37 protein-coding genes (2 of these 37 cut by a window edge) are annotated in these 57,671 nt (G+C 43.7%); 26 read left to right on the top strand and 11 right to left on the bottom strand.

The window, feature by feature from the left end:
- The 4 genes from IDJ77_RS02515 to IDJ77_RS02500 form a co-directional block, all read right to left on the bottom strand.
- Nucleotides 1–93: the 5' end (the start) of a GH92 family glycosyl hydrolase gene (locus tag IDJ77_RS02515; RefSeq protein ID WP_191187344.1), read on the bottom strand. It extends 2,199 nt beyond the left edge of the window; 93 of the gene's 2,292 nt are visible here — the first part of the coding sequence; it begins with the start codon at nt 91–93; its stop codon lies beyond the left edge, outside the window.
- A 90-nt stretch (nt 94–183) separates the two neighbouring features.
- Nucleotides 184–1,620, bottom strand: a complete 1,437-nt coding sequence (locus tag IDJ77_RS02510) for a RagB/SusD family nutrient uptake outer membrane protein (protein ID WP_191187343.1) — start codon at nt 1,618–1,620, stop codon at nt 184–186.
- Nucleotides 1,621–1,639: 19 nt separating this feature from the next.
- Nucleotides 1,640–5,059: a SusC/RagA family TonB-linked outer membrane protein gene (locus IDJ77_RS02505; RefSeq protein ID WP_394368022.1), complete on the bottom strand. Its 3,420-nt coding sequence runs from the start codon at nt 5,057–5,059 to the stop codon at nt 1,640–1,642.
- A gap of 219 nt (nt 5,060–5,278) precedes the next feature.
- Nucleotides 5,279–6,442, bottom strand: a complete 1,164-nt coding sequence (locus IDJ77_RS02500) for a FecR family protein (protein WP_191187341.1) — start codon at nt 6,440–6,442, stop codon at nt 5,279–5,281.
- A gap of 254 nt (nt 6,443–6,696) precedes the next feature.
- Here IDJ77_RS02500 and IDJ77_RS02495 point away from each other — a divergent pair, with 254 nt between their 5' ends.
- Together IDJ77_RS02495 and IDJ77_RS02490 are read left to right on the top strand one after the other, a co-directional pair.
- The gene (locus tag IDJ77_RS02495) at nt 6,697–7,284 is read left to right on the top strand and encodes an RNA polymerase sigma factor (RefSeq protein ID WP_191187340.1); all 588 of its coding nucleotides are present in this window, start codon (nt 6,697–6,699) and stop codon (nt 7,282–7,284) included.
- A gap of 379 nt (nt 7,285–7,663) precedes the next feature.
- Nucleotides 7,664–10,534 carry a glycoside hydrolase family 2 protein gene (locus tag IDJ77_RS02490; RefSeq protein WP_191187339.1) on the top strand — a complete coding sequence of 957 codons (2,871 nt, stop codon included), beginning with the start codon at nt 7,664–7,666 and terminating at the stop codon, nt 10,532–10,534.
- A gap of 64 nt (nt 10,535–10,598) precedes the next feature.
- Here the strand turns inward: IDJ77_RS02490 and IDJ77_RS02485 are convergent, their stop codons facing one another.
- Nucleotides 10,599–11,612 (bottom strand): LacI family DNA-binding transcriptional regulator, encoded by a 1,014-nt coding sequence (locus IDJ77_RS02485; protein WP_191187338.1) that lies wholly within the window; start codon nt 11,610–11,612, stop codon nt 10,599–10,601.
- 384 nt (nt 11,613–11,996) lie between these two features.
- On the opposite strand from IDJ77_RS02485, the gene IDJ77_RS02480 reads away from it, so the two are divergent.
- The 9 genes from IDJ77_RS02480 (at nt 11,997) to IDJ77_RS02440 (ending at nt 29,924) form a co-directional block, all read left to right on the top strand.
- Nucleotides 11,997–15,005: a SusC/RagA family TonB-linked outer membrane protein gene (locus tag IDJ77_RS02480; protein ID WP_191187337.1), complete on the top strand. Its 3,009-nt coding sequence runs from the start codon at nt 11,997–11,999 to the stop codon at nt 15,003–15,005.
- Nucleotides 15,006–15,016: 11 nt separating this feature from the next.
- Nucleotides 15,017–16,675 (top strand): RagB/SusD family nutrient uptake outer membrane protein, encoded by a 1,659-nt coding sequence (locus IDJ77_RS02475; RefSeq protein ID WP_191187336.1) that lies wholly within the window; start codon nt 15,017–15,019, stop codon nt 16,673–16,675.
- A 67-nt stretch (nt 16,676–16,742) separates the two neighbouring features.
- Nucleotides 16,743–19,409, top strand: coding sequence for a sialate O-acetylesterase (locus IDJ77_RS02470; RefSeq protein WP_191187335.1), 2,667 nt, complete (start codon nt 16,743–16,745; stop codon nt 19,407–19,409).
- A gap of 60 nt (nt 19,410–19,469) precedes the next feature.
- The gene (locus IDJ77_RS02465; RefSeq protein WP_191187334.1) at nt 19,470–21,749 is read left to right on the top strand and encodes an FAD-dependent oxidoreductase; all 2,280 of its coding nucleotides are present in this window, start codon (nt 19,470–19,472) and stop codon (nt 21,747–21,749) included.
- Between the two features lie 15 nt (nt 21,750–21,764).
- Nucleotides 21,765–23,450 (top strand): sodium:solute symporter family protein, encoded by a 1,686-nt coding sequence (locus IDJ77_RS02460; protein ID WP_191187333.1) that lies wholly within the window; start codon nt 21,765–21,767, stop codon nt 23,448–23,450.
- A gap of 345 nt (nt 23,451–23,795) precedes the next feature.
- Complete coding sequence (locus tag IDJ77_RS02455) at nt 23,796–24,386, top strand: RNA polymerase sigma factor (protein WP_191187332.1); 591 nt, start codon at nt 23,796–23,798, stop codon at nt 24,384–24,386.
- A 79-nt stretch (nt 24,387–24,465) separates the two neighbouring features.
- Nucleotides 24,466–25,464: a FecR family protein gene (locus tag IDJ77_RS02450; RefSeq protein ID WP_191187331.1), complete on the top strand. Its 999-nt coding sequence runs from the start codon at nt 24,466–24,468 to the stop codon at nt 25,462–25,464.
- A gap of 193 nt (nt 25,465–25,657) precedes the next feature.
- A complete protein-coding gene (locus IDJ77_RS02445) occupies nt 25,658–29,089 on the top strand; it encodes a TonB-dependent receptor (RefSeq protein ID WP_191187330.1) in 3,432 nt (1,143 codons plus the stop codon).
- A gap of 10 nt (nt 29,090–29,099) precedes the next feature.
- Nucleotides 29,100–29,924, top strand: coding sequence for a hypothetical protein (locus tag IDJ77_RS02440; protein WP_191187329.1), 825 nt, complete (start codon nt 29,100–29,102; stop codon nt 29,922–29,924).
- 212 nt (nt 29,925–30,136) lie between these two features.
- Here the strand turns inward: IDJ77_RS02440 and IDJ77_RS02435 are convergent, their stop codons facing one another.
- Entirely contained in the window at nt 30,137–31,159 is a 1,023-nt protein-coding gene (locus tag IDJ77_RS02435; protein ID WP_191187328.1) for an LLM class flavin-dependent oxidoreductase, read from the bottom strand.
- Nucleotides 31,160–31,754: 595 nt separating this feature from the next.
- On the opposite strand from IDJ77_RS02435, the gene IDJ77_RS02430 reads away from it, so the two are divergent.
- The 8 genes from IDJ77_RS02430 (at nt 31,755) to IDJ77_RS02395 (ending at nt 45,491) form a co-directional block, all read left to right on the top strand.
- Nucleotides 31,755–32,114, top strand: a complete 360-nt coding sequence (locus tag IDJ77_RS02430; RefSeq protein ID WP_191187327.1) for an RNA recognition motif domain-containing protein — start codon at nt 31,755–31,757, stop codon at nt 32,112–32,114.
- 545 nt (nt 32,115–32,659) lie between these two features.
- Entirely contained in the window at nt 32,660–33,232 is a 573-nt protein-coding gene (locus IDJ77_RS02425; RefSeq protein ID WP_191187326.1) for an RNA polymerase sigma-70 factor, read from the top strand.
- Between the two features lie 114 nt (nt 33,233–33,346).
- Entirely contained in the window at nt 33,347–34,330 is a 984-nt protein-coding gene (locus IDJ77_RS02420; RefSeq protein ID WP_191187325.1) for a FecR family protein, read from the top strand.
- A 90-nt stretch (nt 34,331–34,420) separates the two neighbouring features.
- Nucleotides 34,421–37,816 carry a SusC/RagA family TonB-linked outer membrane protein gene (locus tag IDJ77_RS02415; protein ID WP_191187324.1) on the top strand — a complete coding sequence of 1,132 codons (3,396 nt, stop codon included), beginning with the start codon at nt 34,421–34,423 and terminating at the stop codon, nt 37,814–37,816.
- A 10-nt stretch (nt 37,817–37,826) separates the two neighbouring features.
- A complete protein-coding gene (locus tag IDJ77_RS02410) occupies nt 37,827–39,239 on the top strand; it encodes a RagB/SusD family nutrient uptake outer membrane protein (RefSeq protein WP_191187323.1) in 1,413 nt (470 codons plus the stop codon).
- Between the two features lie 63 nt (nt 39,240–39,302).
- Nucleotides 39,303–40,235 carry an ABC transporter ATP-binding protein gene (locus IDJ77_RS02405; protein WP_191187322.1) on the top strand — a complete coding sequence of 311 codons (933 nt, stop codon included), beginning with the start codon at nt 39,303–39,305 and terminating at the stop codon, nt 40,233–40,235.
- A 2-nt stretch (nt 40,236–40,237) separates the two neighbouring features.
- A complete protein-coding gene (locus IDJ77_RS02400) occupies nt 40,238–42,526 on the top strand; it encodes a Gldg family protein (RefSeq protein WP_191187321.1) in 2,289 nt (762 codons plus the stop codon).
- 163 nt (nt 42,527–42,689) lie between these two features.
- Nucleotides 42,690–45,491, top strand: a complete 2,802-nt coding sequence (locus IDJ77_RS02395; RefSeq protein ID WP_191187320.1) for a M16 family metallopeptidase — start codon at nt 42,690–42,692, stop codon at nt 45,489–45,491.
- A 126-nt stretch (nt 45,492–45,617) separates the two neighbouring features.
- Here the strand turns inward: IDJ77_RS02395 and IDJ77_RS27990 are convergent, their stop codons facing one another.
- Complete coding sequence (locus tag IDJ77_RS27990; protein ID WP_191187431.1) at nt 45,618–45,878, bottom strand: hypothetical protein; 261 nt, start codon at nt 45,876–45,878, stop codon at nt 45,618–45,620.
- Nucleotides 45,773–46,177: a hypothetical protein gene (locus IDJ77_RS02385; protein ID WP_191187319.1), complete on the bottom strand. Its 405-nt coding sequence runs from the start codon at nt 46,175–46,177 to the stop codon at nt 45,773–45,775. The genes IDJ77_RS27990 and IDJ77_RS02385 overlap by 106 nt, the downstream gene beginning before the upstream one ends.
- Nucleotides 46,178–46,901: 724 nt before the next feature.
- Here IDJ77_RS02385 and IDJ77_RS02380 point away from each other — a divergent pair.
- Nucleotides 46,902–47,393: a hypothetical protein gene (locus IDJ77_RS02380; RefSeq protein ID WP_191187318.1), complete on the top strand. Its 492-nt coding sequence runs from the start codon at nt 46,902–46,904 to the stop codon at nt 47,391–47,393.
- A gap of 210 nt (nt 47,394–47,603) precedes the next feature.
- Here IDJ77_RS02380 and IDJ77_RS02375 read toward each other — a convergent pair whose 3' ends face one another.
- Nucleotides 47,604–47,966 carry a response regulator gene (locus IDJ77_RS02375; RefSeq protein ID WP_191187317.1) on the bottom strand — a complete coding sequence of 121 codons (363 nt, stop codon included), beginning with the start codon at nt 47,964–47,966 and terminating at the stop codon, nt 47,604–47,606.
- Between the two features lie 335 nt (nt 47,967–48,301).
- Between IDJ77_RS02375 and IDJ77_RS02370 the strand changes: the two genes are divergently transcribed.
- Nucleotides 48,302–49,927, top strand: a complete 1,626-nt coding sequence (locus tag IDJ77_RS02370) for a PAS domain S-box protein (protein ID WP_191187316.1) — start codon at nt 48,302–48,304, stop codon at nt 49,925–49,927.
- A 236-nt stretch (nt 49,928–50,163) separates the two neighbouring features.
- Here IDJ77_RS02370 and IDJ77_RS02365 read toward each other — a convergent pair whose 3' ends face one another.
- Entirely contained in the window at nt 50,164–50,478 is a 315-nt protein-coding gene (locus IDJ77_RS02365) for a hypothetical protein (protein WP_191187315.1), read from the bottom strand.
- Between the two features lie 514 nt (nt 50,479–50,992).
- Between IDJ77_RS02365 and IDJ77_RS02360 the strand changes: the two genes are divergently transcribed.
- The 5 genes from IDJ77_RS02360 to IDJ77_RS02340 all read left to right on the top strand — a co-directional run bounded on the left by IDJ77_RS02360 (nt 50,993) and on the right by IDJ77_RS02340 (nt 55,372).
- Complete coding sequence (locus IDJ77_RS02360) at nt 50,993–51,928, top strand: DUF4421 family protein (protein WP_191187314.1); 936 nt, start codon at nt 50,993–50,995, stop codon at nt 51,926–51,928.
- On the top strand, nt 51,928–53,277 hold the full coding sequence (locus IDJ77_RS02355) for a DUF3943 domain-containing protein (RefSeq protein WP_191187313.1): 1,350 nt from the start codon (nt 51,928–51,930) through the stop codon (nt 53,275–53,277). The genes IDJ77_RS02360 and IDJ77_RS02355 overlap by 1 nt, the downstream gene beginning before the upstream one ends.
- A 263-nt stretch (nt 53,278–53,540) precedes the next feature.
- Nucleotides 53,541–54,071: a porin family protein gene (locus IDJ77_RS02350; protein ID WP_191187312.1), complete on the top strand. Its 531-nt coding sequence runs from the start codon at nt 53,541–53,543 to the stop codon at nt 54,069–54,071.
- A 129-nt stretch (nt 54,072–54,200) separates the two neighbouring features.
- Entirely contained in the window at nt 54,201–54,557 is a 357-nt protein-coding gene (locus IDJ77_RS02345; RefSeq protein WP_191187311.1) for a lipocalin family protein, read from the top strand.
- A gap of 53 nt (nt 54,558–54,610) precedes the next feature.
- Nucleotides 54,611–55,372 (top strand): carbonic anhydrase family protein, encoded by a 762-nt coding sequence (locus IDJ77_RS02340; RefSeq protein ID WP_191187310.1) that lies wholly within the window; start codon nt 54,611–54,613, stop codon nt 55,370–55,372.
- Nucleotides 55,373–55,467: 95 nt separating this feature from the next.
- Here IDJ77_RS02340 and IDJ77_RS02335 read toward each other — a convergent pair whose 3' ends face one another.
- On the bottom strand, nt 55,468–57,671 hold the 3' portion of the coding sequence (locus IDJ77_RS02335; RefSeq protein WP_191187309.1) for a mechanosensitive ion channel family protein. It continues 286 nt past the right edge of the window; the window shows 2,204 of its 2,490 coding nt (coding positions 287–2,490); its start codon lies off the right edge, out of view; the stop codon is at nt 55,468–55,470.

Raw genomic sequence — 57,671 nt, 5'->3', positions numbered from 1 at the left:
ATATTTCACTAAACCCTGCGAGGCAGCGGGCGACATAACGAATAACAGGCAAGAGCCCAAAACATAGCTTTTAAGAATCTTTATAAAACCCATTCCGATCAAAATTGATATTGTAGTAAATAAACCAGGAGCTTTAAAATCAATAATACAGCCTGCCACAATAGCTATGGCAGGCTGTATTGTTTAATATCCGGGGTTTTGCGTCAACTTAGGATTCAACTGAATTTCTCTTAGTGGAATAGGGAATAAATTTAAAGTTGCGGTTACGTTCCCAATGGTTCCATTAGCAGACTTGTTATTTGCCTTGAAAGCGGTCATTACCTGCACGTAGGTATTCCACCGTATCAGGTCGAACCATCTTTCGGCCTCAAAACAAAGTTCTACGCGCCTTTCGTTTCGGATTGCCGTGCGGGCATCTGCTTGAGAAAGTCCGGATTTTGGACCCAGGTTTGCCCTGTTCCGCACCAGGTTAAGCTGTGTTAATGCCTCATTTGTTTTACCGTTTTCGTTAAGCGCCTCCGCATAAAGCAAAATAATATCACCATAACGCAGAACCGGCCAATCATTATCTCCCTCACTTACGCCCGTAACACTTGAATAAATAAACTTTTTGGCGTAATAATATACGAAGGTTCCCGAAGTGAATATACCTATCGATGTGTTCAAACGGCTGTCTCCTGGTTCGAAGGCTTTGTAAAGATCGGCCGTGCCAATGTTATTGCTATTGCCTGTAACAGATGCGGTAATAGTTGTTCCCGATGGCTGCGGCACGAAACCACGGGCAAAGGTATTGCCTTCACCAAATCCGCCGCCAAGGTATTGTACGGAGAAGATGATGTCTTTATTGTTATCTTTTCCAAGGCCAAATACCTGATCGTAAGGAATCAGCGTCCCTGCAGTCGCAGAAACCGTTGCCAGGATCGATTCGGCTTGCGGGAACTTGTTTTGGAACATATATACTTTACCCAGCAGAGCGTTGGCAGCAATGCTGGTTGCCCGGCCAATGTCGGTACCTGTATATGATGCTGGTAGTACAGCTGCTGCTTCTGTCAGGTCTTTTTCTATCTGTGCATAAACCGCCGCTGCGGTAGCCCTATTGTAAGTGTAAGCTTGCTCTTCGGAGGTTATTTCTGTTAACACCAGGGGAACACCGCCAAACATACGTACCAGATTAAAGTACATTAACGCTCTTAGGAACTTAGCCTGAGCTGTATAGCTGTCGCGGTTTGTCTGGGTCATCACCGGAGTATTCACATGCCCTAAAACGATGTTTGCATAGGCAATGGTTGCATAGAACCGGCTATAAGCGTTTTGAAGATTGGTTGATGTGGCAGCCCAGGTCAGTTTATCCTGTTCGCCGTAAGATACTTCACTTTCACTGTACGTTTCGGTGTTATCAGATGGAACCTCGCCAAATCCATATTGGTCGTTATAAATCGGCCTCAGACTGCTGTAGGCTCCTGTAAGCGCTGATTTTATATCGATCTCGGTATTGTAATAAGTACTTACCGGAACTATGCCCTGCGGGGTAAGATCTATAAACGACTTTTTACAGGCAGGTAACGCAGCCATCAGTGTAATTACGGATAGGCTGCTTATGATTAGTTTTTTAAATTTCATGATCTTCGGGTTAAAACAATTAGAATCCAAAATTTACACCTACGATAATTGTGCGGGCTGTAGGATAGGTACCCTGGTCAACACCAGGTGTTACTGGGTTGCCACCCATAATATTTGCTTCGGGATTGTAACCAGAGTATTTGGTAACAAGGAAGGGGTTTTGCGCGGTTGCATAGAAACGTGCCGATTTGATGAACATCTTGGTCAACAGTTTATCGGATATGCGGTAACCCAGCGTAATGTTACGAACTCTTAAGTACGAACCGTTCTCTACATCGAAGTCAACTAAGGCGTTACCCGGATTTACAAAACCGCCGGAAGCCGGTATCGGGAACTTAACATCCCTGTTTGGCTGAGCCGGGTCGAAATAATTCTGATAGTAAATGCTGCGGGAGTTCTGGTTATTATTACCGGTAATAGTTTGCCTGTTATTTCCATTGATGACATTAACGCCATGTACGCCCTGCACTAAAATACTTAGATCAAAGTTTTTGTACTGGAAGCTGTTGGTTAAGCCATAAGTGAAGTCGGGTAAACCGTGACCTAATACCGTACGATCGGCGGCAGTAATCACACCGTCGCTGTTTTGATCTTTGATCATCCAGTCGCCCACTACGTTGCCAGTTACGGCTTTTGGGTTGTTGGCCAGATCGGCTGCATTTTTAAATACGCCGGTTACCACGTAACCATACATCAAGCCCAGAGGCTGCCCCACCTGAACCTGATAAACGTTGTTCCAGCCGTTCATTGCCGCCACTGCGGGCAATGCCGACGGGCCGCCAAGGTCTAAAACCTTTGTTCTGTAGGTTGATAGATTGGCATTTGCAGTCCAGCGTATTTTACCTAAGTTAAAAGCGGTGTTTACATTAAACTCTAAACCGTTGTTGCTCAACTTACCCAGGTTCGCCTGGTAACTTGAATTTAATGCATATCCCACAGTAAGCGGTAGCGCTTTGTTTAACAGCATACCGTTAGAGGTACGACGGAAATAGTCAGCGGTGATGGTGATGGCGCTGTTTAAGAAGCTGATATCGATACCGACACTGGTCTGATCATTCTTTTCCCAGGTCAGGTCCGGGTTGGCGAAACCTAATTGCTGAGAACCAAATATCCGGTTACTTCCCGAAGCATAGTTTCTGTTAAGCGCAATGGCGTTAACATAAGTAAAACTGCCGATGTTGGCATTACCCGTACGGCCATAACCGCCTCTTAATTTCAGCTCGTTTATCTTTAGTTTTTCCAAAAATGGTTTCACGAATGGTTCTTCGCCTACGCGCCAGCCTGCCGAGAAAGAAGGGAATACCGCATATCGGTTATTGGGGCCGAAACGGGATGAACCGTCCTGGCGTACAGCAGCGGTAAACAAATATTTTTTACTGTAATCGTAAGTGATACGGCCTGCATACGATACAAAGGTATTGGCATCAAATAACTCCGTACCCACCGTATTTGGCGAAGCCAGTGGGCTTTCAACGGCTGTGGTGATAAAAGTGCCCGGCAAGCCGGCAGTATAGTTGATCTGTGAATTATATCTCTGTGCAGAAAACAGGCCCAACAAATTAAAATGATGTTTGCCGATCTGTTTATCGTAGGTGGCGGTATTTTCCCAAACCCAGTCGAAACTGGTACGGGCGTTATCCGAAGCAAAAATACCCGCCAGTTGTGGCGTTGATGCCGAAGCTGTAGGGGCCAGGCTGTAGGCCATGGTTCCAGGCACATAAGCGTGAACCTGCTCGTTTTCGAGGGTGGCACCTAAGTAGGTCTTTAATTTCAGATCACGAATGGGGCTGTACTCTAAGAACGTATTGCTCAGTGTGCGGAATGCCCTCGAACGGTTGATAGACTGCGCTAATATACCAACCGGGTTGTAAAAGTTGCTGGCAGAGAATACTGCGGTAGGAGACAGGTTGAAACCCAGACCGCGGTCATACGGTTGTTGAAAATCGCCGTTGGCTTTATAAACCGGCACAATTGGCTGGAATGTTAAAGCCTGGTTAAGCGGGCTTGGCAAGTTTAGATCAGCAACCAGCCCCGGTACGCCTATCAAGAAATCGGCAGGGTTGGCACCCGCACCGCTTGCCTGCCCGGATGAAGGTTGTTTAAACTGCTCCGCATACGATGGAGAAATGGAAAAGCCGAATTTTAAATTTTTTACCAGGTCGGCATCGAGATTTAACCGGGTAGTATAACGGGTATAGTCAGTACCGATCAGCACGCCCTGTTGTTTGTAAATACCGGCCGATGCACTAAACCTAACCTTTTCGCTGCCACCGGAAGCATTCAACTCAAAATTTCTTAAAGGTGCCGTTCTGAAAATGGCCTTTTGCCAGTCGACATCAGGCAGCGCGGAAATATCGCCGTCCAAACTGCTTGGGTACGCCAGATTTCTGATGCGGCTGATATTTTTAACCTGATCCACATATTGATCTTTATTTAAAACGTCGATGAACCTGTTTACTTGCTGAACGCCGGTGTAGGCACTTACAGAGAATACGGTTTTTCCTGCCTTCCCTCTTTTGGTAGTGACCAGTACTACTCCGTTTGCAGCGCGCGACCCGTAGATAGCCGCCGAGGCAGCATCTTTTAATACTTCTATCGATTCAATATCCCCGGGGTTGATGAGGTTAAAGTTGGATGCGGTTTCCAGCGGATAACCATCAACCACGTAAAGCGGATCGTTAGATGAACTTAACGAGCTCACACCCCGTATGCGGATAGTTGGTGCAGCACCGGGTTTTGAACCCTGGTCTGATTGTACCTGCACGCCTGCCGCTAAGCCGGCGAGGGCTTCCCCGGGCGTACTTACGGGCTGATTGCTGATGTTTTTTCCATCTACCTTGGCAATGGCGGCTGTTACCGTTGCGCGAGATTGTGTACCATAACCAATAACCACTACATCACTCAGCGTTTTAGGAGCATCGGCAAGAACAATATCTATTACAGTTTTATTGCCAACTACAATCTCCTGGGATACCATGCCAATAAAGGAGAAAACCAGTACGCTTTTATCGTCCGGCACTTTTAAAGTATACGCGCCATCATTATTGGTTATCACACCCAATTGGGTGCCTTTAACCGTAACAGTCACACCTGGTAGTGTCTGGCCTTTGCTATCGGTAACTTTACCGGTAATGGTGATCACAGCGGTTGCTGGTTTAACTGATAACAGTTTCTTTCGGATGATAATGGTTTTGCTATCGCCGGTAACAATCTCAACGGTTTCATCGCCGAAGCAATCTTCCAGCACCTTTTTTAATTCAGCGTTGGTTGCTTTGATGGTAACCGGTTTTGTGGTGTTGATCACATCTGCATCGCAAATAAAATCATAACCGGTTTGTTTAGTTAATTGGTTAAGCACCTCTCTTATAGATGCCTTTTTAACATTTATACTTACATGCTGTGCCAGGCTGACAGCACTTACCTGTAAAAAGGCAAGCATCATTATAATGACGGTAAGTTTCATGATCAGGAGAAATTTAGGGATACGACGATGCATCTTCCCGCACCATGGTGCAGTAAAAATTTTATACATTTGTTTAGGATTAAATAATTGGTTAATCGATTTAATTATTGTTTTGTCCAAATTAACCTTACAAGGCTAATTAACGCCGGGGGTGGTCTCAACACTCCCGGTTTTTGACTTTTGCAGAGGTAGTAACTATTTTGCTATAACCGTTACCCTCCTTTCTTCAGTAACAAAACGGACTTTATTTACTAATTCAATGTTTTTAAGTAAGCTCGCCAACCCTTTTGAGCGGGAATAGCTACCATCGAAATTAATGCTGGTCATATCGCCTTTATAGGCAACATCCACATCATACCATCTCGATATTTTTCGCATAATGGAAGTTATGTTTTCATTGTTAAAAATAAAGCTGTCATTCTTCCATGCCATTACTTCCTCCAGATCAGCCTGCTTTACCATTATACGCTGGCCGAAATTATTGACCGCCATTTGACCGGGGACAATGTAAGTGGATTTGTCCTTGTAAGTTACTTTAACCGAGCCTTCCAGTAAGGTGGTGGTAATGTTATTTTCGTCAGTATAAGCGCTGATATTAAAATGCGTTCCTATAACTTCAACAACCTGTTTGCCATTTACGTCTATTTTAAACGGCATTTTGTCGTTTTTGGCAACCTCGAAATAGGCTTCACCTGTTACGCGAACCATCCTTTCGGTTCCTGCAAAAGTAGCAGGGAATGTTAATGCCGATGAGGAGTTTAACCAAACTTTAGTACCATCCGACAGGGTAATATGGTATTTGCCGCCACGAGGTATTGTGATGGTGTTAAAAGCGTTATCAGCCAGCAAATTATCCGCCCCCTTGCCGCCATTGATAATAAGGCCGTTTGACGACTTTGATATGGCGAAATTCCCTTGTTTACTTACTACGCCATTTGGAGCATCATCGAGGGTTATTGTGCTTCCGTTTGCTAAAGTTAATATTGCTTTTTCTGTTCCTGGCTGGATATCGTTTTTTACGGGCTTGGTATGCTGACTTAGCGTAGGAGCAGGGCTACTGGTTTTATTGCCAACCAGGTAAATTCCAACGGATATAAATACAAGTATGGCGGCGGCTGCAGCATAGGGCCAGCGGCGTATTTTAACAACAGGCGCCTGCTGTTGAAATACGCCGCTGGCTTGTAACCGATTGTGCAGTATAGCTTTTAAGCGTTCCTTATTATTTGCTCCTACATCTCCCAATAAGTTGCTATTCAGACCTTGGGAATTCTGATAATCTTCGATCAAAATTTCTTCTTCAGGCGTAGCTATTCCTTTTAAATACTTTTCGCATAATGACAGATATTGATCTTCAGTCATAAATTATGTAATTGAATGAAAGTGTATAATTGGGCTTATATAATATATAGATACATTGGACGTATTGTTACACACATAAAAAAAGAAATTATTTCATTTCAAGTGCCTCAATGCGGTGTGGCGGCACGTTGATAACAAGAAAATTACGGCGATGTTGGTCGTTAAAAGGCTTAGTTGCGTAGCAGAAAAGTTACAGAAGTAATAAATTTTGTTTAAAACAAGTTATAATTCATAGCTTTATCGAACCCAATTATATGCCAAGCAATAATGTAACAGACTCAGAGCTATTTGAGGCTATCATACTTGACAACGAGAAGGCGTTTAACCAACTATTTGAACGTCACTGGTTTAAAGTGTATAGTGTTGCCAATAAGTATGTTAAAGATGAAGAGATTGCTTTGGAGATAGCCCACGATATTTTTCTGAATATTTGGAATAAACGACACCAGCTTAAGATCAACTCATTTAAAAATTATGTAACTACTGCTGCCAGTTATCACGGTATACGCAAAAAGCAGACACTTGCCGGATTGATTTTACAATACGTTGAAGATTACAATTATGTTGAAAACGAAATTCATCATTATGCAGGCAATCAGGGCGAAATGGCACTTGTCGAAAAGGATGTCACTGAAACCGTTGACGCGTTGCTAAAAACTTTACCTAAAAGGTGTCGCGAAATATATCATATGAGCCGCAGGGATAATTTATCAATTACTGAAATATCAGAAAAACTGGGTATTTCAAAACGGACAGTAGAAAATCAACTAACAACGGCATTGAAACACTTACGAACAAGTTTTAAATATTCTATTATCTTGATGATCATTGGTAATCTTTAATCCAAGTAGTAAGCCGGGTTTCAACAATCCCTGCTCTTACCAATCAATACTACTCAATCCCTGAGTTAGCTGCTTGTGAGCCCGTTAAACAGAGCCCCCATGTTTTTGAGTACACTTTCCATTACCGTAGGGGGAAATGGTCCGAGTCTTACCCATTCTCCGTTTTTATCAAAGTGCTTAAATTGGCTTAAAAAGCGTATTTGATCAATAAATTGGTTCGGATCTGCCCAATTATGGAATCCCTATTGTATTTATGACGTTCATGGGAACCATCCCAAAAATGGGAGCGTTCCCGCGATGGGTTTGCGACTAAAATCTGTACTTTAACAGCTATTACTGGATAGCTTTGGGCACCAATTATAATATATAACATACCGCTATGGGGAAGTTTTTAATGTCCATTTTTTTATTGTGCGCTGCTTACCACACTGTTGTTTTTTCAAAGGAGACAGAGTATGCGCAAATAGGGAAGGCCGCCGCCGATATTAACATGGAAATTTCGCTGAATGGAAAATGGGCCTTTAAAACCGATCCCGCTAATGAGGGTGAAAAGCAGCAGTGGTTTGCCAGCGATAACGTAAAATTCCCTGATGCTTTAACTGTTCCCGGAAACTGGAATACCAAAAATGAATATGCTAATTATACGGGTAAGGCCTGGTATAAAAAAACGATAATGATACCGGCTCAACTGAAAGGCAAGCTGATCAGGCTGTATTTTGAAGGGGTAAGCACCGATGTAAAAGTTTGGGTGAACGGGCAATTTGTAATTGCAAATAACCTTGGCTACCTCGAATTTGAAAAAGATGTATCTGCACTTTTAAAATATGGCCTAAGCAATACGATAGTAGTTAGCGCAGATAATAGCTTTAAAGTGGGCGCCTTATGGAACTGGGGCGGTATCAGGCGGCCGGTTAAATTACTGGTCAATAACCGGGTATATATCAAACAGAACCACATATCGCCAAAAGTGAACCTGGATAAGAATACGGCTGATATTGATTTCGCCCTGGGTATATATAATAAAGAAACATCCGCGCAAAAGGTAAGCGGAAGCGTTTTGATCTATCAGCAAAAAAAACTGATAAAAACTATTCCTTTTAAGGCTACACTGGGTGCCAATAACCTGGACACACTAAACCTTAAAACACAATTAGCGGCAGGCGAAGTAAAGCTTTGGAGCCTCGATGATCCATTGCTATACAATTGCAAAGTAATTATATCAAAGAACGGCATCCCGGTTGACGAGCAGGAGGACCGGTTTGGCCTGCGGAAAATTGAACTGGATAACGTAAAGCATCAACTCAAATTAAATGGCGAAGTGATAAGGCCGATTGGCTTTAACCTGGTGCCCGATGACAGGACTAACGGCGATGCGCTGCCGCTTTGGAGGATAAAGGAAGATATTGATATCATGAAAAGCCTCGGCGCAGGCATGGCCCGCATGTCGCACGTGCCGTATCCTAAGGAAATGCTTGATTATCTTGATGAAAAGGGGATTTTAATTGTAGAGGAAATTCCGGTATGGGGCGAGACCGATCTGGTAAAGAAGGATAATGAAATTACCAACGCCTGGCTTAAAAGGATGATCAACGATCACTTTAATCATCCGTGTATAATGGGGTGGAGTGTGGGTAACGAAATTGGCCGCAATGCCGATGTAATGGACTATGTAGAAACGGCAATTAAATATTCCCGCCCGTTGGATACTACCCGCATGCATGTAATGATAAGCCATACCGCTGATCGGGAAAAAGACCCGTTAATTTTTTCGGATCTCGGCTTCATCAACAGGTACGGCGTAAGCGGCAGCTACGCAGATAAAGTACACCAGTTGCACCCCAACAGCACGCTTTTTTTCTCGGAGTTTGGTTATAACCAATTGAACGAAGACTTGTCGGCAGATTTTCCGATCAGGGCTTTGATGGAATCGATATCGCAGAAACCGTACCTCATTGGTGCCTCGCTCTGGACGTTTAACGATTACCGGAGCGACTATACCGGCACTAAAGAATTTTCACAGAACCGCCCATGGGGGATAGTGGATGTTTTTCGTCAAAAAAAGAATGCATTTTATTCTTATAGAAGTGCGAACAAGCCTTTTGCCGATATCACATTAAGCAATGCGGTCTTGAGTGCCGGCGATAAGCAATTTACTGCTAAATTATTGCTGAAGCCGCATGGTGTTTTAGATATACCTGCTTACCCATTACATAATTACCGGGTTGTTTGGAAAGTGCTGGACGATGAGCAGCGAATAACGGGAGGGGGGAGCAAAGCACTGCCTGCGATTGTTCCGGGGGATGCGGCCATTGATTTGCTGCTGAGTAGCCAAATAACCGGCAGTGGGGCGGTATTGGCCAATGTCAGTATAGTTTCGCCTTTAAATTATACGCTGTACGATACCACCGTATATTTAAAAAAGCCACAAGCAACAAAAGTGACAGCTGCATACAGCACCATTAACCCGTATGTAAAAACAGGCGATCAAAACTATTTTATAAAGGTGCTATTTGAAAAGAATAAATCGGCCTCAGCTTATAAGTTAAGATACGCGGTTGATAATGGGGCAGAAATGGAGACTCCGCTGTCCTCTCTAAGCTATGTGAACATACCCGGTTTAAAACAACAGCAAGAGGTAAAACTGAGCTTGGTTAGCCAAAACAACGCTGGCGAAACCCTAACCGTTTTACCGCCGATTAAAGTAAGCGGTAGCATTTTGCGGCCTTTTATACAGTATACCGAGCCGGCAGATGGCGGCTTTTTTGCAGGGTTTGAAACATTATATAAAGACAAGGAGATAACGGTACAGGTAACCGACAAGGCCGGCAATTACACTCATGCTAAAGAAACAGTGGCTACTATAAAAGGCGTCATCCACACAGGCGGCCTTACCAATGGCAAGCAATATTATTACCGGATGAAACGCGATGAGCAAAATGATAACTGGTCGCCGGAGGTGGCAGTTACGCCTGATGGCGGGATGAAGCCGGCGAAACCCTTTATACAGGGCGTGATTTTGAATAACAACGATGCTGTTATCTTTTTCGAACCTGTAAAAAAATCCATAGGGTATCAACTGCAATACAAGCTTCCATTTGAAAGCATTTGGCACACCGAGACAATAACCTCCAGCCTGATTGATCAATATCAGTTTAAGATCAAGGGTAACCCCAAAACAATACAAGTTAAACTTGCTACGCTTAGCCAATACGGACAATCAGATTATGCGGAGTATTCTGCTATAAAATAACGAGTTTTTATACCTAAACATTGATATTATGGCCCCTTATGGGCCGTAATGTTTTAAGGGCTTATTAGCTGGAATTACGAACAATTAATTTCGTTTTTAGAACAACAGTAGGAGCTTTCCAATCGGCCACATCGCGGTCTATTTGGTCAAGCAACAGCTGGGTAGCCGTTCTGCCCATTTCTTTTATAGGCTGCTCAACCGTAGTTAGCGAAGGCTCGATAAGCGAGGATACAAAATCGTTACTGAAGCCAATGATGGCAATATCTTCGGGGATGCGTAAGCCAGTTTCTTTAATTAACCGGATCGCCTCAATAGCGGTTGGGTCGTTAATGCAAAAAATAGCATCGGGCCGTTCTTTCAGGTTAAGAAAATAATTAACGTAAATCTTCACTTTGTTAATGGCCAGATCATAGTGCACCAGCAGATCCTCGTCAAATGGTACCTGGTGTTTAGCCAGGGCTGTCATGTACCCGGCCTTACGCCGTTTGCATATACTTAACGATTCCGGGCCCGATAGGTGAGCAATGCGGCGTTTGCCACGGGCTATTAAATGTTCAACGGCGGCAAAGGCGCCTTCCTGGTCTTCTACAATTACCTTTGGCACAATCATTTCATCGCACACCCTGTTAAAAAAAACGATTGGAATACCCTTCCGCTGAAAAAGTTTCAGATGTTCAAAATTGTTGGTTTCCCGGGTGATGGATATCAGCAGGCCATCTACCTGGTGGGTGAGCATTACCTGCGCGTTGGAAACCTCAGTTTCATAACTTTCGTCGCTTTGGCTGATGATAAGATTATAACCGGCCTCTTTGGCCCTTTCCTGCGCCCCGATGATCAGCTGCGGAAAAAACGACCGCGAGAACTCCGGTACGATAATGCCGAGTGTATGGCTGGCTTTTTTCATTAGCCCGATAGAGAACATGTTGCGCTGGTATTCCAGCTGATTGGCCAATTTTAATACTTTATCGCGCGTTTGCTCATGCACGCTGGGGTGCCCGGTTAAGGCTCTTGATACGGTAGATTTTGATATACCTAGTTCCTTAGCGATATCAAAAATGGTAGTTTGATGTTTTTTCAACTTATATAAACCTAAGCAGTTTTTGCTCCCAACTTTGGGAGCGTTCCCAAAGTAAAGTATTTATTCTTAACTGGTTATTTTATTTTACCTGTAAAGTAATTACAATGTAAATGGGAGCCTTCCCAAATTTGGGAGCGTTCCCAGTGGCACTAAACGCTCATTTTGTTATTAAAACACCTGTTTCCGCAATATTTTCGAACAACCAATTAATAACCAGGAAGCCGGTGATGCTTTAATCATCGCGCTCCATAAACCAAATTATCATGAACCTTAAAAACACCGGGTTATCCGGCACAAGTGTACCTGCCTGGGAAAGCATAAACCAATACCGGCGGTATCACAGTATTCAGTCAAACCAATTATTAACACCTAAAAACTAATCTGATGATCAAAAAACTTACTTTTTTAGTCATGCTGATCTTATCACATAATTTGCTTTTAGCGCAAGGCACACAAGTAATTAAAGGTAGGATAGTTGATGACACCGGCTCGCCGCTGGTTGGCGCAACTGTTTATCTCACAGTTGAAAAAAAGGCTGCGGCAGCAGATGCTAAAGGTGATTTCAGCATTACTTCAAACAACGCAGAAAATAAACTTCGCGTAACTTTTGTTGGTTACAAAACCCAGGAACTTGATCTGGTAGCTTTTAAGAATGGCGGCACCATTACCCTGCAAAGCGATGGCAACAACCTTAACGAAGTAATTGTGGTTGGTTACGGCACCGCTGTAAAGAAAGATCTTACGGGCGCTGTAAGTACACTAAGCGGCGACTTAATTACCGAGCGTAAAACCACCCGCGTAAGCCAGGCTTTACAAGGTGCTATACCCGGCGTGCAGGTAACGCGAAATACCGGAACTCCGGGTGCCAGCGGCAGTATTCTGATAAGGGGGGTTACCACTTTGGGTGTGAATGACCCGTTGGTTATTATTGATGGGGTGCCCGGAAGCATTGATAACTTAAACCCGGATAACGTAGAGAGTATCTCGGTACTTAAGGACGCAGCATCTTCTGCTATCTACGGCTCGCGGGCTGCGGCGGGCGTTATTTTAATTACCACCAAACGTGCCAAGGAAGGACAAACAGACCTTACCTATAGTGTAGATTTTGGTTCGCAGAGGCCCATTACTATGCCAAAATTTGTAAATGCGCAAACCTATATGGCCCTGTTTAACGAGATGAAGGTTAACGATGGTGCTACCCCCATTTACGATGCGGCTATAATTAAGGATTATGAGGCACTAAGCGCCGCCGAACCTGATAAATATCCTAACACTAACTGGCAAAACGATTACTTTAAAAAGAGCGCCTTTCAGCAAAGGCACGACCTGAATTTCACCATCGGCACCAAAAACGTAAAAACGAAGGTAATAGCAGGCTATATTAACCAGGGCGGCCTGGAGCCAAACCGGTCGTTTAACCGATACTCGTTCCGCGTAAATAACGATTTGAGGTTTAACGATAAATTAAGTGCCAATGTTGATTTTTCGTACTACAGGGCACAATCGCTGTCGGCCACCACGTCAGACATTAATTTGGTTAGGCAACTACCTGCAATTTACGATGATTATTATACCGATGGCCGTTACGCGCCGGGTAAAGATGGTGCCAACCCTATAGCAAACAATATATTAGGCGGGCGTACCAATGTGCGTAATAACCAGTTCAGCGCTCGTATGCAGCTAAATTACTCGCCGGTGAAGGGCTTAAAATTGAGCGGGATATTTGCGCCACAACTCGGCTTCTTAAATTCAAGCGCTTTCTCGCAAATTGTATCCTACACATCGTTAACCGATCCCTCGGTTGTTTTAAACAGGTTTAATAATACCAACGCGTTAACGCAATCAAGCTCATACAACCAGGCATTAAACGCGCAGTTTTTAGCCAATTACCAGGTAACGGTAGCGCACGATCATAACATCACAGCTTTGTTAGGTTATGAGAGCAACGATTTTCGTGATGAAAACTCAAGCGCCTTTCGCGATGGCTACGTATTGCCCGCATACCAGGTAATTGACGCCGGCGCGAAACTGAATGCCACTAATTCCGGTAACGCATCAGAAAGTGCTCTGCGATCGTTTTTTGGGCGAATAAACTACAGTTACAAAGGAAAATATCTATTACAGGTAAATGCCCGGTATGATGGTTCTTCGCGCTTTGCGCCCGAAAATCGTTGGGGATTTTTCCCTGCAATATCCGGCGGTTGGGTAGCCTCAGAAGAGGAAATGTTTAAAGGCAAAATGCCATTTTCGTTCCTGAAGATCAGAGGGTCATGGGGCCGCAATGGCAATCAGCAAATAGGCAACTATAGCTATCAATCGCTTATCAATTTAAATACCGTGTTGTTTTACAATACGGCCGGGCAAATTGTGCCGGCTACCGCAGGCAACCAGTTAAACTACGCTGTTAAAGATATCACATGGGAAACCAAGCAGGATTTTGATATCGGTGTGGACGTTGCATTTTTTAAAGATCGCCTGTCGTTAACTGCCGATTATTTCAATAAAACCACCTTTGATATTTTACTGAACTTACCTATCCCGCTAAACACCGGGCTATTGGCAACCCCGCAAAATGGCGGTAAAATGTTGAACAAGGGCTGGGAGCTACAGGTGGGCTGGAACGACAAGATAGGTAAGGACTGGAAATACAGTTTTTCGGTTAACCTGTCCGACTATAAAAATAAGATTGCCGATCTGAAAGGCACCTCAACGCTTGGCTCGTACGCCTTACTGGAAGGGCAGCCATACAATGTTTGGTACGGATACCGTAACCTTGGCTACTTTAAAGATGCCGCAGATGTTGCAGCCTCGGCCAAGTTAACCGGTGCCGAAAAACCGGGCGATCTTAAATACGCCGACTTAAACGGCGACGGCAAAATAACGGCCGATAAAGACCAGGTACCATTGGGCAACTCTTTGCCACGTTATTTATTTGGCGGTAACGGTAACGTGAAGTATAAGAATTTTGATTTCGGGTTCTCGTTCCAGGGGATCGGGAAGCAGCTTAGCCGCTTAGGCGGGTTCATGATACAGCCTTTTGATAGCAACTTTGGTAATGTGAACACCTACTACGTTGATAATTACTGGACGCCCGACCGCCCCAATGCCAAATATCCCAGGTTAAGCTACAATAACAAAAATATCAACTACGATCAAAGCTCCGATTTTTGGTTCTTCAATGGCTCCTACATCAGGCTTAAGGATGTAACCTTTGGCTACACATTTAGCCCCGGGTTGCTTAAACGTTTCGGTGTGAAAAACGCGAGAGTGTTTATAAGCGCTACAGACTTGTTTACCGCAAGCCATTACCCAAAAGGCTGGGACCCGGAAGGCACACAGGGTAATAACCCACTGGTGGTAACTTATTACTCTGGCTTAAGTGTTACTTTTTAATTCAACACATCATGAAAAAGACATACACATACAAAATATTGTTGTTAACGTTATTAACAATGGCCGGTTGCCGCAAGCTGGATCGTTTCCCCCTGGATAGCCCCAGCACGTCCACGTTCTACTCCAATAAAACCGAATTAGAACTGGCTGTAAGCGCACTGTATAATGGCGGTATCTACCCGCAGGATTCGGAAGAATGGTCTGATAACTTCTGGAACAGAACAACCATCGGTAACGAAATTATCCACAGCACAGCTACCATACAATCTGGTAACTTCTCAAACACCTGGTTAGCCTGCTATAAAGGTATAGCCAGGGCGAACGGAATTTTAGATAATATTAACAAAGCAACAGATGTTACTGACGCTTACCGGCAGCAAATTGAAGCGCAGGCAAGGTTTGCCCGTGCTTATGAATACTCTTTACTAATCGTTCACTTCGGCGATGTACCCTTAATTAAAACTACGCTTTCCCTTGCCGATTCTTATACTATTAAAAGAACATCAGCCGCAGAAATTCAAAAGTTTATCAACAGCGAGTTTGATTTTGCAGCATCGGTATTGCCGGTAAGCTACACGGCGGGCCTGCAGTATTTTACCAAAGGTGTGGTGTTGGGCATGAAGGCCCGTTTAGCCATCTCGCTTAACGATTGGGCAACAGCCGCGGATGCATCCAAACAGATCATGGATATGAAGGTGTACAGCTTGTATCCTTCGTACCGCAATTTGTTTTTGAGGGCAGGCCAGCATAGTTCAGAAGTAATGCTGTCTTTTCCACGGTCGGTAACATACCTTAATACTTATGATATCCAGTACACCATATCCAGGTTAGCCGGTGGTTTTGCTTCAAGCATTCCATCACACGAGCTGATAGACAGCTACGAATGTACCGATGGTAAAACCATCGACAAATCGCCTTTGTACGATGTGAGTAAACCATTCGCCAACCGGGATCCCCGCTTAAATGCTACCATAGTTACGCCTGGCGATACCTTTTTAGGTTATGTTTTTCAAAATCATCCGGATAGCACCTTGGTTTTTAGCGCTAAGGATAATAAAAAGGTGACCAACAAGGATAACAAAGGTGCCGCCAACCCATTCGCCAGTTTTACAGGGCATTTATGGAAGAAAGGTATCGACGACAGCCAGTTAGCTAACATCAACAAGGTTGATCTCGACCAAATTGTGTTGCGTTATGCCGAGATCCTGTTGATCTACGCCGAAGCTAAAATAGAACTTAACCAAATAGACCAAACAGTTTTAGATGCCATTAATACCATCCGGGCGCGAGGATATGGTGTAGCAGTAGGAGCAACTACTGCATACCCCGCCGTTACCACAATAGTGCAGGCCGATTTAAGGAAAATATTGCGCAGGGAGCGCCGCATAGAACTGGCCCTGGAAGGAAGGCGCTACATGGATCTGTTGCGCTGGAAGCTTGTTGATAAAGTTTTTAGCAAGCAGGTGTATGGCATACCGCTTAATAAAGTTGATTACCCATACCCGGGCACGCCGGTTTTTGATGCAGATGATATCCCATCGTACGACGCTTTTGCATCAAAACTTACCGTAATTGATAAGCGTGTATTCGACCCTAAATATTATTTATGGCCGGTACCCTTTAACGAGTTGGCCTTGAACAGCGGCTTAGGGCAAAACCCGGGGTGGTAAGTATGGCAATCACTGCATAGCCAATATGCAGTGATTATTTTTTGCGATGCTTTGTAAAATACAGGGAATGAATTTATTAAGAACAGCAATTTTAGTATGGTTTTGCGGGACGCTTTGCGACAATTGTTTTGCGCAGGAGAAATTATTGTTCCTGGTTGCAGGGCAAAGCAATGCTGTTGGTCAGGGAGATTCGGGCTTGTCGGTAAAGTCTGGGCTGGAACAGGCCTTTGAATACCGCTACACAGGTAACGCACTTCACCGGCTGGCAGACCCTGTTGGTGCCAACGAGCTTAGTTTTGAGCGCGCTGCTACAGGTAGCGCCTGGCCTGCCTTTGCAGCACAATTACATCAGCTAACGCAAAAAAGTATCATCATTATTCCCGCCGCCAGGAACGGCAGCTCCTGCAATGGCAAAGCCGAGCAGGGGAGTTACGGTACCTGGGATACAACCGGTATGCTATTTAAAAACGCCGTACTTAAAACACAGCAGGCTATTAAAAAAGTTGGCCAGCCCATAAATGGCATCATTTGGGCGCAGGGCGAGCGCGATGCAAATGCCATTAACGCAGGCATTATTACCGCAGCTGATTATGAGGAGAGTTTAAGGCAACTCGTAGCACGTTTCAGGCGGTATTTGGGTTTGAATGTGCCGTTCTATATCGTTCAAACAGGGTATTACAAAAATCATCCCGCAGGGGGTTTTGATTCTGTGCAAGCTGTACAACAGCGGATTACCTTAACCATACCCCATGTTTTCCTGGTTTTTAAAACGGCTAAGTTTATGGCGCAAAACAGGCTTAAGGACGAAATACATTACAACCAAAGTGCCCTGAACGAGGTGGGAAAAGCCATTGCCGATACCGTTTATCGGCTTAGCCCGCATTTAAGCACTGCCAAAATTTTTGGCGATAACATGGTTCTGCAGCAAGGCATCCCTATAAAAATATGGGGTTATGCCATGGCGGGGGCACCTGTAACTGTTAAGCTGGATTTGAAAACAATAATGGTTAAAGCCGATAACAATGGCCGGTGGCTGGCGGCTTTGCCTGCGCATAATTACGGCGGGCCGTATGTGCTGCGGATTAAAACAAAGCAGCAAAGCATAAGCTACAAAAATGTAATGGTGGGCGAAGTGTGGCTGGCTTCGGGGCAATCCAACATGAATTTTGAAATTGGCCGCCCCATAGCAGATATGGAAAAGGTGGTTGCCGCCGCCAATTACCCCATGATACGTGAGTTTAATGTACTCCGGCAGGTAAGCAGAAACCCGCTCGATGATGTAAAAGGAGGAGAGTGGCTGCTTTGCAATAGCGGCAACGCGCCAAAATTTTCGGCGGTAGCCTATTTTTTTGCGCGTAAACTGTATTTGAAAAAGAAGGTGGCTATAGGCATCATCCATGCTTCATACGGTGGTACTGTTATTGAAACCTGGACGAGCAAAGAAGCCTTGTTAACCCATCCCGATTATAAAGAAAAACTACCGCAGCTGCTAAGCGATAAAACTGATTGGGGAGCCATGCAGGCAAGATCTGACAGTGTGAACAGGGAGAAAGACAGGGTTATACAAACAGCAGCCAATGGGCAAAAGCTGGGTGTGCAGCAGCCAACCTTTAACGATAGCGACTGGCTCTGGCGTAATTACCCTATCCGCACGCCGGATATTGGTGCCCCGGCTTATAGCATTGTTTGGTTTCGCAAAACTATTGATGTACCGGCTGCCGCCGATCTTAGCCAAAGCTATACGCTTGATTTAGGCAAGGTGCTGGAGTCTGACGTTACGTACATTAACGGTATAGAAGTAGGGCGAAGCAAACAGTTGGACCGAACGGTTTACACCATTCCAAATGGGGTCATCAGGGCGGGGAAAAACGTCATCGCTATCCGGTTGGTTTCGCAATGGGGAAATGGGCAGATTGGCGGTCCTATAGATTCGCCATCGCTAAAGGGTACAGGGGGCAAATTAATTATACCACTTACCGGAGCCTGGCAGTATAACTACGCGCTGGAACCTAAACTGGTTTTGGGTGGCGGCTATCAAAATAATCCGGCGGCTTTGTTTAACGGGATGATCAACCCCTTGATCCCTTACGGTATAAAAGGCATCCTTTGGTACCAGGGGGAATCAAATGCCAGTAATTATACCTCGTACAAAACACTGCAACCCTTACTGTTTACAGATTGGCGCACGCGTTGGAGGAATTTAACCATGCCTTTCCTGTTTGTGCAGTTGCCCAATTTGCAGGGGGCCATCCCCTTGCCATGGATGCGCGAAGCGCAAGCCGCATCGTTAAACCAACCCAATACAGGTATGGCGGTAGCAATTGATGCCGGCGATAGCTACGACCTGCATCCGCACAATAAACAACCCATAGGCGAACGGTTGGCTTTGCTGGCGCTACACGTTGCCTATAAAGGCACCGGGGACTACCAGGGGCCAATTTACAGTGGGGCAGTGATAGAAGACAGTGTTATCCGCATCAGTTTCAAAAGATCAACAAGTCCGCTTGTATTTAAAAATAATGCGGCAGGGAATGGCTTTTCTATAGCCGGGAATGACCACATTTTTTATCCTGCAAGGGTAAAGCAAAAGGGCGAAGAACTCTTAGTGAGTTCGCCAATGGTAAAACAGCCGGCAGCGGTAAGGTACGCCTGGGAAGCAGTGCCTGTGGTGAGCGTTTTTAACAAGGCGGGTTTACCGGCGGCACCTTTCAGGACAGATGCATGGGTGCCATAATAACAATGCCGGGCATGGGCAAAATTAATAGAACTAAACACGTATAAAATAATTGGAAATATGTTAACAGCGGACTATGTAGCGCAAAGGGAATTGAAATTAGAAGAGCGGTCTGCAGATCTTGTGGTAACAGGCGGGGGCTTATCGGGTGTATGCGCGGCCATCACAGCGGCACGGGCCGGGTTAAAGGTGATACTTGTACAGGATAGGCCGGTGCTTGGCGGTAACTCATCAAGCGAGGTAAGGTTATGGGTATTGGGTGCAACATCGCACATGGGAAATAATAACAGGTGGGCGAGGGAAGGAGGTTTGGTGGATGAGATACTTGTGGAAAATATGTACCGCAACCCCGAAGGCAATCCGTTGATATTTGACACGATATTGCTGGATAAAGTAGTTGCTGAGAAAAATATTCAACTATTATTAAATACCGCGGTTTACCAAGTTGATAAATCCTCAGCTGATATCATTTCATCATTGACTGCCTTTTGTAGCCAAAATTCTACGCAATACCTGCTTCAAGCCCCCTTATTTTGCGATTGCTCCGGCGACGGTATTGTGGGCTTTCTATCAGGGGCGGCGTTCCGTATGGGGGCGGAAGCAAAGGAAGAATTTGATGAAAAGTTTGCCCCAACCGAGGCTTACGGAGAATTACTGGGGCACTCGTTATATTTTTACTCCAAGGATACCGGCAAGCCCGTTAAATATATTGCGCCGGATTTTGCATTGGATGATATCACCAAAATTCCGCGCTTTAAAAGTTTTAACGCGCAGGAGTTTGGCTGCAAGTTGTGGTGGATAGAATATGGCGGCCGTTTAGATACTGTACATGATACAGAGCAGATAAAATGGGAACTATGGAAAGTAGTTTATGGCACCTGGAATTATATTAAGAATTCGGGAAACTTCCCCGAGGCCGAAAACCTGGCACTGGAGTGGGTGGGCACTATCCCCGGCAAACGGGAGAGCAGGCGATTTGAAGGCGACTATATGCTGAATCAACAGGATGTGGTAAACCAAAATACACATTTTGATGCGGTGGCCTACGGCGGATGGTCGATAGACCTGCACCCGGCCGATGGTGTATTCAGCGAAAAACCGGGCTGTAACCAATGGCATAGCAAAGGTATTTATCAAATTCCTTACAGGTGTTTATATAGCAAGAATATTAAAAATCTTTTTTTGGCGGGGCGTATCATCAGTGCCAGCCATGTTGCCTTTGCTTCTACAAGGGTTATGGCAACCAGCGCTTACGTGGCGCAGGCGGTTGGCGTAGCGGCTAAAATTTGTAAAGATCGATCAATTTACCCTGCCGATATTATTAAGGATAACAGTCTCGCGGTTCTCCAAAAAGAACTTCTTAAATCCGGGCAGTATATCCCCGGAATAGCATTACATGACGATGCGGACCTGGTGCAATCGGCAAAAATACATGCATCCAGCGAACTGGTTATTAACGCCATGGACGCTGATACGCAATACCTGCCTTTGGAGATAGCTACGGCACAACTCATCCCATTGGCTGAGGGCGAATGTCCCAGGATAGTTTTTAATGCCGAAGCTGACGAGGAAACCCAGTTGAAAGTGGAATTACGTACCAGCCTGAAGATCGGTAATTTTACACCTGATAATACCATTGCCAGTACCGTCTTCTACCTTAAAAAAGGTAATAATACCCTCATGCTTAATTTCGGGTACGAGCAATCAAATGCTGCTTACGTGTTTATAATGTTCGGCAAAAACCCGAGGGTTAAATTACAGTTTACAGGGCAGCGCATAACAGGTATGCTGTCGGTCTTTAACCTGGTGAATAAGAACGTATCCAACTACGGGCGACAAACCCAAACCGAAGATATAGGTGTAGAAGAGTTTGAATTTTGGTGCCCGCAGCGCAGGCCGTGGGGCTTAAATTTGGCGCTTAATTTTAAGCCCGGGCTTGATGTTTTTAGGGTGGATAATATCCGCAACGGCATAGATAGGCCAACCGTACAACCCAATGCCTGGGCGGCTTCCTATGATGATGCCAGCCCCAAACTAACGTTGGAATGGGAAGAGGCGCAAAGCATTGGCACTATTCACCTCATTTTTGATACCGATTACGACCACCCGATGGAAACCGTGCTCATACATCACCCAGAATCGGTAATGCCTTTTTGCGTTCGTAATTATACTATAAGCGATGAAAGCGGTCAACTGATCTATGAAAAAAAAGGTAATTATCAAACCCGCAACATCATTATACTTGCTAACCCGGTAAAAACAAAAAAACTAATTATACATATGGAACATCCATCGGCTTTGGTGCCGGCTGCTTTATTTGCTGTAAGATGTTATGCTTAACTTGCCTCTCTAAATATGGTACAAATAGACTTCTACGTAATGGCGATCTTCGCCTTATTAATATTTGCAATAGGATTAACTTTTACAAAAGCAGGCAGTAAAAACGGGCAGGCCTTTTTCGAGGCAGGCGGCGCCACCCCCTGGTGGATAAACGGTTTATCCTTATTCATCAGTTACTTTTCGGCGGGTACATTTGTGGTTTGGGGCTCTATAGCATACAAAAGCGGGCTGGTGTCCAACGTTATCCAGCTTACCATGGCCATCAGTGGTTTGCTGGTAGCCCGCTTTATTGCCGGGAAATGGAAAAAAACAGGCGCTATGACCGCTGCCGATTACCTGGGCAGGCGCTTCGGCGTAAAAACACAGCAGTTTTATACGTACTTAATATTACTGCTTAGTTTGTTCTCCACTGCGGCGGTACTATACCCGGTAGGGAAGATGGTACATGTGGCTACGCTCTTTCCGCTTAATACCTGTATCATTGTTATTGGGCTCATCATCGTTTTGTACACTGCAGCTGGGGGCTTATGGGCAGTGCTGGTTACGGACGTGGTGCAGTTTGTCATCCTTTCCGCGTCCGTATTTATCGTAATCCCCATTGCGTTTAGCGAGATAGGCGGTGTATCGCAACTTTTTGCCAAAGCGCCACCCGGCTTTTTTCAACCCTTTAATGCCGATTACACTTTTGAATTTATGCTGGCCTTTATTGTTTACCAGCTGTTTTATATTGGTGGTAACTGGGCCTATGTACAACGTTATACCAGTGTGGCCACTGTTAAAGAATCAAAAAAAGTGGCATACCTGTTTACGGCTTTATACCTCGTTAGCCCGGTGATATGGATGCTGCCACCGATGATCTACCGCATTATTAACCCCAACCTGCAAGGACTGGAACCCGAAGGCGCCTATATGATGATCTGCCAGAAAGTATTGCCCGCAGGTTTAATAGGCCTGGTGCTTGCCGGGATGATATCCGCTACATCGAGCAAAGCGAACACCACCATCAATTTGGTGGCTACCGTTTTTGCAAATGATATTTATAAGCCGCTTATACGCCCGAAATCATCCGAGAAAGAGTTGATCCTGATGGCGCGTTTGTTTACACTGTTATTTGGGGCTTTAACAATTATTGTAGCTATCCTGATTCCCAGGGCAGGTGGGGTAGTGGAGGTGGTGTTAAGTACGGCTTCGATTGCCGGTGGCGCATTGTTCGGCCCCATTATATGGTCTTTATTTACCAGGCGGCAAACGGCATTTTCGCTGGTTACAGTTTCGGTCATATCGCTGCTGGTAAGCCTCTTTTTTAAAGTGGTAACGCCTTCCTTGTTCGATTTTAAATTTAACCGCACCATGGAAACCATCGTTGGCGTTGGTTTGCCCGTTTTGTTGCTAATTGCGTTTGAACTTTATTATCAGCTAAATAGTTTACAAGGCCCCGATTATATGGTTGCTGCACCGGAAACGCCCAACACACAAACCCTTGCTGAGCATGCTGCTTCGCAACAACAAAATGTTTTTGGCGTAAAGGTTATTGCTATCTCTATGTCCGTGATAGGTGTGGGAATCATTGCACTGGGTGTGCTGGCACCGAATTTTTCGGGTGTGGTGATAGGCGTAGGGCTTTTTATTTTGATAATGGCTGCAATTATATGGTACAAAATAAAGCCAAAACCTGCTGTAGAACCCCGGGCGGGCGGCTAAGCATACCGCCGATTAGTTAGCCTGCTAATTTCTTGAATTAAGGCAACTGCATTCAATGAATCGATTTAATGATATAAACTAAGTAAGTATATGGATTTAAGCAAATTTTCAGCCCTGTTTTTAACCAAAAATAACTTTGCCTTAAAATTTGCATTACTTCTTGGCGGGAAGTATCAAAAATAACTTTGTCCTTTATATCGGTATATCTTTATAAGATTTTTTATATAACTGCTTTAAACAAGCTATGCTTTGGTGATACTAAAATGAGTTGCTACAATAAGTTAATATGTTATTAATGTAGCCGTATCCTTGGCTTATTAACTTTGACGCGTTAACACCTGCGGTATGCCATTGCAAGAATATAATGATGATCAACTTTTAGCGCAATGGAAACAGGGTAGTAAACAGGCCTTTAATGTTTTGTTTAACCGTTACTTTAATAAACTACTTCAATTTACTGTAAAACGTATAAACGATAAAGAACTGGCAGAAGAACTGGTCATGGATGTATTATTTCGCTTATGGCAGCACCGGGACAATCTGAATGCGGAAAACTCCCTGAATGCCTATTTATTCCGTTCGGTGATGAACGGTATTGTTGATCACTTAAGAAAAAATGCCATACAAACCCTGTCTCTGGATGGTTTAGTCATGGAGCACCCCGGCGTTCCCAGCCATGAAAACCAGCTTCATCAGTTGGAGTTGAATGCGATATACCTTGAAACCCTTACCGGTTTAAGCCCCAAGCGTAAGCGCACGTTTGAGCTGAGCCGGCAGGAAGGCAAAAGCCATAAGGAAATTGCCGCGGAGATGGATATTTCTGTTAGCACGGTTAAGCAACACATAAATGCCACACTCGGCGTATTAAGAGAAACCATGAAAGAGCATACTGATGTAGCTTTCACGGTTCTTTTAGCAATTGTATCATTCCAGTAAGTAAGCGCTCTAATATTTTTTTACTTTCTCATTAGTACCATGTACCAATACTTACGTATTAGCAGGTAAGAAGACGGGTATGCAGGAACCAGAAAATAAAGATTTACTAAAGAAATATATCGGTCACCAATGCTCGCCCGAGGAATTGGCCCTTGTATTGAAGTATATTCAGTTACCTGAAGGAAGACAGGCATTAGAATACCTTCTTTTAAATGAATGGAATGCTTTTGAAGCTGATGATGCTGAACCAGGGCATTCAGAACAATGGCACGCGCTGCTGGATGCCAGGATCAAACAACATACAGCCCCCTCTTTTACTGCCCGGTATTCATGGTTAAAGTATGCAGCCATTTTTATTATGGTAACGGGCATTGGCGCGTGGTTACTGTTGGAACGGCAACCCAAAGAAACTTTGGGCCAGATTGCACTGGTAGAGAAATATAACCCACGCGGGCAACGTACGAGGATCACCTTACAGGATAGCTCGGTTGTTTACCTCGGTGCCGACAGTAGGTTGCGGTATCCTGAATTATTGAATGGTAGTACCCGTGAGATATTTTTAGAAGGAGAAGCCTTTTTTGAGGTGAAACACGATGTTAAGCATCCTTTTATAGTGCATACCGGCAAGGTGCAAACCCAGGTATTGGGTACCTCATTTAAAATAGAAGCCTTTAAAGATCAGCGCCTCACCGTTGCCGTTGCTACCGGAAAGGTAAGTGTTGGCTATAAAGACCAAGCCAATGCATTAAGATCACTGGCTGTACTTACGCCGGGAAAAGAAGTAAGCGTGAATGCGGTAAATAAAGCGGAGATCAACACAGTAGCTATAGTAGATATAAAAGGCTGGGTGGACGGTAGTTTAGCTTTCACCGATGCCCGCCTTGACGAAATATTCCGCGAACTGGAAAGGTGGTACAACGTAAAGATCATTATCAAAGGCGATAAGCTGAAAGCCTACAGTTTAAGTATAAATGTCAATGGTAAGGCGCCTATAACGCTGGCACTGGATGCAATTACGGGGGCCACGGGCTTAAAGTACCGTATTGATCAAAATCAAATCATCATATCACCCCAATAAATACTACAGGAGAAACTATGTAAAAATAATTTTACCCTTAAACAAAGAAATCTACTCCCGGAAGCCGGGAGCAGATCTGATCAGATTAATCTTAAGCCAAAAGTTTTCGAAGACACGGGCTTAAAAACAATCCACCCGCAGGTTTTACCCGGCGGTATTAACAGAATTATGCCATACAGACACAAAACAGTCAATGTTCAAATTTATACAAAAATTAGCAGAACCCTATTTTGCTGACAGAATTATATTAAACCCTCGTCATGTATCATCACTGCCATATAGCTACAAGCAGGAACGCGAACCGGGTTATAGCTGGTATTTCCTGATGAAATGTTCATTTATTGCCCTCCTCATCCAGTTTACTTTTGCCGGCTTGCTGTTGGCTTCGGCGGTTAAGGGCCAAAATCTCAATGAGGTTAAAGTTGCCCTTAAACTCAATAACGCTACCGTAAAAGAAAGCCTGCTTCAGCTGCAAGAAAACAGCGCCATTAAATTCACTTTGTTTAACCAACTGTTAGCGAAAGAAGATAAAAAAGTAACCCTCAACACTCAGCAGATCTCGGTAAGCGATGCGCTGAAAAAGATCTTATCGGGCACACGATTAAACTACAAACTTGTGAATGAGTTTATCGTTATCGAAGCAAAGCCGGTTCCGCCTAAACCCGGCCGCATCTCTGGTAAAATTGTAGATGACAGAGGCGAAGCCCTGTCGGGCGCATCGGTGCGTGTAATTGAGACAGGTAGCGGGGCTGTGGCTGCTGTTGATGGAACCTACGTACTGAACCTGCCGCCGGGGACTTATACGCTTGAATTTAGTTTCATGTCTTTCCAAACCCAGCGGGTTACCGGTGTTGTGGTAACCGAAGACAAAAACACGCCGCTGGATGTCGCACTCAGAACAGATACAAAAGGATTAAAAGAAGTGGTAATTACAACCGGCTATAAAAAGGCCTCGGTTGCAGGTTTGTATGCACAGCAAAAGAATACTTCCAATCTTTCAGACGGGATCTCCGGCGATCAGATCGAAGCCACGCCCGATAAACATGTAGGCGAAACGCTGAAACGCATCGCGGGCGTATCTACCAACGAAAACAGAAAAGTAGTTATACGAGGCATTGCTGAGCGCTATAACGTATCGCTGCTAAACGGTAGCTCGTTGCCAAGCACAGATGTGCAGGAGCGCGATTTTGAGTTTAACCTTATCCCTTCCAACCTGGTAGAAAATATAGTAGTGGCAAAATCTATGACCGCAGATATGCCTTATAGCTTTGCCGGGGGCCTGGTGCAGATCACCACCAAATCGGTACCCGAAAGCAACTTTTTTTCCATAAGCTTAGGTAATTCGTTTAACAGCCGCACCACCGGGAATGAGTTTCTGGGTTACGGCCGTGGTAAATATGATTATTTAGGTTTTGACGACGGAACAAGAAATCACTTTCCGACTGGCCTTTTGAATCTGATTGGCCAGTTTGACCCAACCAAGGACGACAGCCAAAATAAAATCAAAGCCTCCGAGGTTGCAGCACAGAACAAACGTATTGGAGGAACAGAGCGGTTAGGCGCACGCAGTTTTCAATCTTTGCCATCACAAAATTACCAGCTGAGTTTGGGCAGGACATATTCGCTTAGTCCCGATAAAGTACGCAAATTTGGTTTTGTGGGCTCTTTAAGTTACCGTAACACGCAAACCAATGATTATGTACCCAATATGCGCCGGGGCGACTGGTCGCACGAGCCTGCACGGGGGGATGACCCTGCTGATGTAAATACCGGTAATATTTATGGGTTTAACACCACTTTGGGCTTACTGCTAAACGGTGGTTTTAAAACAGAAAAGCACCAGATAAATACTTATAACCTATATACCCGCATATTTGATGACAGGTTTAGCCGCTACAGTGGCTGGACCTTCGAAAGCCCGAAAAACGATACGGATACGAAATACCCGAGTATACTGGAAGATGACCGGCCTAAATTTACAGATCTGCTTCAGAATAAAGTAAGTGGTACCCATCGTATAAATTCGTTTACCATTGAATGGGGGCTTGCCAGGACCTCTTTAAAATCGGTGGAACGGGATGCCATTTCGGCATCACAATCGGCCAAAGAAATTTCTAACAGGGTGCTTTACACTTATAGTACCGGTACAATAAGCGACCCTGGTTCTGGTCCGCTGCATCGGGATGAATACATCTATAAAGAAAACAACCTTGATGCCGTGCTTAGTGCCGCTTATGATTTTAAACTGGGCAAAACCAAACATACCTTTAAAACGGGTGCCAACTATTTAAAAAAGCATGCTTTTTACGATTGGCAGATCCTTCCTATCGCAAAAGGGCCAAATTCCACTGTTCCTATCGAATTGATCCCTGTACAGGACTGGGGCAATTATATGGGCATGGAGGATGTGGGACACAGTTTATTCTACTTTAAGCAGGACTACACCTCCAATGAGTTTGAGGCTACAAGCGTAAACGGAGGCACATTTTTAATGTTAGATCATAAATTGTTGCCCGGCCTGCGGGTGGTATGGGGAGCCAGGGCCGAATACTTTAAACTGGATACCATGAAGAACTCAGCCAGTTTGCTGAGAGACAAGAACAGTAAGATCTTTTTTGCAGAACCAAAGGATTGGTATTTTCTGCCTTCGGCAAACATTACGTACTCTCCTATAAAGGACCTGAATGTGCGTGCATCCTATGCCAAGTCAGCCGTTCGCCCGGGCCTGATGGAAAATTCGAGATTCTCGCGTTACAACCCCAACTACGGCTCTGTTGTGAGGAGCAATGGGGTTAGCAGTACCCTTATTGATAATTTCGATGCCAAGATAGAACTGTTTCCGGGTGCGGGTGAGCTTTTGTCGGTGGCCTATTTCTATAAATACTTTGATAAACCGGCAGAATATTACAGGTTAGATAATGAAAATAATGGCAGGGGGTACATCACGATTTCCAATTCCGACTGGGCAAAAGTAAAAGGATGGGAATTTCAGCTTCGTAAAAGTTTAGGTTTTGTGTATGCAGGGCTTCCTTTTCTAAAGGATGTATTTGTAAGCGGTAACCTCACCCTTCAAAAATCGCAGGTAAGGGCACGCGAGGTACAGTACGAAACAACGGCTGCCGGTGTTGATACCATGTATTACAAATACCTGAAATATCCGCGTGCTTTGTATGGGCAGGTGCCGTTATTGTACAATGCCGGGATACAGTACGCCGGCAAAAAACTTGGTGTAAACGTTACCTTAAACCACTCCGGCTATAAAACCTTTATCACCGGTATAGAGCCGGCTTATGTGGAATATGAAAGGCCGCGCACACAAATGGATGCGCAGATCAGCTATAAATTTCTTAAAGGAAAAATAGAAACCAAGCTGAATATGAGCAACCTGCTTGATGCCCCTATCCGTTATTTCATCAACGACCCCACAACGTATGAATTAAAACCCGGAAACGAAGGCAAAGTGAACCTGGAATGGAACGACAAATACGCGTATAAATTTGGTTTCTCGGAGAAATTTGAAGAAGGCTATGTTGATCCGGTGACGAACAGGCGGGTTGGCGACCGGGAAACTTTTACCCGTTACGTAGGCCGCACATTCAGTCTTTCTTTATCCTATAATTTTTAATTTATTAATCATGATCAAAAAAATTAAAATATCATACCTGGCAGCTATTCTGCCTGTTCTCTTGTTCAGTGCCTGTGAAAAGGAGGGTACCCATATCATGCCGACGATAAAAGCTATCAATAAAAACTTTGAGATCAGCGGATTTGTGTTGGGCGATACCATTGAACAGTATTTTGACGGCCTTAAAATGCGCGAATATTATGGGCGGGTAAGCCAATCTTATGCTCAAAACCAAATGGCTTTTGTAACCGACGAGGTAAATATGGAACTGAGAAAGAAAAGTACCGGGGAAACGGTTTACCAGCAAAAGTTCAGTATAAACGATAAGGACAACGTGGTTCCAAAATTTTATTTTAACGGATCGCAGTTCAGTAATCAGTACACTTACCCGGCCGTACAGGGCAACGATTATACCACTAATTTTTTTGTGGATAGTAAAGGTGCTTCTGCACCTGTCGACATCAACCTTGAGGTGCTTGAGTACCGCTATGACGACACCAAACCCGATCCGCTAATTGTGGTAAACACAACTGTTTTCCCTTTGGCAAAAAACATCCAGCCGGGGGAGTGGACAGCTTACGTGAAAATTCCGGCACCTGTGGTAATCCCGCAACAAAGTGGTACAGATCTATACCCCATAGTAGTGGTAAGGGATTCGAAGACCCAGGAATATTATATCGATAAGGACAGGGATCGGAGTGTGATTAATATGGAGCTTCCGTACGTTGGCGTTTCTCCGGGTAAAGTACAGAGTGTTTATTTAAACCGAAAGCCAGCAGACGGAACAAATTTCTATCTGGAGCAGTACGAACTTGTGCAACTGTTTCCGCGATAATATTTGTTACTGCCTCACCGGCTTTTATGCTGCTAAAGGAAAAATTAGTAGTATCATCCCGGCCATTTTTAACTAAAAGGGCAGCGTTTTGGCGCTGCCCTTTAAAAAAACATATCGTTTAAGCAGCTTTGAATTGGGTGTACAACCTTGCGGAGCCAATCAAATCCTTATTCCACATTAACTCTACCTGGCGATATGGACTAAATGAAAGATTAACGCCAACCTAACCCGGGAGCAACATGCTTTAAAATAGACGAAAGCACGTGCACATTGTAATCAACACCTAAGGTATTGGGTATAGTTAACAGGAGTGTATCTGCTTCCTGGATGGCTTCATCCTTAGCCAGCTCTTTTATCAATTGATCCGGTTCTGCAGCATAGCTTCTGCCAAATATAGCACGTTTGTCGCTTTCAATGTAACCTATCTTGTCGGCCTGGCCGGCCTCTCTTCCAAATAAATACCTGTCCTGGTCGTTCACTAAAGCAAAGATCGAACGGCTCACCGAAACCCTCGGCTCGCGTTCATGCCCTGCTTTTTTCCATGCTTCCTTATACAGCCTTATCTGTTCGGCCTGTTGTACATGAAATGGTTTACCACTTTCGTCAAATTTCAGGGTAGAGCTTTGAAGATGCATGGCATTTTCGGCCGCCCATACAGCCGTAGCGTTAGATGCAGCACCCCACCAAATCCGTTCGCGCAGGCCTTCAGAATGCGGCTCGAGGCGCAGTAAACCCGGCGGGTTGGGGAACATAGGGTAGGGGTTCGGCGCAGCAAAGCCAGCACCGCTTAGCTTATCTAAAAACTGCAATGCCTTATTGCGGCCCATCTCGGCGTCTGTTTCTCCTTCGCCAGGTTCATAGCCAAAGTAGCGCCATCCATCTATCACCTGTTCCGGCGAGCCTCTGCTTATGCCTAATTGTAATCGCCCGCCCGAGATCAGATCAGCCGCGCCGGCGTCTTCAACCATGTATAGCGGGTTTTCGTAACGCATATCAATTACACCCGTACCAATTTCTATCTTGCTTGTTTTAGCACCTATAGCCGATAGCAAAGGGAACGGCGAGGCTAACTGGGCCGCAAAATGGTGCACCCTAAAATATGCGCCATCTATACCGATCTCTTCGGCAGCTACGGCCAGATCAATCGACTGAAGCAAGGTATCACCTGCGGTGCGGCTTTTATATGCAGGATGATTGGACCAGTGCCCGAACGATAAAAACCCTATTTTTTTCATAAGTTTTTTTGGTTTGATGTAACCCATGCAAAGATAACAATCAACCGGGTAAGAATACGTGTTGGAACATGTTAAATGCCGTCGATATGTCTTTGAAAAGACAAAACTTCTGCGTGGCAAGGCAAACGGTGGCTTGAAAGCAAAAAAAAAGCTATCCATAAAATGAATAGCTTTTAATATCTGCGGAGAGCTAGGGATTCGAACCATCACTCTTATGTGCTTATTATCAGTAATTTACATTTTGAAAAGTTCCTTACTCTACGAATGACGCAAAAAGCAAGTTTACTCTAATTGTTAAGCCAAATATAGCATTTTTTTTACTTTTCACACTTTTCAATTGTAATTTTAATCAGGATGATCAATGGTTTGCTATGTGCCAGGGAATAGTTCATGCCGGTTAAATATCTTCTGCATGATGAGATGTTCCATTGGATTGTCATCAATCATGATCAGTTTGCTCATATAAACGAATTAGTATCTGAAAATCAATACACTACAAAAATAGCACCACGAAATCTTTATATTTAATATTCTGGGTTGGTTAGGCAGGCCGGAATCCGTTTATGTAAAACCCATTCGTATATTTGCACCTGCTATGGCAAAATTATTTATCGTCGGCTTTCCCAAAGATATGCAGGAGCTGGAGCTGGTCGAGATGTTTACTGCGCACGGGACGGTCAATACAGTAACTATCGTTACGGACAAAACTACCGGCGATAGCAAGGGTTACGGTTTTATCACCATGACGGATGATGCTGGTGCCGAAAGGGCTATTCACGCGTTGGATGGTGTAACGATCGATGATCGCACGATCAGCGTCAGGATGGCCGAAGAGAAGCAGCAGGCAAAAACTACGGCAGATCCGCGCCCAATTCAAAAAGACCAGACGTATTCGCCACGCCGCGACAACGGTACCGAAGCGGCAAGACCCAAACGCCCACGCCGCCAGCTTTGAACCGCTCACGTTTATTAATCGGGCTTGTTAAGCGAGAAGTTATGACCCCGTACAACGGGGATCACCAGTCATCTTATAAATAAGCCCGACACGATTCGGGAGAAAACGGAAGGATTTGCTTGAGGTCTTATATTCTTTTTAGATCGCCTCCGGCGGTTTATCGATTCTTGATCCGTTTACTTTTTACTTCGCCACTCAAAACCCGGTTAATGTCTTCGTACTCATAATACAAGATCCCACCGATCGTTGTAAATGGGATTGTTCCGTTATCCCTTATGGGTTGCGACGTATTATCGGATATTTTCAAAAGGTTTTTAACCTGGTAGGTTTTTAACCATCTTTTCAGTGCTTCAAAGGATTGACCTAATAATCCCTTGATTTGATTTAACAGGTTATTTCCAAATTCCTGTAGATCTTCTTTATCCCCATACCGGCAATCCTTTTTTTGTCCGTACGGTTGTTCATTCTGACACGTTGGAATTCATCGTGCATAAGAGAGGATTAAAGATTGTTTTATATCTTAGAAAGTTTTTCGGTAACCCCTAATGAATAAAATAAGCGCCTCATCCGATGAAGAATTGATCGCCATGCTAAAAGATGGTGTTTTCATTGCGTTTGGTGAACTATATGAACGATACTGGAATCCAATGCTGGCAAAAGCTTTTGACCGGTTAAAAAGCCAGGAGGATGCAGAAGAAGTAGTTCAGGAACTTTTTATAAAAATATGGCGCAGGAGGGAAAGGATCGAGCTGCAGTTTTCTTTCAAGACCTATATTTTTGCCGCCCTTCGTTATGAAATTCTTGATTTCTTAGCGAAACAATTACATCGGAAAAATCATCTGTCTATTGATGAAACTGATCATCTGCAGTTTTTAGTTCAGCACGAAGGGTATCATTCACTGGAAATGAAAGAACTTCAACACCAAATGAACGAAATGATAGATAACCTTCCCGAAAAATGTCAATTGATATTTAAAATGAGTCGAAATGACGGTTTAAGTTCCCGTGAAATTGCTAATGAACTCAATTTGTCGCACCGGACAGTTGAAACCCAGATAAGCAAAGCTATCAGGACGCTTAGGGGAGCTCTGAAAAATATGAACTCACTATTTTTTTAGATTTATTCAGCCTTTTGTTAAAAAAGATAACAAAAATTTAACTTTTTTTTCATCTTGCATACGTGTTGTTAGCGAAAAAGCACGCTATAGTATTAGTAAATTGATACAATAGCCATGGATGTTCCGGAAAATATCAAATATCTTAGTCTTAAATGGAAAAAAGGCACCTTAACTGAACAGGAAAAAATTGAGTTAAGGAACTGGTATGACACACCACTTCCTACATCTTTGGAATTGGAAGGATCTGATGAGCAGGAACTGAAAGCACTATTGTTCAAAAAGATTAAGAACGCGTTAGGGTATGAAGAGCAAAGAACAATAGTAAAATTTCCAGTCTGGCTAAAAGTGGCGGCGGCTGTTATTTTGTTCTTTGGCATGTCATTCCTGGCCTATCAATATTTTAATAAAGCGGTCGTGCCAGCGGCAAACGAACAGGTTGTAAGTGCCGGAGAAATACGACGTGTTATATTGCCCGATAGTAGTATTGTATGGTTGAAGGGAAAGAGCAAGCTTAGTTATCCGGCAACTTTTGGGAAAACCACAAGAGATGTGTCGCTTAGCGGTGAGGCACTTTTTGAAATCAGGCATGACACGCGATGGCCGTTCGTTGTAAGGTCGGGCCATTATACAACCACCGTATTAGGAACCAGCTTTAACCTGAAAACAGGAGCAGGTGACCGGGACTTCGACATTTCCGTTCTGACGGGGAAAGTTGGAGTAATGAAAATTATATCAGGACAGGATTCGAAGGTGGTTTTCGTTTCTGCCAATCAAACATTCAAAGCGGAGTCAGATAAGGTACAAAGCTTGGGCAGTCTGCCTAAAAAAGAAATTATTCAAGAGATAACAGCAGGAACGCAATATGACATGGCTTTTGAAAAAACGCCGGTTGAAGAAATCATGCATCGCTTTGAACAAAAATTTGATGTTCATTTTGAAGGATACACCGGCGAATACAAGTCCTGCAAAATCACTGCCGATCTCACGAACCAACCTCTTCAACAATCGCTCAGGCTCCTTTGCGGGGCGATTAACGCCACCTATAAAATTCATGATAATAAAATTCAGTTAACGGGGGGAGGCTGTTTCGATGAATAGATAGTCTTTACTAAATTAAAACGGAGGTGCTACCAACACCCCCGTCAATCGGTTCCTAATTTTTTTAATCTCAAAATTCAAACCAAACAAATGTATAAAAAAGATTTGACATGGCTCTTTTGTGCCGTCTCTAAACGGCTTGTTCACAAACCGCATCCGGGTAAAACCCCCTCCGTCGAGTTGAGTATAAGTAACTTGTTTTTTTCTGTTCGTCAGGCAACGTTCATTTTGCTTGGGGTATTCATGGTCCTCTCTTATTCCGCTAATGCCCAGTCATCTGCAGATAAAACCGTCACGGTTACTTTTAAGAATGTTTCGCTCGAAAGCGGGATCAAATTACTGGAAAAGCAGAGTCGCATTAAATTCGTTTATAACGATAAGTTACTGGATAAGAAAGTAATACTTAACCGTTCATTTCAAAATCAGCGCCTTTCCACGGTACTTAATTGGATGCGGGACCAATTTGCGATTGATTTTGAGGTGATAGACGATCAGTTTATTGTTTTAAAAAGCATAAGATCAGCGGTACTTCCGCAAGCACCAGCTGTTGGTGGCCAACAACCCTCAACCACCGGTTTTATTCAATCAGGTGTGATTAAAGATGAAAACGGCGATCCTATGCCCGGCGTTAATATCCGCCTTAGCAATGCTTCCAATGCAGGCCAGAGTGACCGCAACGGGGTTTTTAATATTGGTATTCCAAACGATGAATCGACGCTGATCTTTACTTTTATCGGTTACAAGCAAGTCGAACGAAAAGCAACCAGGAATCAGGAAATGACCTTTTTGTTGGAACCTGATCCGGGTAAACTTGACGAAGTTCAGATCATCGGTTACGGAACCTCTACAAGGAGAACAAGTACAGGTTCCCAGGTTAAAATTTCCGCTAAGGATCTGATGAATACACCTGCAACGAACCCCGCCTCGGCCATCCAGGGCAGGATGGCCGGTGTTTATGTTACGCAGGCCAATGGTTTACCAGGAAGCCCGATGACATTCTCGATCAGGGGAACCAATTCGCTTATAGGCGGGAATAATCCGCTTTTCATCGTTGACGGCGTACCATACCTGGCGGAGGCGCTCCCCGGCATGGCGGCAGCTAACGGTGCAACCAGTCCCTTAAACAGTATAAACCCGGCAGATATTGAGAACATCACCGTACTCAAGGATGCTGATGCTACGGCTATATATGGGTCGCGGGGTTCAAACGGAGTTGTCCTGATCAACACAAAAAAGGGTAAACAGGGTGATACGCACCTGGAAGGATTTGTTAAAAACGGGGTATCAAATGTTAATCACAACGTTAAAACGCTTTCTACTCCTGAATATCTGGCGATACGACGGACTGCGTATCGAAATACGGGTATCGACCCGGTAGCGGACGCGGCATTAGATTTGACCCAATGGGATCAGAACGCTTATACCGATTTCCAAAAGTTGTTGATCGGTAATACGGCACATTCGACAGAAGCCAATGTTGCATTGAGCGGCGGAGACGCACTGAACAACTTCAGAATAAGCGGAACTCATCACTATGAGGGGAATGTGTTTATCGGGGATCAGGGTTATAGGCGTAGCTCATTAAACTTTAATATGGGTCACAAATCCTTTAACGAAAAATTTGAGGTTAGCCTGTCCGCGATCTACAGTGCAGACGAGAATAACATTACCGTGTTGGATCAGACATCCGCCGCCTATTATCTGCCGCCAAATTACCCCTTGCATAATCCTGACGGTAGTCTGTACTGGAGTGGAGTCGCTTTCAGCATTCCCACCAATCCACTGGGGCAGCTTAATGCTGAGCAATCCAGCAGAGGGAGTAACCTGATCAGTAACATGATGCTGACTTATCATATTACCCAGGGGCTGGCTTTCAAAACATCGCTTGGCTTCAGCAGGTCGGACATGGACCAAAAGCGGCTTAATCCGATGTCATCGATGGATCCGGGTATCAGTTATAATGTATCAGGCAGTGCATTCTCTTATAATGTAGCCAATAATTATATCGTAGAACCTCAGCTCACTTATACCGCCAAAATAGCAAAAGGAGATTTGAGCACCTTGCTTGGAGGGACATGGCAATACCAGAGCATAAGGACACCATTTACGACCTTTGCCAGCGATTTCCCTTCGGACAATCTCCTCGAAAACCTGGCCTCTGCCCAGAACGTAAGCACCAGCAGCTCCTCCAGTCAGTATAAATATGCATCTGTTTTTGGTCGTATCAATTATAACTGGGAACGGAAATATATCGTCAACCTGAACTTCAGAAGAGATGGTTCCTCGCGTTTCGGACCGGACTACCGATACGGTAATTTCGGGTCAGCAGGAGCGGCATGGGTTTTTACCGAAGAAACCTTTGCAAAAGCCTTCCCAGTCATCAGCTTTGGTAAACTACGGGGAAGTTATGGTGTAGTGGGTAGTGATCAGATCGGTGATTACCAGTATTTAGATTCCTATGCATCTGTGCCTTATGTTTATAATGGGGCAACAGGCCTGGTGCCGACCCGTATCGCCAATTCCTCTTACCGCTGGGAGCAAACCAGAAAATTAGAAGCTGCGGTTGACCTGTCGTTTCTAAAAGATAAAATATCACTGACTGCAGCGTATTACCGAAACCGGACCGGGAACCAGCTGGTTTCCTATCCGCTCAGTATTCAGTCCGGCTTTACCAGCTACCAGGCAAATATGCCGGCGGAAGTGCAGAACACCGGTTGGGAATTTACGTTAAGCTCACAAATTATCAAAACTTCAGCCCTCCAATGGTCAAGTACGTTTAATATCTCGTTTAACCGGAACAAACTGCTATCCTTTCCCAATATAGAAAATACCTCTTATTACTCGCGCTACCTTGTAGGAAAACCACTGAGCAGTGTTTATCTCTATCGCTTTACGGGATTTAGTCCGCAAACCGGCTTGCCAACTGTAGAAGATATCAACGGAAATGGAAGAATTAATTTTGGGTTTTCTGAAACAGGCCGCGGTGACCGGTATTATGCAGGTTATACGCAGCCCCAGTACTTCGGAGGACTTACCAATACTTTAGTTTACAAAAATATCACGCTCGACTTTTTGTTCCAGTTTGTTAAACAAAAAGGCAGGTCGGTTTTATCTCAATCATTCTATCCTCCCGGAATGATGTATAACGGGGCAGCCCAGCCGATTCTGGCATATATCAATGCGGGCTTACCAGGACAACCTCAGATTACCAGTACTTATGATGCGGCCTATACAGCATATTCAAATTATACCACATCTGACGCGATACTGACCAACGCTTCTTTTATTCGTTTGAAGAATATAAATGTTGCCTATGATTTTAAAGGTGATTGGGTAAAACGGATGAAGCTGCAAAATCTCAGGCTTCAGGTACAGGCTCAAAACCTGTTCACCGTAACAAATTACCTAGGTTTTGATCCTGAATCACAGGGTTTAAGCGTACCGCCATTAAAAACTATTGTCGGGGTTGTTCAATTCACCTTTTAATTTAACTGCCATGAATAATATCACAAAACTTATTATGTCAGCTTGCTTAGCCTCTTTTATTCTGATTGGCTCAGGCTGTAAAAAATTATTGGATATCGATCCGCCAAAGAATGAACTTCCATCTGAGGTGATTTTCAGTTCAGCCGAGACCGCAAGGGGGGCATTGTCAGGAGCATACAGTCAGCTCTCCGGATCGCAAACATATAGCGTTAACCTGACGCTGGCTGATGCACTTGCTGCGGACGAACTACATGCGCTTTCAAGTTCCGCGCGATACGCCGTATTGGAAAATAACACCTATGATCCGCTAAATAGCAGCTATACAAATGATATATGGGGAGAAACTTACACGTCGATTTACAGTTTCAATACCATCATAGAACGATTGGCAAACAACACGGCGATCAGTGCGCCAGTTGCTATGCAAATGCTCTCGGAGGCCAAAGCGATGAGGGCTTACTGCTATATGGTTTTGACAGAACATTTCGGTGATGTACCCCTGGTAATTACCACCAACGTCAACGTTACAGCGCTGTTACCCAAAAGCCCGATTGCTGCTGTTTATGTACAAATCATACAAGATCTGACAGAAGCAAAAACCGGTTTGAACGAAGCGTATGTTTCCAATTCCGGTGTAAACGGCCGGTCTCAGATTAACCGCAGTGCCGCTGCAGCTTTACTGGCAAGGGCGTATTTAACGACGGGCGACCGGCAGGGAGCTATCAGTAACGCAACTGAAGTCATTAACCATACGGACCTGTATGAGTTATTACCCGGAAATCAGCTGAACAACGTTTTTCTTGCCGGTTCCAGGGAGGCGATCTTTCAGCTCGGTTCGGCCTTTAACGAAACCTCCGGGTACACCAACGAAGGACAGGAATTCGTTAGCAATATGTACACCTTTGCCTTACCTTATACCTTAACCCCTGCATTGTTGGGCTCTTTTGAGCCTAATGACTTGCGGCGTACAGCCTGGGTTCGGCAGGTATCACTAAATGGCGTAAACGCATCCGAGCCATTTAAATATCAAAACTCTGATAATGATGATGCTATCGCATCGGGCAGAAATGAGGCGCCCACTGTTATCAGGCTGGCCGAACTGTATTTGATACGTGCGGAAGCAAACGCAGGGCTTGGAAATACTGCCGCAGCTCTGGCCGACTTGAATATTATTCGTAACAGAGCCGGCCTGTCCTCACTTACTGCAGGTGTCAGTCTGGCTTTAGCTATCGAACACGAGCGCAGGGTCGAGTTATTCTGCGAGCATGGCGACCGTTGGCTGACCTTAAAAAGAACAGGACGGATTAACGCAGTACTTGGGGCTTCCAAACCAACATGGCAACCTTTCGCGCAGTTATACCCTATACCACAAACAGCAATTGATTCTAATCCAAACCTCACACAAAATCAAGGGTACAGATAATTCACCATGGTTGATATCCCGCGCTGAGCAGGTGCGGGATATTCTGCCTCTAAATTAAATTCAATGAACAATAATATTGTAAGGTTGACCGGGCTTTCGCACCGGTATGGGACCTCCTGGGCTATTCGTGACATTAATTTTGAGATCAGCGAACACGGTGTGTTAGGGTTATTGGGTTCCAATGGCGCGGGAAAATCAACCACGATGAACATCATGTGCGGTGTACTTAATCAAACCGAAGGCACGGTTGAAGTAGGTGGTTTTACCATGCAGGATAACCCCATCGCTGCCAAAAAACTAATCGGGTTTCTCCCACAAAATGCACCGCTTTATATGGAGCTTACCGTAAAAGAATATCTTACCCAATGCGCTTATCTCCGGCTGATTTCTAAGAAGGATGTCCCTTACGCAGTCGATAAAGCGATGGCGAAATGCGGCGTTTCTCATTTTAAAAACCGGCTGATCTCTAATCTTTCCGGAGGTTACAAACAACGGGTGGGTATTGCACAAGCCATCATTCATGAACCGCGGCTGGTGGTACTTGATGAACCTACAAACGGCCTTGATCCAAACCAGATCACCGAGGTACGGAAGCTAATCAAAGCGATAGGCGAAGAAAAATCGGTTATTTTTTCTTCTCATATCCTTTCAGAGATACAGGCAACATGCAGTCATGTGAAGATGGTCGAGAACGGGAAAATGGTTTTTGCCGACAGCATGGATGCTTTTAATAACTACATCGAGCCGGATAGTCTGGTGATGTCACTTCAAAACCCACCACCAATAGCAGCCCTGGAGAACCTCGATGAAGTAAACAGTGTGGAGGTGATCAGTGATACCAAATTCCGCATTCACTTTTCAGGAGGGCCTGAGATCTGTGAACGGCTCATCTACCGCGGCATAGAACAGGACTGGAAAATGCGCGAGATCACGCTCGAAAAAAGTTCTCTCGACCAAATATTTGCCCAATTATCAAATAAATCACCTAAGAATTAAATATGAAAAATATATTGAGGATTGCCCGGATCGAGCTTAGCCTTTTATTCTATTCGCCGGTAGCCTGGATCGTATTGCTGGTATTTATCATTCAGTCAGGATGGGGTTATATGTCCCTAATGGAACGCCTAGAGCAGGCGCAACAAATGGGTATGATCCTTAATGGACTGACTGATAGTCTTTTTGCTGGTTTTAGGGGCTTGTTTCCTAAAATGCAGGAATATTTGTACCTGTATATCCCGCTATTAACGATGGGGCTGATCAGCAGGGAAACCCATAGCGGGTCGATCAAACTGTTGTATTCCTCGCCAATCAGGGTGTTTGACATTGTTGCCGGAAAGTACCTGGCGATGATCACGTACTGTTTTCTTTTGATGACTTTGCTACTTGGACTGGGCGTACTTTCCATATTTACAATTAAGAACGTCGATTTTACCTTCATTCTGTCGGGTATCATAGGCCTCTATCTGTTGATTTGTGCATACTCTGCAGTAGGCCTTTTTATGTCCAGTTTAACGAGCTACCAGGTCGTGGCGGCGATCAGCACCCTGGTTGTACTGGCTATCTTAAATTTTATTGGTGGCCTATGGCAGGACATCGCGTTTGTCCGGGATATAACTTACTTTCTTTCTATTTCAGGGCGAGCCGAAGAATCAATCGCAGGGCTCCTGGGAAGCAATGATATTTTGTATTTCATTATCGTCATTGCGATGTTCATCGGCTTAACCTTTTTGAAGCTGCAATTCGAACGCAGGACAATCACCCTAGAGCGGAAAATCGCGGGGTACACCGGTTTGATCACTTTCATGCTTTTACTCGGCTATCTCGGCTCGTTGCCTCAATATGTTTACTATATTGATATGACTAAAAATAAAGACCGCACATTAACAAAACCAAGCAGGGAGGTGATCGCAAAGATCAACGAGCCCGTGGTGATGACCACTTATGTTAACCTGCTCGATGAGAATTATTTTTTCGGAATGCCTAACAGTCAGAATAATGATCGGAGGTCTTTCGATAAATTTATCAGGTTTATGCCATATATGCGGCTGCAATATGTGTATTACTGGGACCATTCTGAAAACGAACGCTTATACAAAGAGAATCCAGGACTAAGTGATGAACAATTGGCGCGAAAAATGGCAAAGATCAACGATATGCCTTTTGAAAAGATCCTGCGGCCGAAACAGATCAAAAAAATCATTGATCTGAAACCTGAAAGAAACAGGTTAGTCCGGACACTTTCCTACAAAGGGAAAACAGTGTTTCTCCGGATGTTCGATGATATGATGAAATATCCATCAGAGAAAGAGACCTCTGCTGCATTGAAAAAATTGGTGACTAAATCTCCAAGCGTAGGTTTTGTCACCGGGCATAGGGAACGAAATATTACTAGAACAGGAGACAATGACTATGAAGTATCAACCAATGAAATAGCTTTTCGTTATTCTCTATTAAATCAGGGCTTTGATATCCGGTCAGTGACCCTTGAGGATGCCGGACTCAAAAAAAAGGTCAATGTGCTGGTGATCGCTGACCCGTTAACAGCTTATACGCCGGTGGAATTAAAAAACCTTGCCGGCTACATCAGTGAAGGCGGAAACCTTTTGATCGCCGGTGAACCGGCTAGTCAAGCTATATTAAATCCTATTTTTAGTTTAGTGGGTGCTGAGATGGGAGAGGGCATGCTCGTACAAAAGAGCCAGAACTTTGAGCCTTCCTTTGTGTTAAGCGGGTTGGCTGCAAAAAACTGGATGCAAATAGTGGGCAACGGCGGATACTTAATGCGTGACAGTGCATTTGTAACGACACCAACGGCGACATCCGTTAGAATGTTACCTAATTCACCTTTCCGAAACTTACCGGTCCTCGTAACACAGGCCGCAAACACCTGGCTGATCCCGGACCTTCAGGTAGACAAGACCAAAGAACTGGTGGATACCCGGAAAAATGAAGACAAAAAATCCTACCCTGTAGCCATGGCACTTCGCCGGGAGACGCCGCACGGTGAACAGCGTGTTTTTGTTACCGGCGATGCCGATTTTATGAATAATTCCGAACTTAGGAGAGGGAACCCACGATCTATCAATTTTTCTTTCATGACCGATTTATTTAAGTGGTTCAGTAATGGAGAATTTCCTATAGATACTACCCGACCCGAGCCTCAGGATAATCAGATTCTGATGAATAGTGTCCAGCTAACCTGGTTACGCTGGGCTTGGATGGGTATTTTGCCTTTTCTTATAGCACTTTCTGTGTCATGGACTTTAATTGCGAGAAAAAGGCGATAAGACTTTATAGAAAAAGTTAACAGATATATTCCGGTTATCGGCCATTGCCTGCTTTTCACCGGCATGCTATGGCGGACTGCAATATTTGTAAACCAATTTCGAACTTTAAATGAATTAAAAGCTGTTTACACCGCCCTTTATAAATGAATCACAACCAATCAATATGCAAATTTCCAAATTAACCTTTTTCGCAGGGTTATTATTCTTTTCCGCAGCAGCAATAGCTCAGGAAAAGCCCCTGCCACTGGACCCCGCTGTTCGCACAGGCAAACTTGCCAACGGGTTTAGTTATTACATCCGGCATAATGCAGAACCCAAAAAGCGGGTTGTTTTTTACCTTGCCAACAAAGTTGGTTCGGTACTGGAATCTGAAGACCAGCGCGGTTTGGCGCACTTCATGGAACATATGAGTTTTAATGGCACCAAACATTTCCCCAAAAATGAACTGGTGAACTACTTACAAAAAAGCGGCGTACGGTTTGGAGCAGACCTGAATGCCTACACGAGTTTTGATGAAACCGTCTACCAACTGCCGCTACCAACCGATAATCCGGAACTCTTGCAAAAAGGTATCGCTATCATGCGGGACTGGGCACAGGAAGCTACCCTGGACCCGGTAGAGATCAATAAAGAACGCGGCGTAGTGCTGGAGGAAAAACGCCTGGGTAAGGGTGCACAGGAACGTATGCGGACGAAATACTGGCCGCTGATCCTGAATAATTCCCGTTATGCAGAACGTATCCCTATCGGAACGGACGAAGTGCTGAACAATTTTAAACCCGAAACTATCAGGAGATTCTATCATGACTGGTACCGCCCTGACCTGCAGGCGTTGATCGTAGTGGGTGACGTGGATATAGATCAAATGGAGCAAACCATTAAAACACAGTTCGGCAACCTAAAGAACCCGGCTAATGAAAAAGCGCGTGCGAAATATACCGTTGCTCTTGCAGGGACGAATCAGTTTATCTCCCTAACGGATAAGGAAGTGACTTCCACCACAATAGAAGTGTTATTTAAAAGGCCGATGATGCCCTTGCGTACTGCTTCAGAATATCGCAATTCCATTATTCGCGAACTCTACAACCAGATGCTGAGTGAGCGCTATGCAGAATTATCCCGTCAGGCTAACCCCCCGTTTGTGAGCGGGGGGGCCGGGATCGGCAGCTTTATCGGTGGTCTGGATAATTTCGATGTCAGCCTGGTTGCAAGGCCCGGTCAACTGGAAAAAGGATTTAAAGCTGTCTGGCGCGAAACGGAACGGGTTAAACGCTTTGGTTTTACTTCCACAGAGCTCGATAGGGCAAAGCAAAGTTATCTTAACAATATGGACGCCGCATTGAAAGAAAAAAACAAGACCAATTCGGATAATTATGTCCAGGAGTACCTTGCTTATTTTTTAAAAGGGACTGCAGCACCCGGTATTCAACAGGAATATGAAATGGTCAGGAAGGATCTGCCGGGGATTGCGCTCAACGAAGTCAACCGGTTATCAGGCGAATATTTTACCCAGGTTAACCGGGACATTTTGCTGATGGCTCCTGAAAAGGATAAAAACAGCCTGCCAGATGAAGCAACGGTTAATAGCTGGATAAAGACCGTGGCTGATGAAAAACTGGGGCCTTACAAAGATGAAGTAAGCACCGAGCCTTTAATAGCCGTACAGCCCTTAAGCGGTAAGGTAACCAGCACGATCAAGGACGATAAGTTGGGCACAACACTGCTCACTCTCAGTAACGGGGTCAAAGTGTTGCTCAAACCCACCGGCTATAAAGACAACGAGGTGCTGTTTACAGCCTTTGCCCCCGGAGGTACTTCCCTGTACCCGGATTCAGATTATCAAAGCGCCGCCAATGCTGCAGGTATCATTCCTTCCTTTGGCGCAGGGAATTTTAATCCCACGCAATTGGATAAGTTCCTATCGGGCAAACAGCTGGTAGTGAGGCCTTATATCAGTGAACGTATGCAGGGTGTAAGCGGAGCGGCAACTCTAAAAGACCTCGAAACAGCTTTAGAACTTTTGTATACTTATTATACATCGCCCAGAAAAGATACGGAATTGTTTCAGGGCATCCTGGCCCGCTCGAAAGCCAGTTTGCAAAATCGGGCCAACGAGCCAGGCAGCGTTTTCAAGGATACGATCAGTGCTGTATTAGGAAAATATAACATACGTCGTACAGGCCCGACTTTAGCTAAACTCGACCAGATCAGTTTAGACCGCTCTTTTGCGATTTATAAGGAGCGCTTTGGCGACGCATCCGGCCTTGTTTTTACTTTTGTAGGTAGTTTTGATGTGGAACAACTCCAACCGCTGCTCGAAAAATATATCGGCAGCCTCCCAGCCAGCGGACATCATACTCCGGCAAAGGACCTGAACATCAATATACCGGTCGGCAAGATCGAAAAAATAGTTTACAAAGGCACAGAGCCCAAAGCCAGCGTTCAGCTATATTGGTCTGGCAATTTTACGTATAACACTGCTGAAAAGGTAACGATTGATGCGCTCAGGGAATGCCTGGAAATTCGCTTGCTGGAACGGTTGAGGGAAGGTGAAAGCGGGGTGTATTCTCCTGGTGTTTTAGTACAGACTTCCAAATATCCGAAGAAACGTTACACATTCGAGGTACAATTCGGCTGCGGACCGCACAACGTTAATAAGTTAATTGCTTCCACACTTGATGAGATCAGTAAATTGAAAACACAAGGTCCTTCGCAGATGAATGTGGACAAGTGGCGGGCGGAAAGCATCCGGGCCCGGGAGTCAGAAAGCCAAACCAACCGTTGGTGGCTTAGCTACCTCAACGGTCAGGAATCCAATAGCGATGATCTGCATGCATTGGATACTTATCAATCGGATCTGCAAAAGGTAACACCTGAAAGAATCAAAGCGGCTGCAAACATGTACCTGGGTGGAGAGAATTATATCCAGCTCGTGTTACTGCCCGAAAATCAAGCCAAATCATGAAGATCGTCATGTTTGCAAAAGTAGCCTGTTGGCCATGTTGATAGGTGCGGGTGAACAGAGAAGATCATGATTCAGATCTACGATGACAAAAATCAGAGTTATTGCTCCAGTTGTTCTTACGTTTTTTCATGACGTGATATGAAGATCAGTTAATAGTAATCGCACCTCCCGGAGCAGGAGGTGCTTTTTGGGTTTTATCCGAAGCTTATGATGATCTTCCGGTTTTTTTAAATGACTGGTAATGTTGTTATAGAATAACCGATTGCGGCAATAATCTCTGATTATTCGTTGCGTGTTATCTGGCATAAAACTTGGCCGTACCGATCCTTGTAATAACAGTCTACAAAGCCATTTAGCATCCTTGCGATCAGTTTTCCGCTTAGGCATTTGCTTGATATGAACCGGATTTGCAACAATGACTTCAATACCGGCTTAGTGAGTAAGTGGTATAAGCTCATCCAATAAATACCCATGCTTTCCATCAGGCAATGATGAATATCATTCTCCTGTAACCAGTCTCTGATCTGTTTGAATTCGCAGGTGTAAGTACCAAATTCCCTGAACTCTTGATTGTTGCCATCTTTCCCGGAAATAAAGCCTACGATCTTGTCTTTGTGCATATCTAAACCACAGGCTTTATCTAATTGAGGCATAATGTTCACATCTTCAATTACTTGTTGTTTCAAAAATGTCCTCCGTTGATTATTTATGATATGCATTTTTATGAGCCCGGGTGTTTTTCAAATCATAATACTTAGGTTAGAACCCCCGAGCAGCGAGTGTTAGGGGGCTTTGTATTTCAGTGCAAAATAGCCGTGCCGGACGAAGCTGTCATCTTACGACTTGGCTGTCTGCGCGCAGATTGAAAGGATGCAAGGGATTCCGGGGGCTATTATAACTTAGAAAATTCAATACTTCCTTGATTTCAAGCGGCGATTGCTATATTTGAGCAACCGTTTATTGCCGAAGCAAGAGAGGCTTGGTTTTACCTTATTTTTAGACCGATGACTTCGAATTCCTCGACGAGACAGCAGCCTTTCAGAGCCTGTATTTGCGGCAGAACAGACTGGATCCGAACGCCCCGGCCGCTGCTGGCAAAAGTGCTGCTCTTCTGGCTGCCGCTCAGGCGGTACAAGTGCTACATGTGCGACCGGAAGCGATGGACGCTGGGAAAGTGATGGGGGGACTATTTTCGCTGCAAATAATTATTTCGACGTGATGGCCAAACTGTACTCAAAGACGACGGTTTTTACCGCCTGCGGCTGCGACCCCCGCAGTCCGGCGTCATACGAGCGACTGCCGTTGCCTGCGGCGGCCAAAATCACGCTTTCGTGGCTGCGGCTGAAGCGGTACCGGTGCCGAAACTGCGGTCGCAGGCGCTGGATGATGCCTTAGCACATTAAATCTTTATTGGGCAATGCAATTTGTTTAAAGCCGAAAATCATATCTGTGAATATTGTTAAGTCCACCTTTCTGCGCGCGAGCTGGCTCGCCAAGGCCCTAAGCGTTGTCAGCCTGCTCGTTTTGACGAACACGCCCCTGCTGTACGTTCTCGTCATCCTGCCGTCACCCGATGCGGCAATGCAGCCGTTTTGGCCTTTTGCGGCAATGCAGCTATTTCCCTATCCGCTGGTATATTTTGCTCTCGCGAAGACCTATTGCCGCCTTTTCGGGCTCATCGGGCTCAGGAAAAGCACCAGCCTGAAAGTTCTCTTTGCGGCCATGGCCGCGATTTTTTGCGCGGCAATTTTCATCACTCGCCAAAGAGTGCACAGCCCGTATGTTCAAGCCGTCGTTCTCCTCTGCTATTTCTTTCCCGCGCTGATAGCGACCGCAATCGAGTTCGTATTGTTTCCCATTCGTCAAAAGCGACCGGCGAAATCGCCTGAAACGCCGAGATAGTTCGCTAACAGAGGCAGCGTTTGTCGCTTGCCGATCCTGCCAGAAACTATCAGGCAAAAAAAGCCTCCAGAGGAGGCTTTCTGCATATAAAGACGGGGGAAAAGCGACGAGGCGTTTGGAGGACGATCTTGAAATGCCGCTGCAAGGTAGCGATGCTTTCCGGTGCAATGACACGTTTCCGGAGACTAATGGCGTCGGCGGCGCCGTTGCTCAGGGTTCTCGGCCGATGTAGGCCTCGACAACATCGCTGATTTCTTCTATATCGAACGGCTTCATGATGCAGCCGTCAGCGCAATTGTCCATGGAAATTTGCCCGATGTCGGTAAGGGCCGATATGATTATTACCGGGACATCCTTGGTGGCTTCATTTTGCTTTATCTCCAAGCACAGGTCGCCTCCCAGGCTGCTCCCTATCCAGTGGTCCAAAAAAATCAGGTCGGGCTTCATGCGTTCAATCTCTGCGAGGCCTATCACGTTGGACTTCAGTACTATTTCCACTTCGCTATTCTCGCAAATGATGCCGAGCAATTCCAACGTAGCCTCATCATCCTCGATAATAAGAATTTTTTTCATTGCTAAACTTTAGGTTCGGTAATATAGTCATTAATATAGCTAAAGCCCCATCACGCTTTAATAACCTTTATGCAACTGCACGCAAGAGAGGGCAACTCGCGGCTCACGCAAACAATAAAGACATCTTCTTGTCTTCCTTGTCTTTTTCAGGCAGGCTTCTTTGAGATAAAATTAGCCGTCTTATTCATCCTCGTTTCAAATCCGGAGAGATCCTAATACCTTATTTAAAACTTTGCTGCAGGTGTACTTCAGTAAGATTTCAGTAAGTTAGCAAATGGGTGATACAGACCATTGTGGTGTCCACAAGCGCCCGACTATTAATTAACGGCAGCGATATGAAAAGAATTTTATTAGGGTACGAAGCCTTTATCCGGGCTAACATTTCGAGCTACTCAGACAACAATGATCGCGACCTGCGTTATTGGCAGGACCGATTGTTTAGTAATTTTCTTGTTTATTGCCTTCCTATAAGTTTAATAGCACTATTACCCGGTGTGTTCATGGCCTTAAAAGATGGGTTCCTACTAATCGCGGTCGTGGATCTTGTTTGTTTCGGCCTGATCATGCTAGTGACCGTTGCGCCAAAGGTCAAACTGCGTTATCGGAAGATCAGTGTGATAACCATTTTCTATGTCCTGGCTATTTTTCTGATCAATACGCTAGGTTACCTTGGCCCCGGCGTATTTTACCTCTTTTTTATTACCATGTTGTCAGCATTGATATTTCCAATACGCTATTCTTATTTTTCTATATTTTTAAACGCAGCACTGCTTGCCGTCTTCGCCTTTATCATTGGCTTTAAACTTTTCCATTCTGCATTGATAAACGAATACAGTGCAGGGAAATGGATCGCATTCAGTGTGAACCTGATCTTTGCAAGTACTGTTATCGTCTTACTTATTGATAAAATCTTTCAGAGTCTCCAGTCGACCATCGTTGACAAAACCCATTTGCAGCAACGCTACCTCCAGATATTTAATAAGAGTCCGTTGCCCATGTGGTTATTCGATACGGATACTTTTAAATTCCTTGATATAAATGAGGCTGCAACCGAGCATTATGGCTATACTAGAGAAGAGTTTCTGTCTATGACGATCATGGATATCAGACAAAAAGAAAATATCCGTCAAACGGAAGAACTGGTTCGTACAAATAAATTATCGGGTGAATATTACGGGGGCGTTTCGCGGCACCTAAAAAAAAACGGCGAAATTATTTATGTCAACGTTGAAAGTAATTTGTTGAGCCTGGACGGGCGTCAAGTCCGACTTGTACAATCGACAGATATTACCACTCAATTGGAACATCAGTTGGAATTATACGAGGCCAATCTGAAAGTTAAAGAATCAGAGTCCAACCTTAGGACGTTGTTTGATAATGCTATCGATGGCTTTGTACTATTAGACCAGCAGCATAAGGTTAAATTATTTAACCCAAAAGCTTCGGAGTCCATGAAGTTCAATAAACATCAAAGCCCCTTCAAAATCGGGTGCAGTATTTTTGATTATGTTGAGACATCGCGCCTGGCCTATTTCCATGAGATCATTACCAAGGTTTATAATGGAGATACAGTTGATTATGACCGGATGTTCCGAACAAATGGGGCGGTCCAATGGATCCGTTATACCCTTAACCCCGTATGGGAAGAACAGCGTATAGTCGGGGCCTGTATAACTGGAAGGGACGTCACCGAAAGGAAATTATACTTGCGTTCTGTTGAGGAACAAAACAAAACTTTCCGGGAAATATCCTGGATGCAGTCACATCTTGTTCGTGCGCCATTAGCGCGCATTATGGGGTTGTTGCCGATGTTACCAAACGCAGCCGATGACCTGGAGCGTACCGAGCTCATCAACTTTCTGAATCTATCTGCTCATGAACTGGACGACATCATAAGGGAGATCACGGACAAATCCACCGTAATCATGGCGAAATACGGTGAGCCAAAAGGTCTGGACTGATACAATTATTTACAGACTTGGCAGAACACAATTGGAATTTTAGAATCATTTTTAGGAATTTGAAAGAATTAGCAAGTTGAATGAAATGGTTTCGAGCCCAATCTGGGGATGAAATAGGGTAGCGTGCCTTGGGATACTGTATGTCCGGACAATGGGTAATTTTCGAACCATTTTATAGATAAATTGCGAAAAATTGGAAATTAATGGTGATAATATTAAGATAATTGGACTATGAACTATAAAAACGAATGATAGTAGTCAGTTAATAGCTTTATGATCTTGGATTTTGATGGCTCTTCCTCAATCCATTGAGGAAAGGCGGGATGAGGATTAACCTCCCAAATAATAAGTTCTCCGTTTTTATCGTATGAATAATCAATAGCTCCAAAATCTAAATCTAAAACTTCGATTGCTTTTGAAAATATTTTTTTTTCTGTTGCACTATATATCGTTTGCATAAATTGCTGCTGTTCATTTTCCATCTCCTGATTTCTAATTGTATTGTCTCCATGTAAATACCAATTTCTTGAAATATGCAAATTGCCGGTCATCGAATCAGCTCTTGTGCTGAAGGCTCTGTAGCGACGATATAAGAGATCTGAAAATTTTGTATCAATCCATTGTATTGGAGATCATCACCTACACTTTAATGTTGGTTTCAGTATTCAGAATGCCCTGGGAAAAGTTTCTTCTCACAAATAGGTAAATTAAATTATCATCCAATCTAGATTGTTAAATCTTTAGCTTTCTCACGCTTTTTCAGGCTCTTCTGTGTGTGCGTTTAGAGACAGACATGGTATATTTTATATTGGTTTATTTTGCACCAATCATTACTTTATTGATAAAGGGCATTTGACAATAATTTAAGTCAGATAGCCTATTTGTTATCAACTTACTTTTTTAATACTTCTGCGATTTGTATATTTACGCTTCGAGCAACAATGTTTACTTTAAAGTGTAATTTTGAATTTAAATCTGTTCAACATAGCTCGCGGCTGTTTATGCACCCTACTTTGCTTTTACAGTATTGCAATAAAAGCTCAGGATACTACTAAAGTATTTCAATTGGCGGATAGCGCATATTTAGAGAAATTTGATGATTGGTTTGTTTTAAAAACTTCTATTGTTAACACAGCCGAAGTGCTTACCGCCAAAACCGGTAATTTTAATATTGCATTAGAGCCCAATACTTCAGAAATCCTCCGTACTTATTTTAGTTATCAATTCATTTCGTTTTATTTTGATTATCTGCCACGTTCCGCATTAACAAATAACGATAACCTTGAGAAAGGCAAAACACAGTTATTTACGCTGGGCACAAATATTAATACTCCCCATTGGTTTGGTGGCTTTAATTACTCAAAAACAAAAGGCTATTACGTTGTAAATACCCGCGATTTTCGTGATGACTGGCAGGACGGGGATCCATATATACAAATACCTGATCTTCATGTAACGAGTTACGATGCATCGGTAGGATATAATATTAATTCGCATTTATCTTTGCCGGCTTCGGTTTCGCAAACCGAGCGACAGCTTAAAAGCAGCGGATCTTTTTTACCAAAGGCTATTTTTCGCTATTACATTATTGATGATCGAACCCCCACCAGCAGTTCCAATCAAAAATCTAATAATTTACAGGCTTTGTTAGGTGCAGGTTTTCAGTACACCTTAGTTTTAAAAAGGTCCTTTTATTTGGTAGGCGCGTTTACGCCTGCATTTGGTTACATCGTTACAAAGGTACGAACAACAAGTACGGACTTTACATCCAGGTTTACCCAACGTGGCCCAATATACCAGTGGGATGGTAGCTTTGGTTTAGGTTATAATAGTCACCGCTTTTTTGCCGGCACCTACCTTACTGCAACATCAGCTAAATATTCGCAGGGCCTAACGTCTGCAGAAAATCAGAATGTCAATCTCTTTTTTCAAATATTTGTAGGCTTCAGATTACCAGCTCCTAAGTTTATAAGTAACAGTTACCATAAAATATTTCACTAATGCAGCAACGCTTCTGTATAACACTTTTGTTGCTATTTACATTTCTATCTGGCTGGACGCAGACACCAAATGATAGTGTGTTTGTACAAAAGAAAAGATTTGGCAGGGCAGCAGCGGAGTTGTTTGTTGTACAACTTTTGCCATGGAGTTATGATAAATTTATTACTAAAGCTGATTGGGCTAAGCTTAGTATTAAAAGTATTGGCAGCAACCTGAATCCTAAAAACTGGGAATGGGATGATAATAGCTTTAAGACAAACCAGTTTGGGCACCCTTACCATGGTAATTTATACTACAGTACTTTTCGAACCAACGGTTATTCTTTCTGGCAATCCGCGCCTGCTGCTGTATCAGGCAGCTTCATTTGGGAGGTGGCTGCTGAAACTAACAAATTTGCGCCGAATGACTTTATAAACACAAGCTTGGGTGGAATTGCATTGGGAGAAATGACCTACCGATTATCCAGAAAAATCGTTAATAACCGCTCGAGAGGAGCCAAACGGCAGGCCCAGGAAGTATTCGGATTGATTGTAAGCCCCTTAAATGGCGTCAATCGAATTTTAAACGGTGAATGGGGAAAGGTACATGGCATGGTCGATACCGCTCAAAAACTCACTGCATACATCAACATCGGTTCCCGGCATTTTAATATAAAAACCTATCAGCAAAACCTTCGCGGCAGAGAAGAAATTTACCTCCGTTTACGCCTCATCTACGGTGAAAAGTTTGAAGAATCTGAAACTCCTTTCGAACATTTCTCAACCGTTATGGAATTGGGAAACGGAGACTCCACCTATATCAACAACTTACAAGTAAGCGGCGCATTAAAAACCTGGCCAATGCAGTCAGCCGGAGATGGCCGCCACCTTTATACCGTAACCATGAATTACGACTTTATAAAAAATAACGCTTTTCAATATGGCGGGCAAAGCTTTACGTTTAAATTAATGTCTAACTGGAACGAACATTCAAAGATAAAATTCACAAGCGAAATTGGCAGCGGTATTGTTGCTCTCGGAGCCGTACAAGACAAATATCTATATTATGGTGAAGGCCGTAATTACGATTATGGTGTGGGTATTATGATGACTGCAGGCGGCACAATAAACTTTAATAACCTGTTAGAAGCAGAGTTTAACTATAAAGGAAGCCGTTTTGAAACGGTGAACGGCAACCCGTCTTCCTATATACTTAATACTTTAGCGGCAGATGTCCGCGGCTTTCTGGGCAAACGTTTTTCGTTGGCTGCGGGTGTTGGGCAATACACTTTAAACGGTTTTTTTAAAGGATTTGACAATGTTGCTGAGGTCTACCCTTTTGCTCGATTTTCTTTAGGTTACAAATTATAACAACAAAGAATTATTTAAATAACATCTAAACTTTCGATTAATAATTTCGTTAAGAAACAAAAGAGCACAGTGGCGTAGAAGATAAATAAATCTGTGTCGGCGATCTGTATTTAAGCAAAACGTATCAAGAGTATTATGCGATTCGCAGCAATAAATGACAGAGGTCATTAAGACAATAAAACACAGATATAAAAAACGTTTTAATCACAATAAATCACCAACCGGTATCCGAAAACATATGCCGGTATTAAACACATCACCAAATGAAAAAGGCACTAACATTCATCATTGCATTAACCAGTTTTATGATCAGCGCTAAAGCCCAAAAAGGGAACAACCAGTTGCAATTAGGGGGACAGGCAGCATTCCCGGTAAGCGAATTAGGCGACGTAACAAAAACGGGATTTGGTTTTTCCGGCAAGGGAATGTACGGAATTGGGACTTCAAGTCAACAAGTTACATTTGAGGCTGGGTTCAATCGGTTTACTGTAAAGAATCTACCTTCAGGCGTTGATGGCCACTACTCTGCAATTCCGATCTACACAGGTTATCGGTATCTTATTGGCGGTCTTTCTTTGGAGCCACAAGCAGGTATATCTATCAATAGAGTGGTGGGCTCGGCCGGCAATCAAACAGTAAGCAGCAGTGAAGCAAATTTTGGCTGGGCCACAAGCATTGGTTACGAATTTAATAATATAGAGCTAAGCGTAAGATACCAAAGTTCTGATGTAAAAGACTCTGACGTTGATCTAACTTTTGTAGGAGTAAGATTAGCTTGCAATTTTGGTCTCTAAGCCAATAGTCAACATTTATATATAATAAGTGCCAGCCTTATGGCTGGCACTTAATTCAAGCTTAAGCATTTTAACAACACACTTTTACAACAAAGCTACTCAGCGAAGTAACCCATATAAATATTAAGTATGAAAAATGTATTTTTATTAGCAGCTATTAGCACCATGCTAACTTTTAGTGTAAAAGCGCAAACAGCCACTGAATTATTAGGCAAATGGAAACTTGTTAAATGGACCAGCCAAAACGGCAAAGATAAAGAGGTTAAAGATTCAACTTTCCAGGTATTTAATGACAAAAACAAATTTGTTAGCATATATGAAGGTAAAGAGACAGGAGGTAAATGGAAATTGTCTAAAAACAATGATAAGCTGACAATCCGTTCGGGCATTATTACTGTTAACTTTAAGATTGATTATTTCGATACAAAAAAGAGAATTATTACCTCTGATCAGTTAGGAACCCTCGAATATCAAAAAGTCGAATAACTCAATAAATAAGATTCATCGGATTGTTTAAACACACTGAATTACCCATAAAGATGAAAAATAATTTTAAGATATTTTGTTTAATATCTCTATTGGCTACGTTATCCTGTAAAAGCAATCATGCTGATCATGATCTGTTCATCACGGATGCCGTTTCCGGGCAGGAATTGGAAATTCCTGCTAAGCCGCTAAGAGAAAGGGTACTTACTGCAGCAGAACAGGCGGCTTTGACTCCAGGCCAGGTGCTTGACAGTCTTAAATCTGGGAATAGGCGATTTGTTGATAATGATCTGACTTTACGCAATCATACCGAGATGGTCCGTAAGGCAGCCCTTGGCCAATATCCCAAAGCTGTAATTTTATCATGCATCGACAGTCGGGTACCGGTTGAAGATGTATTTGATAAGGGTATCGGCGATATGTTTGTTGTCCGCATAGCAGGGAATTTTGCTAATCCGGATATTTTAGGCAGCCTCGAATACGGATGCAAGGTTTCCGGTGCTAAATTAATTTTAGTTTTAGGGCATCAATCGTGTGGTGCTATAAAGGCTGCAATTGGTAATTATAAATTGGGCAACATAACAGAGATGCTAAGTAAAATTAAACCAGCGATAAAAATGTCGGATACCTTCAACGGCAATAAAACGGGTGATGACGCTTCATTTGTCGAACTGGTTTCCAAAAATAACATCGTCAATACCATCAAGGAGATCAGGAAAAACAGCCCATTGTTGAATAAAATGGAACAAAACGGCCAACTTAAAATAGTTGGGGGTTACTATAATATCAATACCGGAGAAGTTGTGTTTCTTTAAGGCCCTGGGTTAGTTCTAAGGCAGCAAACACTTCCTGAAATAAGATTGGAACAATGTTCAATAAGTTCAAGAGGATTTAACTCCTTAGTATAAAATTACTTTTTGGTTGGCAAATTGCCTTCATCAGGGGTAACAACCGGCGTATCAAAGTGTATATGCTGTTGCGGAAATGGAATTTCAATTCCTGCTTCGCTAAAGGCTTTGTTAATTGCAGCGATAATATTACTTCTCACATTGCCCCCATCCCTAAAATCCCTTACCCAAAAAAATATCTTTATATCAATTGAACTTTCTCCGAAGCCCAAAAACTGAATGGCTGGCGACGGGTGCTCAAGTATTCGTTCCTCTTTGGATAACAACTCGTTAATAATGACTTTAGTCCTGTCAAGATCTGATCCGTAAGCTACGCCAACTACGATCTCCATTTGTCGTTTATTACCGGCAAGCGTCCAGTTAATGAGGTGTTCGTTTAAAAGATCACCGTTAGGTATTACCACATCAGGCCCATCCCATTTAGATATGATACTGCTACGAAAGCCAATGGATTTCATAGTTCCGGATTGCCCGCCTATTTCAACGATATCACCCACGTTTACCGGCTTTTCAAAAGCGATAATTAATCCGCTCACTAAATTATTTACCAATGTTTGTAGGCCAAACCCAATGCCCACACCCAGTGCCCCTACAATCAGTGTAATACGTTCAAGTGGAAACCCTGCGGCTGCCAGGCCAAAGAAAAGTCCGATACTAATGATGGTAACCCGTATTAAAAGTAGCCAGCTACCTATTCCTGCATTTCGTTTTTTGTTATTTGCATGAGAGGATGGCGTATCTGAAGCAAAATAGGAAACTACTTTGGACAGTAACACAGAAAAGGCAACTATGAAAAAAAACGTTAAAATATTGATGATTGTAAAAGTGTAGCTACCTATAGTTCGTTCATTGGTAAAAAAGCCCTTTACAGGTTCTGCAATAAATCTAAAAACATAAAAATTCCTTCCCAATAAAATAAACCACCCTAACACCAGTAATATGTACAATAACGGGGATGATTTTTCTCCTACCAGATGAAAGTTTAAATACAACGTTTTTTTATCAGGCCGGGAATATGTTTTCGATGCGACTTGTAATCCCTCGTTGATTAATCGAATAGTCCATAAGAACAGGATACCTATAACGACATTTAAATACCCGGTAAGTAATAATGTTTTAGCAAGGTTATAACGCCCAAAAATATTACCGATAATCGAACCTAGTTCAAGAATTGCAGCAAATGCAATAAAATAGAGGATGAGCTTTTCGCGTAGCTCGTCCCTTCTCCCTTTAAAAAGATATAACAAGCTTGCCACTATTCCTATCAAAGATATAAAGATCATGAACCACCGCTCTCCCCTTGATGCTTGCAATAACAGATTATCGATACAACAAAATGTAAATAACGCTACAAAAATTAGCCACATTTTTAACCATGGCGTGGTTATAAAACCCCTGAAGATATATGCTAAGGCCAAAGCAGACGGAAGCCAGAAAAAACAGCTAAATATAAAAGGAGAGTCTATAAAAATAAATTGGCCGAAACTTAAGACGATTACTATTGATGATAAAAACGGATGCTTTAAAACGAGCACCTGTTTAAACGCCTCTGATTCTTCTTCGTCCCCGCTAACAAGGTGCTTAAGGGATCTTAAAAAGAAAGTAACTAACCCACATAAAAAAAACAGTAAAAGCAACTTGCCAATGTTATTTTGGGTATAAAAACGGAGATTTAAAATGGCTTTTATTAAAGAGTAATGAATAATCTCGCTGATAGGTCTGTTAAAGCCAATAACGTCTCCCAGGTTGGTGAATTCACGATCCCAATATCGGTGTGATAATTCAGTCTGATAATCCTCTATTTGTTTCAACTGAAGATTTAGCTGGTTTACAATTATATTTATCCGGTACTGTAATCTGTGCACATTTCCAATTGCAACCGGTAATCGCTGCTCTGCTGATGATAAGTCAGGAGAAATAATTTTTATTTGCTGAATGTAGTCTGCAATCTGCAACGAGTCATTAGAAAAGGCATACAAAACTGGATCGGCAGACAATGAATCGATTTCTGCATTTAAAGAAAAAAGATCCTGCTCAAATTTATCGATCTGCTTTTTTCTTACTGTGAGACGGTTTGAAAATTCATGTAAGATTTTGGATGTAGAATTAAGGTTTCTGTATGTCTGAGCCGAGCCTCTGTTAGTGAATATTCCATCTCCTGCCAGCAATATCCAACGCTCAATACGCTTAATCTCTTCACTTGTGC

Origin of the sequence: Mucilaginibacter pankratovii, assembly GCF_014773265.1 — a bacterium.
In the GTDB taxonomy this organism is placed as follows: domain Bacteria; phylum Bacteroidota; class Bacteroidia; order Sphingobacteriales; family Sphingobacteriaceae; genus Mucilaginibacter; species Mucilaginibacter pankratovii.
This window is presented reverse-complemented; position numbering and strand designations above follow the sequence as displayed.

Bases quoted from the DNA above. Each gene is read 5' to 3' on its own strand.
- IDJ77_RS02470 (WP_191187335.1), top strand. From the start codon at position 16,743: ATGAATTTATTAAGAACAGCAATTTTAGTATGGTTTTGCGGGACGCTT.
- IDJ77_RS02490 (WP_191187339.1), top strand. From the start codon at position 7,664: ATGGGGAAGTTTTTAATGTCCATTTTTTTATTGTGCGCTGCTTACCAC.
- IDJ77_RS02425 (WP_191187326.1), top strand. From the start codon at position 32,660: ATGAATAAAATAAGCGCCTCATCCGATGAAGAATTGATCGCCATGCTA.
- IDJ77_RS02430 (WP_191187327.1), top strand. From the start codon at position 31,755: ATGGCAAAATTATTTATCGTCGGCTTTCCCAAAGATATGCAGGAGCTG.
- IDJ77_RS02350 (WP_191187312.1), top strand. From the start codon at position 53,541: ATGAAAAAGGCACTAACATTCATCATTGCATTAACCAGTTTTATGATC.
- IDJ77_RS02420 (WP_191187325.1), top strand. From the start codon at position 33,347: ATGGATGTTCCGGAAAATATCAAATATCTTAGTCTTAAATGGAAAAAA.
- IDJ77_RS02340 (WP_191187310.1), top strand. From the start codon at position 54,611: ATGAAAAATAATTTTAAGATATTTTGTTTAATATCTCTATTGGCTACG.
- IDJ77_RS02365 (WP_191187315.1), bottom strand. From the start codon at position 50,478: ATGACCGGCAATTTGCATATTTCAAGAAATTGGTATTTACATGGAGAC.
- IDJ77_RS02500 (WP_191187341.1), bottom strand. From the start codon at position 6,442: ATGACTGAAGATCAATATCTGTCATTATGCGAAAAGTATTTAAAAGGA.
- IDJ77_RS02510 (WP_191187343.1), bottom strand. From the start codon at position 1,620: ATGAAATTTAAAAAACTAATCATAAGCAGCCTATCCGTAATTACACTG.
- IDJ77_RS02455 (WP_191187332.1), top strand. From the start codon at position 23,796: ATGCCATTGCAAGAATATAATGATGATCAACTTTTAGCGCAATGGAAA.
- IDJ77_RS02460 (WP_191187333.1), top strand. From the start codon at position 21,765: ATGGTACAAATAGACTTCTACGTAATGGCGATCTTCGCCTTATTAATA.
- IDJ77_RS02405 (WP_191187322.1), top strand. From the start codon at position 39,303: ATGAACAATAATATTGTAAGGTTGACCGGGCTTTCGCACCGGTATGGG.
- IDJ77_RS02370 (WP_191187316.1), top strand. From the start codon at position 48,302: ATGAAAAGAATTTTATTAGGGTACGAAGCCTTTATCCGGGCTAACATT.
- IDJ77_RS02495 (WP_191187340.1), top strand. From the start codon at position 6,697: ATGCCAAGCAATAATGTAACAGACTCAGAGCTATTTGAGGCTATCATA.
- IDJ77_RS02445 (WP_191187330.1), top strand. From the start codon at position 25,658: ATGTTCAAATTTATACAAAAATTAGCAGAACCCTATTTTGCTGACAGA.
- IDJ77_RS02410 (WP_191187323.1), top strand. From the start codon at position 37,827: ATGAATAATATCACAAAACTTATTATGTCAGCTTGCTTAGCCTCTTTT.
- IDJ77_RS02395 (WP_191187320.1), top strand. From the start codon at position 42,690: ATGCAAATTTCCAAATTAACCTTTTTCGCAGGGTTATTATTCTTTTCC.
- IDJ77_RS27990 (WP_191187431.1), bottom strand. From the start codon at position 45,878: ATGCCTAAGCGGAAAACTGATCGCAAGGATGCTAAATGGCTTTGTAGA.
- IDJ77_RS02450 (WP_191187331.1), top strand. From the start codon at position 24,466: ATGCAGGAACCAGAAAATAAAGATTTACTAAAGAAATATATCGGTCAC.
- IDJ77_RS02415 (WP_191187324.1), top strand. From the start codon at position 34,421: ATGTATAAAAAAGATTTGACATGGCTCTTTTGTGCCGTCTCTAAACGG.
- IDJ77_RS02440 (WP_191187329.1), top strand. From the start codon at position 29,100: ATGATCAAAAAAATTAAAATATCATACCTGGCAGCTATTCTGCCTGTT.
- IDJ77_RS02345 (WP_191187311.1), top strand. From the start codon at position 54,201: ATGAAAAATGTATTTTTATTAGCAGCTATTAGCACCATGCTAACTTTT.
- IDJ77_RS02480 (WP_191187337.1), top strand. From the start codon at position 11,997: ATGATCAAAAAACTTACTTTTTTAGTCATGCTGATCTTATCACATAAT.
- IDJ77_RS02475 (WP_191187336.1), top strand. From the start codon at position 15,017: ATGAAAAAGACATACACATACAAAATATTGTTGTTAACGTTATTAACA.
- IDJ77_RS02435 (WP_191187328.1), bottom strand. From the start codon at position 31,159: ATGAAAAAAATAGGGTTTTTATCGTTCGGGCACTGGTCCAATCATCCT.
- IDJ77_RS02375 (WP_191187317.1), bottom strand. From the start codon at position 47,966: ATGAAAAAAATTCTTATTATCGAGGATGATGAGGCTACGTTGGAATTG.
- IDJ77_RS02355 (WP_191187313.1), top strand. From the start codon at position 51,928: ATGCAGCAACGCTTCTGTATAACACTTTTGTTGCTATTTACATTTCTA.
- IDJ77_RS02400 (WP_191187321.1), top strand. From the start codon at position 40,238: ATGAAAAATATATTGAGGATTGCCCGGATCGAGCTTAGCCTTTTATTC.
- IDJ77_RS02465 (WP_191187334.1), top strand. From the start codon at position 19,470: ATGTTAACAGCGGACTATGTAGCGCAAAGGGAATTGAAATTAGAAGAG.
- IDJ77_RS02505 (WP_394368022.1), bottom strand. From the start codon at position 5,059: ATGCTTGCCTTTTTACAGGTAAGTGCTGTCAGCCTGGCACAGCATGTA.